Source organism: Silvania sp. (genome assembly GCF_051656365.1).
Lineage (GTDB): Bacteria > Pseudomonadota > Gammaproteobacteria > Enterobacterales > Enterobacteriaceae > Enterobacter > Enterobacter hatchlandensis.
This window is the reverse complement of the sequence record NZ_JBOGBT010000105.1, coordinates 1-56,175: the sequence shown is the minus strand read 5'-3', so window position 1 is coordinate 56,175 and position 56,175 is coordinate 1. Positions and strand designations below refer to the sequence as shown.

At 54.8% G+C, this 56,175-nt stretch carries 57 protein-coding genes and 1 tRNA gene (1 of these 58 only partly in view); 36 read left to right on the top strand and 22 right to left on the bottom strand.

Annotated elements, in window-relative coordinates; genetic code table 11:
* Both dut and slmA read left to right on the top strand, forming a co-directional pair.
* On the top strand, nt 1-391 hold the 3' portion of the coding sequence (gene dut / locus ACRDD5_RS20830) for a dUTP diphosphatase (RefSeq protein WP_139563925.1). It extends 68 nt beyond the left edge of the window; 391 of the gene's 459 nt are visible here — the last part of the coding sequence; the start codon falls outside the window, past its left edge; it ends in the stop codon at nt 389-391.
* A 117-nt stretch (nt 392-508) separates the two neighbouring features.
* Complete coding sequence (gene slmA / locus ACRDD5_RS20825) at nt 509-1,105, top strand: nucleoid occlusion factor SlmA (RefSeq protein WP_271282978.1); 597 nt, start codon at nt 509-511, stop codon at nt 1,103-1,105.
* 73 nt (nt 1,106-1,178) lie between these two features.
* Here the strand turns inward: slmA and pyrE are convergent, their stop codons facing one another.
* Both pyrE and rph read right to left on the bottom strand, forming a co-directional pair.
* Complete coding sequence (pyrE, locus tag ACRDD5_RS20820; RefSeq protein ID WP_438677869.1) at nt 1,179-1,820, bottom strand: orotate phosphoribosyltransferase; 642 nt, start codon at nt 1,818-1,820, stop codon at nt 1,179-1,181.
* Between the two features lie 59 nt (nt 1,821-1,879).
* Entirely contained in the window at nt 1,880-2,596 is a 717-nt protein-coding gene (gene rph, locus ACRDD5_RS20815) for a ribonuclease PH (protein WP_271282980.1), read from the bottom strand.
* Between the two features lie 126 nt (nt 2,597-2,722).
* Between rph and ACRDD5_RS20810 the strand changes: the two genes are divergently transcribed.
* On the top strand, nt 2,723-3,586 hold the full coding sequence (locus ACRDD5_RS20810; RefSeq protein WP_271282981.1) for a YicC/YloC family endoribonuclease: 864 nt from the start codon (nt 2,723-2,725) through the stop codon (nt 3,584-3,586).
* A gap of 223 nt (nt 3,587-3,809) precedes the next feature.
* Complete coding sequence (locus tag ACRDD5_RS20805; RefSeq protein WP_271282982.1) at nt 3,810-4,427, top strand: trimeric intracellular cation channel family protein; 618 nt, start codon at nt 3,810-3,812, stop codon at nt 4,425-4,427.
* A 4-nt stretch (nt 4,428-4,431) separates the two neighbouring features.
* On the opposite strand, the gene ligB is transcribed toward ACRDD5_RS20805, so the two are convergent.
* Nucleotides 4,432-6,102 (bottom strand): NAD-dependent DNA ligase LigB, encoded by a 1,671-nt coding sequence (gene ligB / locus ACRDD5_RS20800; RefSeq protein ID WP_438677868.1) that lies wholly within the window; start codon nt 6,100-6,102, stop codon nt 4,432-4,434.
* A 250-nt stretch (nt 6,103-6,352) separates the two neighbouring features.
* On the opposite strand from ligB, the gene gmk reads away from it, so the two are divergent.
* The 7 genes from gmk (at nt 6,353) to ACRDD5_RS20765 (ending at nt 15,596) form a co-directional block, all read left to right on the top strand.
* Complete coding sequence (gene gmk, locus ACRDD5_RS20795) at nt 6,353-6,976, top strand: guanylate kinase (RefSeq protein WP_271282984.1); 624 nt, start codon at nt 6,353-6,355, stop codon at nt 6,974-6,976.
* A gap of 54 nt (nt 6,977-7,030) precedes the next feature.
* Nucleotides 7,031-7,306, top strand: a complete 276-nt coding sequence (rpoZ, locus tag ACRDD5_RS20790; RefSeq protein WP_032615688.1) for a DNA-directed RNA polymerase subunit omega — start codon at nt 7,031-7,033, stop codon at nt 7,304-7,306.
* A gap of 19 nt (nt 7,307-7,325) precedes the next feature.
* Nucleotides 7,326-9,437 (top strand): bifunctional GTP diphosphokinase/guanosine-3',5'-bis pyrophosphate 3'-pyrophosphohydrolase, encoded by a 2,112-nt coding sequence (gene spoT / locus ACRDD5_RS20785; protein WP_271282985.1) that lies wholly within the window; start codon nt 7,326-7,328, stop codon nt 9,435-9,437.
* Between the two features lie 4 nt (nt 9,438-9,441).
* Nucleotides 9,442-10,131 (top strand): tRNA (guanosine(18)-2'-O)-methyltransferase TrmH, encoded by a 690-nt coding sequence (gene trmH / locus ACRDD5_RS20780; RefSeq protein WP_438677867.1) that lies wholly within the window; start codon nt 9,442-9,444, stop codon nt 10,129-10,131.
* 3 nt (nt 10,132-10,134) lie between these two features.
* Nucleotides 10,135-12,216, top strand: coding sequence for an ATP-dependent DNA helicase RecG (gene recG / locus ACRDD5_RS20775; protein ID WP_438677866.1), 2,082 nt, complete (start codon nt 10,135-10,137; stop codon nt 12,214-12,216).
* A gap of 147 nt (nt 12,217-12,363) precedes the next feature.
* Nucleotides 12,364-13,755, top strand: coding sequence for a nucleobase:cation symporter-2 family protein (locus ACRDD5_RS20770; protein WP_271282988.1), 1,392 nt, complete (start codon nt 12,364-12,366; stop codon nt 13,753-13,755).
* A 119-nt stretch (nt 13,756-13,874) separates the two neighbouring features.
* Complete coding sequence (locus ACRDD5_RS20765) at nt 13,875-15,596, top strand: AsmA family protein (RefSeq protein WP_438677865.1); 1,722 nt, start codon at nt 13,875-13,877, stop codon at nt 15,594-15,596.
* Nucleotides 15,597-15,666: 70 nt separating this feature from the next.
* Here ACRDD5_RS20765 and yicI read toward each other — a convergent pair whose 3' ends face one another.
* Entirely contained in the window at nt 15,667-17,985 is a 2,319-nt protein-coding gene (gene yicI, locus ACRDD5_RS20760) for an alpha-xylosidase (RefSeq protein WP_438677864.1), read from the bottom strand.
* 12 nt (nt 17,986-17,997) lie between these two features.
* The gene (locus ACRDD5_RS20755) at nt 17,998-19,392 is read right to left on the bottom strand and encodes a glycoside-pentoside-hexuronide family transporter (protein WP_438677863.1); all 1,395 of its coding nucleotides are present in this window, start codon (nt 19,390-19,392) and stop codon (nt 17,998-18,000) included.
* Between the two features lie 285 nt (nt 19,393-19,677).
* Here ACRDD5_RS20755 and ACRDD5_RS20750 point away from each other — a divergent pair.
* The 3 genes from ACRDD5_RS20750 (at nt 19,678) to ACRDD5_RS20740 (ending at nt 22,016) form a co-directional block, all read left to right on the top strand.
* Nucleotides 19,678-19,772: transfer RNA gene (locus ACRDD5_RS20750), tRNA-Sec, on the top strand.
* Nucleotides 19,773-19,861: 89 nt separating this feature from the next.
* Entirely contained in the window at nt 19,862-21,133 is a 1,272-nt protein-coding gene (locus ACRDD5_RS20745; protein WP_438677862.1) for an AAA family ATPase, read from the top strand.
* A 7-nt stretch (nt 21,134-21,140) separates the two neighbouring features.
* Nucleotides 21,141-22,016, top strand: coding sequence for a DUF4435 domain-containing protein (locus ACRDD5_RS20740; protein ID WP_438677861.1), 876 nt, complete (start codon nt 21,141-21,143; stop codon nt 22,014-22,016).
* Here the strand turns inward: ACRDD5_RS20740 and ACRDD5_RS20735 are convergent.
* Entirely contained in the window at nt 22,013-22,204 is a 192-nt protein-coding gene (locus ACRDD5_RS20735; RefSeq protein ID WP_438677860.1) for a toxin-antitoxin system HicB family antitoxin, read from the bottom strand. The genes ACRDD5_RS20740 and ACRDD5_RS20735 overlap by 4 nt on opposite strands.
* A 125-nt stretch (nt 22,205-22,329) precedes the next feature.
* Here ACRDD5_RS20735 and ACRDD5_RS20730 point away from each other — a divergent pair, with 125 nt between their 5' ends.
* Nucleotides 22,330-22,617: a SymE family type I addiction module toxin gene (locus ACRDD5_RS20730; RefSeq protein ID WP_438677859.1), complete on the top strand. Its 288-nt coding sequence runs from the start codon at nt 22,330-22,332 to the stop codon at nt 22,615-22,617.
* Between the two features lie 242 nt (nt 22,618-22,859).
* On the opposite strand, the gene ACRDD5_RS20725 is transcribed toward ACRDD5_RS20730, so the two are convergent.
* Nucleotides 22,860-23,045 (bottom strand): hypothetical protein, encoded by a 186-nt coding sequence (locus tag ACRDD5_RS20725; protein WP_438677858.1) that lies wholly within the window; start codon nt 23,043-23,045, stop codon nt 22,860-22,862.
* Entirely contained in the window at nt 23,045-23,737 is a 693-nt protein-coding gene (locus tag ACRDD5_RS20720) for a hypothetical protein (RefSeq protein ID WP_438677857.1), read from the bottom strand. Before ACRDD5_RS20720 ends, ACRDD5_RS20725 begins: the two co-directional genes overlap by 1 nt.
* A 525-nt stretch (nt 23,738-24,262) precedes the next feature.
* On the opposite strand from ACRDD5_RS20720, the gene ACRDD5_RS20715 reads away from it, so the two are divergent.
* The 4 genes from ACRDD5_RS20715 (at nt 24,263) to ACRDD5_RS20700 (ending at nt 29,729) form a co-directional block, all read left to right on the top strand.
* Nucleotides 24,263-24,742 carry an Hcp family type VI secretion system effector gene (locus tag ACRDD5_RS20715; RefSeq protein WP_438677856.1) on the top strand — a complete coding sequence of 160 codons (480 nt, stop codon included), beginning with the start codon at nt 24,263-24,265 and terminating at the stop codon, nt 24,740-24,742.
* A gap of 191 nt (nt 24,743-24,933) precedes the next feature.
* The gene (locus ACRDD5_RS20710; protein ID WP_438677855.1) at nt 24,934-26,295 is read left to right on the top strand and encodes an MFS transporter; all 1,362 of its coding nucleotides are present in this window, start codon (nt 24,934-24,936) and stop codon (nt 26,293-26,295) included.
* A gap of 16 nt (nt 26,296-26,311) precedes the next feature.
* Nucleotides 26,312-28,666 carry a beta-glucosidase gene (locus ACRDD5_RS20705; protein ID WP_438677854.1) on the top strand — a complete coding sequence of 785 codons (2,355 nt, stop codon included), beginning with the start codon at nt 26,312-26,314 and terminating at the stop codon, nt 28,664-28,666.
* 67 nt (nt 28,667-28,733) lie between these two features.
* Nucleotides 28,734-29,729: an AraC family transcriptional regulator gene (locus ACRDD5_RS20700; protein WP_438677853.1), complete on the top strand. Its 996-nt coding sequence runs from the start codon at nt 28,734-28,736 to the stop codon at nt 29,727-29,729.
* Nucleotides 29,730-29,842: 113 nt separating this feature from the next.
* Here ACRDD5_RS20700 and ACRDD5_RS20695 read toward each other — a convergent pair whose 3' ends face one another.
* The 3 genes from ACRDD5_RS20695 to ACRDD5_RS20685 form a co-directional block, all read right to left on the bottom strand.
* Nucleotides 29,843-30,760 carry a WYL domain-containing protein gene (locus ACRDD5_RS20695; protein ID WP_438677852.1) on the bottom strand — a complete coding sequence of 306 codons (918 nt, stop codon included), beginning with the start codon at nt 30,758-30,760 and terminating at the stop codon, nt 29,843-29,845.
* Between the two features lie 280 nt (nt 30,761-31,040).
* Nucleotides 31,041-31,331 (bottom strand): putative quinol monooxygenase, encoded by a 291-nt coding sequence (locus ACRDD5_RS20690; protein ID WP_271283097.1) that lies wholly within the window; start codon nt 31,329-31,331, stop codon nt 31,041-31,043.
* Nucleotides 31,332-31,347: 16 nt separating this feature from the next.
* Complete coding sequence (locus tag ACRDD5_RS20685; RefSeq protein ID WP_438677851.1) at nt 31,348-32,349, bottom strand: zinc-binding alcohol dehydrogenase family protein; 1,002 nt, start codon at nt 32,347-32,349, stop codon at nt 31,348-31,350.
* 111 nt (nt 32,350-32,460) lie between these two features.
* Between ACRDD5_RS20685 and ACRDD5_RS20680 the strand changes: the two genes are divergently transcribed.
* From ACRDD5_RS20680 to ACRDD5_RS20670, 3 genes are all read left to right on the top strand, one after another.
* Nucleotides 32,461-33,366, top strand: coding sequence for a LysR family transcriptional regulator (locus ACRDD5_RS20680; protein WP_438677850.1), 906 nt, complete (start codon nt 32,461-32,463; stop codon nt 33,364-33,366).
* A gap of 101 nt (nt 33,367-33,467) precedes the next feature.
* Nucleotides 33,468-33,818, top strand: coding sequence for a type II toxin-antitoxin system RelE/ParE family toxin (locus ACRDD5_RS20675; RefSeq protein ID WP_438677849.1), 351 nt, complete (start codon nt 33,468-33,470; stop codon nt 33,816-33,818).
* The gene (locus ACRDD5_RS20670) at nt 33,815-34,114 is read left to right on the top strand and encodes a helix-turn-helix domain-containing protein (protein WP_271283002.1); all 300 of its coding nucleotides are present in this window, start codon (nt 33,815-33,817) and stop codon (nt 34,112-34,114) included. Before ACRDD5_RS20675 ends, ACRDD5_RS20670 begins: the two co-directional genes overlap by 4 nt.
* Nucleotides 34,115-34,151: 37 nt before the next feature.
* Here the strand turns inward: ACRDD5_RS20670 and ACRDD5_RS20665 are convergent, their stop codons facing one another.
* The gene (locus tag ACRDD5_RS20665; protein WP_438677848.1) at nt 34,152-35,153 is read right to left on the bottom strand and encodes a class I SAM-dependent methyltransferase; all 1,002 of its coding nucleotides are present in this window, start codon (nt 35,151-35,153) and stop codon (nt 34,152-34,154) included.
* Nucleotides 35,154-35,228: 75 nt separating this feature from the next.
* Nucleotides 35,229-35,753, bottom strand: a complete 525-nt coding sequence (locus ACRDD5_RS20660; protein WP_438677847.1) for a lipocalin family protein — start codon at nt 35,751-35,753, stop codon at nt 35,229-35,231.
* Nucleotides 35,754-35,870: 117 nt separating this feature from the next.
* Between ACRDD5_RS20660 and ACRDD5_RS20655 the strand changes: the two genes are divergently transcribed.
* From ACRDD5_RS20655 to ACRDD5_RS20645, 3 genes are all read left to right on the top strand, one after another.
* The gene (locus tag ACRDD5_RS20655) at nt 35,871-36,596 is read left to right on the top strand and encodes a MerR family transcriptional regulator (RefSeq protein WP_438677846.1); all 726 of its coding nucleotides are present in this window, start codon (nt 35,871-35,873) and stop codon (nt 36,594-36,596) included.
* 99 nt (nt 36,597-36,695) lie between these two features.
* Nucleotides 36,696-37,106, top strand: a complete 411-nt coding sequence (uraH, locus tag ACRDD5_RS20650) for a hydroxyisourate hydrolase (protein WP_438677845.1) — start codon at nt 36,696-36,698, stop codon at nt 37,104-37,106.
* A 102-nt stretch (nt 37,107-37,208) separates the two neighbouring features.
* Nucleotides 37,209-38,168: a YbgA family protein gene (locus ACRDD5_RS20645; RefSeq protein ID WP_438677844.1), complete on the top strand. Its 960-nt coding sequence runs from the start codon at nt 37,209-37,211 to the stop codon at nt 38,166-38,168.
* A gap of 184 nt (nt 38,169-38,352) precedes the next feature.
* On the opposite strand, the gene ACRDD5_RS20640 is transcribed toward ACRDD5_RS20645, so the two are convergent.
* Complete coding sequence (locus ACRDD5_RS20640; RefSeq protein WP_438677843.1) at nt 38,353-39,306, bottom strand: GlxA family transcriptional regulator; 954 nt, start codon at nt 39,304-39,306, stop codon at nt 38,353-38,355.
* Between the two features lie 26 nt (nt 39,307-39,332).
* On the bottom strand, nt 39,333-40,112 hold the full coding sequence (locus ACRDD5_RS20635) for an MBL fold metallo-hydrolase (RefSeq protein WP_438677842.1): 780 nt from the start codon (nt 40,110-40,112) through the stop codon (nt 39,333-39,335).
* A gap of 180 nt (nt 40,113-40,292) precedes the next feature.
* Here ACRDD5_RS20635 and ACRDD5_RS20630 point away from each other — a divergent pair, with 180 nt between their 5' ends.
* Together ACRDD5_RS20630 and ACRDD5_RS20625 are read left to right on the top strand one after the other, a co-directional pair.
* Complete coding sequence (locus ACRDD5_RS20630) at nt 40,293-40,541, top strand: CopG family ribbon-helix-helix protein (protein ID WP_438677841.1); 249 nt, start codon at nt 40,293-40,295, stop codon at nt 40,539-40,541.
* A 3-nt stretch (nt 40,542-40,544) separates the two neighbouring features.
* Nucleotides 40,545-40,820, top strand: coding sequence for a type II toxin-antitoxin system RelE/ParE family toxin (locus ACRDD5_RS20625; RefSeq protein WP_438677840.1), 276 nt, complete (start codon nt 40,545-40,547; stop codon nt 40,818-40,820).
* Between the two features lie 18 nt (nt 40,821-40,838).
* Here the strand turns inward: ACRDD5_RS20625 and nlpA are convergent, their stop codons facing one another.
* Nucleotides 40,839-41,639 (bottom strand): lipoprotein NlpA, encoded by an 801-nt coding sequence (nlpA, locus tag ACRDD5_RS20620; protein ID WP_438677839.1) that lies wholly within the window; start codon nt 41,637-41,639, stop codon nt 40,839-40,841.
* A 339-nt stretch (nt 41,640-41,978) separates the two neighbouring features.
* On the opposite strand from nlpA, the gene ACRDD5_RS20615 reads away from it, so the two are divergent.
* Nucleotides 41,979-42,482 (top strand): hypothetical protein, encoded by a 504-nt coding sequence (locus ACRDD5_RS20615; protein WP_438677838.1) that lies wholly within the window; start codon nt 41,979-41,981, stop codon nt 42,480-42,482.
* 208 nt (nt 42,483-42,690) lie between these two features.
* On the opposite strand, the gene ACRDD5_RS20610 is transcribed toward ACRDD5_RS20615, so the two are convergent.
* Nucleotides 42,691-44,190: an MDR family MFS transporter gene (locus ACRDD5_RS20610; RefSeq protein ID WP_438677837.1), complete on the bottom strand. Its 1,500-nt coding sequence runs from the start codon at nt 44,188-44,190 to the stop codon at nt 42,691-42,693.
* A gap of 78 nt (nt 44,191-44,268) precedes the next feature.
* On the opposite strand from ACRDD5_RS20610, the gene ACRDD5_RS20605 reads away from it, so the two are divergent.
* A complete protein-coding gene (locus tag ACRDD5_RS20605; RefSeq protein ID WP_271283014.1) occupies nt 44,269-44,928 on the top strand; it encodes a TetR/AcrR family transcriptional regulator in 660 nt (219 codons plus the stop codon).
* Here the strand turns inward: ACRDD5_RS20605 and ACRDD5_RS20600 are convergent.
* Nucleotides 44,925-45,344, bottom strand: a complete 420-nt coding sequence (locus ACRDD5_RS20600; RefSeq protein ID WP_438677836.1) for a GNAT family N-acetyltransferase — start codon at nt 45,342-45,344, stop codon at nt 44,925-44,927. The genes ACRDD5_RS20605 and ACRDD5_RS20600 overlap by 4 nt on opposite strands.
* A gap of 269 nt (nt 45,345-45,613) precedes the next feature.
* On the opposite strand from ACRDD5_RS20600, the gene ACRDD5_RS20595 reads away from it, so the two are divergent.
* Nucleotides 45,614-45,919 carry a YicS family protein gene (locus ACRDD5_RS20595; RefSeq protein WP_271283016.1) on the top strand — a complete coding sequence of 102 codons (306 nt, stop codon included), beginning with the start codon at nt 45,614-45,616 and terminating at the stop codon, nt 45,917-45,919.
* 35 nt (nt 45,920-45,954) lie between these two features.
* Here ACRDD5_RS20595 and ACRDD5_RS20590 read toward each other — a convergent pair whose 3' ends face one another.
* Entirely contained in the window at nt 45,955-46,902 is a 948-nt protein-coding gene (locus tag ACRDD5_RS20590) for a LacI family DNA-binding transcriptional regulator (RefSeq protein WP_271283017.1), read from the bottom strand.
* A gap of 293 nt (nt 46,903-47,195) precedes the next feature.
* Here ACRDD5_RS20590 and ACRDD5_RS20585 point away from each other — a divergent pair, with 293 nt between their 5' ends.
* The 6 genes from ACRDD5_RS20585 (at nt 47,196) to ACRDD5_RS20560 (ending at nt 53,180) form a co-directional block, all read left to right on the top strand.
* Entirely contained in the window at nt 47,196-47,510 is a 315-nt protein-coding gene (locus ACRDD5_RS20585; RefSeq protein ID WP_271266889.1) for a PTS sugar transporter subunit IIB, read from the top strand.
* Between the two features lie 11 nt (nt 47,511-47,521).
* A complete protein-coding gene (locus tag ACRDD5_RS20580; protein WP_271283018.1) occupies nt 47,522-48,847 on the top strand; it encodes a PTS sugar transporter subunit IIC in 1,326 nt (441 codons plus the stop codon).
* 17 nt (nt 48,848-48,864) lie between these two features.
* Nucleotides 48,865-50,250, top strand: coding sequence for a glycoside hydrolase family 1 protein (locus ACRDD5_RS20575; protein ID WP_438677835.1), 1,386 nt, complete (start codon nt 48,865-48,867; stop codon nt 50,248-50,250).
* A 10-nt stretch (nt 50,251-50,260) separates the two neighbouring features.
* Nucleotides 50,261-50,563, top strand: a complete 303-nt coding sequence (locus ACRDD5_RS20570) for a PTS lactose/cellobiose transporter subunit IIA (RefSeq protein WP_271267036.1) — start codon at nt 50,261-50,263, stop codon at nt 50,561-50,563.
* 161 nt (nt 50,564-50,724) lie between these two features.
* Nucleotides 50,725-52,104 carry a carbohydrate porin gene (locus tag ACRDD5_RS20565; RefSeq protein ID WP_438677834.1) on the top strand — a complete coding sequence of 460 codons (1,380 nt, stop codon included), beginning with the start codon at nt 50,725-50,727 and terminating at the stop codon, nt 52,102-52,104.
* Nucleotides 52,105-52,274: 170 nt separating this feature from the next.
* Nucleotides 52,275-53,180 (top strand): DMT family transporter, encoded by a 906-nt coding sequence (locus ACRDD5_RS20560; protein WP_438677833.1) that lies wholly within the window; start codon nt 52,275-52,277, stop codon nt 53,178-53,180.
* A gap of 110 nt (nt 53,181-53,290) precedes the next feature.
* Here ACRDD5_RS20560 and nepI read toward each other — a convergent pair whose 3' ends face one another.
* The 3 genes from nepI to uhpT form a co-directional block, all read right to left on the bottom strand.
* On the bottom strand, nt 53,291-54,481 hold the full coding sequence (gene nepI / locus ACRDD5_RS20555; protein ID WP_438677832.1) for a purine ribonucleoside efflux pump NepI: 1,191 nt from the start codon (nt 54,479-54,481) through the stop codon (nt 53,291-53,293).
* 106 nt (nt 54,482-54,587) lie between these two features.
* The gene (locus tag ACRDD5_RS20550; RefSeq protein WP_271283023.1) at nt 54,588-55,040 is read right to left on the bottom strand and encodes a DUF1198 domain-containing protein; all 453 of its coding nucleotides are present in this window, start codon (nt 55,038-55,040) and stop codon (nt 54,588-54,590) included.
* Between the two features lie 181 nt (nt 55,041-55,221).
* The coding region (uhpT, locus tag ACRDD5_RS20545) for a hexose-6-phosphate:phosphate antiporter (RefSeq protein ID WP_438677831.1) at nt 55,222-56,175 on the bottom strand (954 nt) is incomplete at its 5' end.

Here is a 56,175-nt window from a genome sequence, read left to right as displayed (position 1 = left end):
TGCCACCTCCGGCTCTGCCGGTCTTGACCTGCGTGCCTGTCTCGACGACGCCGTAGAACTGGCGCCGGGCGCAACAACGCTGTTGCCGACCGGCCTGGCCATCCACATTGCCGACGCTTCTCTGGCGGCGGTGATCCTGCCACGCTCTGGCCTGGGCCATAAGCATGGCATCGTGCTGGGCAATCTGGTGGGGCTTATTGACTCCGACTATCAGGGTCAGTTGATGGTGTCGGTATGGAACCGTGGCCAGGACAGTTTCACGATCCAACCCGGCGAACGTGTCGCCCAGATGGTTTTTGTGCCGGTGGTACAAGCTGAATTCAATCTGGTAGAAGACTTTGACGCGACCGATCGCGGGGAAGGCGGCTTCGGCCATTCCGGGCGTAAATAAACCCGGCTAAACGCATTCCACAGCGCAATAACGCAATAACAAACCGCAAACGTCAGTTTGCGGTCGCTGTGTGGATGTCAGCCTGACAAGTGCTTATTTTCAGGGGTATTTTGTAACATGGCAGAAAAACAAACTGCGAAAAGGAATCGTCGCGAAGAAATACTTCAGTCTCTGGCTCTGATGCTTGAATCCAGCGATGGTAGTCAACGCATTACTACCGCTAAGCTGGCCGCCTCTGTTGGCGTGTCGGAAGCGGCGCTATACCGTCATTTCCCCAGTAAAACGCGTATGTTTGACAGCCTGATCGAATTTATCGAAGACAGCCTGATCACGCGTATTAACCTGATTCTGAAAGATGAGAAGGACACCACCGCGCGTTTGCGCCTGATTGTGCTGCTGATCCTCGGTTTCGGTGAACGTAACCCGGGCCTGACCCGTATCCTGACCGGCCACGCGCTGATGTTTGAACAGGATCGACTGCAGGGACGGATTAACCAGCTGTTTGAACGCATTGAAGCGCAGCTACGCCAGGTATTACGTGAAAAGAAAATGCGTGAAGGCGAAGGCTACAGCACAGATGAAACGCTGCTTGCCGGGCAGGTTCTGGCCTTCTGCGAAGGGATGCTCTCCCGCTTTGTGCGCAGCGAATTCAAATATCGCCCTACGGAAGATTTTGAGGCTCGCTGGCCATTAGTCGCCACACAGCTGCGATAACCGCCTGCCGGATGGCGGCTGCACCACATCCGGCCAACAGGCCCGGTAAGCGCAGCGCCACCGGGCAGTTTACTCAGACGCCAAACGCTTCCCGATAGGCGCGCACCGCCGTCAGGCTTTCAGCCATTTCCGGCTTCTCTTCCAGATACGCTATCAGGTCTTTCAGGGTGATAATTGAGGTCACCTTGCAGCCATAATCACGCTCCACTTCCTGGATGGCAGAGATCTCGCCGCGGCCCCGTTCCTGACGATCAAGAGAAATCAGCACGCCCGCAAGCGTCGCATCGTTCGCCTGAATAATTTCCATCGATTCACGGATTGCCGTACCGGCGGTGATCACGTCGTCTACCAGCATCACACGCCCCTGCAGCGCGCTGCCGACCAGGCTACCGCCCTCACCGTGCGTTTTAGCTTCTTTACGGTTAAAGCAGTACGGCACATCGCGATCGTGATGCTCTGCCAGCGCCACGGCGGTGGTGGTGGCAATCGGAATACCTTTATAGGCCGGGCCAAACAGTAAATCGAACTCAATCCCGGAATCCACCAGCGCTTCGGCATAGAAACGGCCTAACAGGGCCAGATCGCGCCCGGTATTAAACAGCCCGGCGTTAAAGAAATAGGGACTCTTACGCCCGGATTTCAGCGTAAATTCGCCAAACTTAAGTACCTGCTTGCTAAGCGCAAACTCAATAAACTGGCGCTGATACGGTTTCATGGATTCGCTCCTTACTTTTCTACAGACAAAAAAAAGGCGACTCATCAGTCGCCTTTAAATCAATTTTCTAACGCCGCTTTCTGCGTCGTCACAATGGACTCAATTCCCCCTCGGGCTAACGCCAGCAAGGTCAGGAGTTCTTCATGGGTAAACGGCTCGCCTTCAGCGGTGCCCTGGACTTCAATGATGCGACCGTCTTCGGTCATCACCACGTTCATGTCGGTTTCGGCTGCGGAGTCTTCAACGTACTCCAGATCGCACAGCGCTTCGCCGTTAACGATCCCCACGGACACTGCAGCCACCATGCCTTTAAGCGGGTTCGCTTTCAGCTTACCGGCAGCAATCAGCTTGTTCAGGGCATCAGCCAGCGCCACGCAGGCACCGGTGATAGAAGCCGTGCGGGTACCGCCATCAGCCTGGATCACATCGCAGTCCAGCGTGATGGTGAATTCACCCAGCACCTTCAAATCGACAGCGGCGCGCAGCGCACGGGCGATCAGACGCTGAATTTCCATGGTACGGCCACCTTGCTTACCCTTCGCCGCTTCGCGAGCGTTACGGGTATGGGTGGAGCGTGGCAGCATGCCGTATTCGGCGGTGATCCAGCCCTGACCCTGGCCTTTCAGAAAGCGCGGTACGCCCTCTTCAATGGAGGCGGTGCACAGCACTTTGGTGTCACCAAATTCAACCAGCACGGAGCCTTCAGCGTGTTTTGTATAGTTACGGGTCAGGGTGACGGGGCGCACCTGGTTGGCGCTACGACCTGATGGACGCATGATGATATCTCCGGGCTTGAAACGAATGTGGCTGCGCATTATACGGATTAAACGTGCTTATTCCTATCCTGAGAAAGCCCCAAAAGCTATAATCCCCCCATCTCTCCTTTAAAAACGGGAATCTCTATGATCCGCAGTATGACCGCCTACGCCCGGCGTGAAATCAAGGGTAGCTGGGGTAGCGCTACCTGGGAATTGCGCTCGGTAAACCAGCGCTATCTTGAAACCTATTTCCGTATGCCGGAGCAGTTTCGCAGTCTTGAGCCGGTCGTGCGTGAGCGCATCCGTGCCCGTCTGACGCGCGGAAAGGTCGAATGTAATCTGCGTTTCGAACCTGACGCGAGCGCACAAGGGGAGCTGATCCTCAATGAAAAACTGGCTAAGCAGCTGGTGAACGCCGCCAACTGGGTCAAAATGCAGAGCGATGAAGGCGAAATCAACCCGGTTGATATTCTGCGTTGGCCTGGCGTTATGGCAGCAGGAGAGCAGGATCTGGATGCGATTACCGCAGAAATCCTCGGTGCACTTGATGGCGCGCTGGATGATTTCATCGCCGCCCGCGAAACCGAAGGTCAGGCGTTAAAAGTGCTGATCGAGCAACGACTGGAAGGCGTGAGCGGCGAAGTGGTTAAGGTCCGTTCCCATATGCCAGAAATTCTGCAATGGCAGCGTGAGCGTCTGGTCGCCAAACTGGAAGATGCCGAAGTTCAGCTGGAAAATAACCGCCTTGAGCAGGAGCTGGTGCTGATGGCCCAGCGTATTGACGTTTCCGAAGAGCTGGATCGTCTGGAAGCGCACATCAAAGAGACCTACAACATTCTTAAGAAAAAAGAAGCAGTTGGTCGCCGTCTCGACTTTATGATGCAGGAGTTCAACCGTGAATCGAACACCCTGGCATCGAAGTCGATTAATGCTGACGTGACCAAATCAGCTATCGAGTTGAAAGTGCTGATCGAGCAAATGCGCGAACAGATTCAGAACATCGAATAAGTAGTGGCACTCAGTTTTGTTGATGATGGCTCCATTAAGGGGCCATTTCTGTTTGCGCACCGCAAAAAAATCTAATGTGAAAATTTGTCAAAAACCGCAGAAACCTACTCATAAAGCCAACCCTCCATTAGTTAACCTAAGGCATCATCGCTCGCACAAGAAAATCTAAATCGTGAGCCAGAGCACAAAACGCTACTCTTTCGCCCTCAACTCTGGGGGTAACATGCTGCTGCACATTTTGTATCTGATCGGTATCACCGCTGAAGCGATGACGGGTGCCCTGGCGGCAGGGCGACGTCGGATGGATACCTTCGGCGTGATTATTATCGCCACGGCAACCGCACTGGGCGGCGGTTCGGTCCGCGATATCCTGCTGGGCCACTACCCGCTCGGGTGGGTGCAACATCCTGAATACGTGATTATTGTGGCCGTCGCAGCCGTACTGACCACCATCGCTGCACCGGTTATGCCCCACCTGCGACGTCTGTTCCTCGTGCTGGATGCCCTTGGCCTGATCGTCTTCTCGATTATTGGTGCCCAGGTTGCGCTGGATATGGGCGAAGGCCCGGTCATCGCCACCATTGCTGCGGTGATCACCGGCGTGTTCGGCGGCGTACTGCGGGATATGTTCTGTAAACGCATCCCGCTGGTCTTTCAGAAAGAACTCTACGCGGGCGTGTCTTTTGCTGCCGCCGTACTGTATGTCGCCCTGCAACACTACGTGAGCAACCACGATGTGGTGATCATCTCCACGCTGCTGTTTGGCTTCACCGCCCGCATGCTGGCGCTGCGTTTAAAACTGGGGCTCCCGGTTTTTCATTACCGGCACGACAGCCATTAATGCGCTAAAACCCCGGGACGTCCTGCTCACCCAGCCATACCGTCAGGGCGTTAACCCTGGGGTGGTGCGTAAATTCCACCAGCCTGCGCGCCCTTTTTGCACCGACGCCAGGAACCTGCTGCCATCGTCGCACGTCCCTGCTCTGTATCTGCGCCCAGCTTCTGTCGCTCAGGGCACGCATAGCCGCCCGCGGGAGCGGGATCCCAAGCGCATCCAGCCAGCGGGGAAAAGGCTGACGACGTACCAGGTTAAATTGATGCCATAGCTGCTGACCCCGCTGTGCCGTTAATCCTGGTGTCTGCTGCAACTGAGCCTCAGTCAGCGCAAGCCAGGAAAAGAGATGCTCAAAATGATGCGCCTGATGCAGCGCCTGCCAGCCCGCCTCGCCCAGTCCGGTGATATCCAAAACTGCAGCTGAACTGAGCCACTTCAGCCGGGCCATAAACTGCTCACGGCATTCCGGTGTCGCATAGAAACAGGTGAGCGGCGTAAAGCGTGAGGCCGGCGGCTCGGGCTTATGCCGTTCACTCGTCCGCCAGACAACCTTATCCACGCGCGGGATCCCCTGCCCGGCCAGGCTTATCAGGATCTGATCGCCCGGGGCGATATCCAGCGCCTGCCAGTGCCCCACCGACCCCAGATTCACGCGCTGCACTCGTTTATCATCGAGTTGTACCGGCTCGAGTGCGGCAACCACGGCGATCCTGCCGGTACGTCCCACGGCAAAGTTAATGGCCCTGACCTCTGCGACCTGAGCAACGGGGGCGTATTTCCACGCCACCACCCAACTGCCCTCGCCGGGCAGCCAACGTTCACCTGCGGGCTCCTGTGCCGAACGGATCACGATACCATCAGTGACAAAGGGCAGGGGCGATGTCAGCCAGCGATTACGCTGTTTTTCCACCTCATCCAGCGAGTTGATTTGCCGCGTCCACTGCTCAGTAAGAGTGAAACCCGCATGGGTCAACGCCTGCAGACGTTCAGGCATCGACGCTGGGCCATTCGGCCATGCCCAGATAAAGATGCCGATATTGTCCAGGCTCTGGCTATCACCCTGCCGCATCATCGCCCCGGCTACTTTTGCCCGGGCATTCATCCCACCCATCTCCTTCTGAATGTGGTTATCGCGGTGTAGAAACAGCTCGCCCTGTAGCACGCTGTTGGCAAGCGCTCCCGTCAACTGCGCGGGCATAGACGGCATGCGCTTCACTTTCGCGGTCCAGTCTTCGCCTTTCAGCCCGTTGCCCCGGCTGGTCGCCTGCACCAGCTTTCCCTCGCGGTAAACCAGCGTCACCGCCACGCCGTCCACCTTCGGCTGTACCCACAGATCGCGGCGCGATTGCATCCACTGCCGAAGCCCGGCTTTATCCGCCACCTTCTGCACCCCGGTATGGCTGACCGGGTGCCTGACCGACCCGGTTGCCGGCGCCAGCGATTCAGCAACCTGTTCGGCGCCAAAGCAGCGCTGCCACTGTTTCAGCCGGGCAGCCAGCTGATCGTACACCTCATCATTGACCTCGCTTACGCCTTCTTTCCAGTACGCCGTATTCCAGCGGGTAATTTGACCCTGCAGGCGAGCGATCTCCTGCTCTGCCTTTGCGGGCGACCACACGGGGCATACCGCCAGCCCGTAGCCGCTCCAGATGATCATCACAACGCTTAACGCTCTCCACATTGTCACTCCTCCCTGTTTTGCAACGGGTATAACGCAGCACAGCGCCGCAGGCGACAGGCAGAAGCAAAGGTTGCGAGGGGATATCCGCACTTTGTTTCTGTTGCAGCAACTGGCGGAGAAAAGTGGAAAAAGGTGAGCATAAATCAACGATGAAGAGGAAAAAGTGTGACAAAGGCTACGTCACGAAGCGGCGACGTGTATAATAAGCCCGTATGTAGGACTTCAACGCTATCAACATACAAAGACTCTCATGGCTCAAGGCACGCTTTATATTGTTTCTGCCCCTAGTGGCGCGGGTAAATCCAGCCTGATTCAGGCGCTGTTAAAAACCCAACCGTTGTACGATACGCAGGTTTCTGTTTCTCACACCACGCGGGCACCGCGTCCGGGTGAAGTGCACGGTGAACACTATTTCTTTGTCGATCACGCTGAATTTAAAACGATGATTGGCCGGGATGCGTTTCTTGAACACGCAGAAGTCTTCGGTAACTACTACGGAACCTCGCGTGAAACCATTGAGCAGGTCCTGGCAACGGGCGTAAACGTATTTCTGGATATCGACTGGCAGGGCGCACAGCAAATTCGCAAGAAAATGCCGCAGGCTCGCAGCATCTTTATCTTACCGCCGTCGAAAGATGAGCTGGACCGTCGTCTGCGTGGTCGCGGCCAGGACAGCGAAGACGTTATCGCAAAACGTATGGCCCAGGCAGTTGCGGAAATGAGCCATTACGCCGAATATGATTATCTGATTGTGAATGATGATTTCGATACCGCCCTGGGCGATTTGAAAACCGTTATTCGCGCCGAACGCCTGCGCATGAGCCGCCAGAAGCAGCGACATGACGCATTAATCACCAAACTGTTGGCAGACTGAACCCACATTCAGTATCATGCCCAGTCATTTCTTCATCTGTGGAGCATTTTAAGTATGGCACGCGTAACTGTTCAGGACGCTGTAGAGAAAATTGGTAACCGTTTTGACCTGGTGCTGGTCGCCGCGCGTCGCGCTCGTCAGATGCAGTCAGGCGGCAAAGATCCGCTGGTACCGGAAGAAAACGATAAAACCACCGTTATCGCGCTGCGCGAAATCGAAGAAGGTCTGATCAACAACCAGATCCTCGACGTACGTGAGCGCCAGGAGCAGCAAGAGCAGGAAGCCGCAGAACTGCAGGCCGTTACCGCCATTGCTGAAGGTCGTCGTTAATTAAACCTGCGGGTCGCCCTTGTATCTGTTTGAAAGCCTGAATCAACTGATTCAAAACTACCTGCCGGTAGACCAGATTAAGCGTCTCCAGCAGGCGTATCTCGTTGCACGTGACGCTCACGAGGGCCAGACACGTTCAAGCGGTGAACCCTATATCACGCACCCGGTAGCGGTGGCCTGCATTCTGGCCGAGATGAAACTCGACTATGAAACGTTGATGGCTGCCCTGCTGCATGACGTGATTGAAGATACCCCCGCCACCTACCAGGATATGGAACAGCTGTTTGGCAAAAGCGTTGCCGAGCTGGTGGAAGGGGTGTCTAAGCTTGATAAGCTGAATTTCCGCGACAAGAAAGAGGCGCAGGCCGAAAACTTTCGCAAGATGATCATGGCGATGGTGCAGGATATCCGCGTCATTCTGATCAAACTCGCCGACCGCACCCACAACATGCGCACGCTGGGCTCACTGCGCCCGGATAAACGTCGTCGCATTGCCCGTGAAACCCTCGAAATTTACAGCCCGCTGGCGCACCGTTTAGGTATTCATCACATCAAAACCGAACTCGAAGAGCTGGGTTTTGAAGCGCTGTATCCAAACCGCTTCCGGGTGATCAAAGAGGTGGTGAAAGCCGCACGTGGCAACCGTAAAGAGATGATTCAGAAGATCCTCTCTGAAATTGAAGGGCGTTTACAGGAAGCCGGCATCCCCTGTCGCGTCAGCGGTCGCGAAAAGCATCTGTACTCTATCTACTGCAAAATGGTGCTCAAAGAGCAGCGTTTTCACTCGATCATGGATATCTACGCATTTCGTGTGATCGTCCATGATTCTGACACTTGCTATCGCGTACTCGGTCAGATGCACAGTCTGTACAAACCACGTCCTGGGCGGGTGAAAGACTATATTGCCATTCCAAAAGCGAACGGATATCAGTCTCTGCACACCTCGATGATTGGTCCGCACGGCGTGCCGGTTGAAGTACAGATTCGTACCGAAGACATGGACCAGATGGCGGAGATGGGTGTTGCCGCGCACTGGGCCTACAAAGAGCATGGCGGTGAAAGCAGCACTACCGCGCAAATCCGCGCCCAGCGCTGGATGCAAAGCCTGCTGGAGCTGCAACAAAGCGCCGGCAGCTCGTTTGAATTTATCGAGAGCGTTAAATCCGATCTCTTCCCGGATGAGATTTACGTTTTCACGCCAGAAGGGCGCATTGTCGAGCTGCCTGCAGGCGCTACCCCGGTCGATTTTGCGTACGCCGTGCATACCGATATCGGCCATGCCTGCGTCGGTGCGCGCGTCGACCGCCAGCCGTATCCCCTGTCACAGCCGCTGACCAGCGGCCAGACGGTCGAAATCATTACCGCTCCGGGTGCCCGTCCGAATGCGGCGTGGCTGAACTTTGTCGTGAGCTCGAAAGCCCGCGCTAAAATCCGCCAGTTGCTGAAAAACCTTAAACGCGATGATTCCGTGAGCCTGGGTCGTCGTCTGCTCAATCACGCGCTGGGCGGTAGCCGCAAGCTGGCTGAGATCCCGCAAGAGAACGTTCAGCGTGAAATCGAGCGCATGAAGCTCGCCTCGCTTGACGATCTGCTGGCCGAAATCGGCCTTGGCAATGCGATGAGCGTGGTAGTGGCGAAGAACCTGCAACAGGGTGAAACGTCGGTACCGCAGCCATCTTCAGGCAGCGGACATCTGCCGATCAAAGGCGCCGACGGGGTGTTGATTACCTTCGCCAAGTGCTGCCGACCGATCCCTGGCGACCCGATTATCGCTCACGTCAGTCCCGGTAAAGGGCTGGTTATCCATCATGAATCCTGTCGTAACATCCGTGGCTACCAGAAAGAGCCTGAGAAGTTTATGGCGGTGGAGTGGGATAAAGAGACCGAGCAGGAATTTATCACCGAGATCAAGGTGGATATGTTCAACCACCAGGGCGCACTGGCGAACCTGACGGCGGCAATCAACACGGCCTCTTCCAATATTCATAGCCTGAATACCGAAGAGAAAGATGGCCGTGTCTACAGCGCCTTTATTCGTCTGAGCGCGCGCGACCGTGTGCATCTGGCGAATATCATGCGCAAAATCCGCGTGATGGCTGACGTTATTAAAGTCACCCGTAACCGAAACTAGTCTTATGAATGCACAGCGTTATGCACGTATCTGTGAGATGCTCGCCAGGCGTCAGCCTGACCTGACAGTCTGCATGGAGCAGGTCCATAAACCGCATAACGTCTCTGCCATCGTCCGTACCGCCGATGCTATCGGCGTGCATGAAGTCCACGCCGTCTGGCCGGAAGGTCGGATCCGCACCATGGCCTCATCTGCCGCAGGCAGTAACAGCTGGGTGCAGGTTCACACTCACCCCACCATCAGCGACGCCGTCTCGCACCTGAAAGGGCGCGGGATGCAGGTGCTGGCAACCCACATTTCCGATAACGCTGTCGACTTCCGTGAGGTTGATTACACCCGCCCGACCTGCATTCTGATGGGTCAGGAGAAAACCGGGATCACCCAGGAAGCACTAGACCTGGCGGATCAGGACATCATCATTCCGATGACCGGTATGGTGCAGTCGCTGAACGTCTCCGTCGCTTCGGCGCTCATTCTGTACGAAGCCCAGCGTCAGCGGCAAAATGCCGGGATGTACAAGCGCGAGAACAGCATGCTGCCGCAAGATGAACAGCAGCGTCTGCTGTTTGAAGGCGGTTACCCGGTGCTGGCCCGCGTGGCAAAGCAGAAAAACTTACCTTACCCCCACGTGAACATGCAGGGCGAAATTGAAGCCGATGCCACGTGGTGGGCCACCATGCAGTCGGCGAAGTAGATCATGCAAGGCCGCCTGCTGGATGCTGTACCGCTAAATTCGCTGACCGGCGTGGGCGCGGCGCAGAGCAGCAAACTGGCAAAAATAGGTCTGCACACCGTGCAGGATCTCCTCCTGCACCTCCCCCTGCGCTATGAAGACCGCACCCATCTTTATCAGATTGGCGAGCTGCTGCCCGGAATTTACGTCACGGTAGAAGGCGAAGTCCTGAACTGTAATGTCACCTTCGGCGGCCGCCGGATGATGACCTGTCAGATCAGCGATGGCACCGGCATTCTGACGATGCGCTTTTTTAACTTCAGCGCGGCGATGAAAAACAGCCTCGCCACTGGACGACGCGTGCTGGCCTATGGCGAAGCCAAACGCGGGAAGTACGGCGCGGAGATGATCCACCCGGAATACCGCGTGCAGGGCGATCTCAGCACTCCGGAATTACAGGAAACCCTGACCCCGGTCTACCCGACCACCGAAGGTATTAAGCAGGCGACGCTGCGCAAGCTGACCGACCAGGCGCTGGAGCTGCTTGATATCTGCGCCATCACCGAACTGCTGCCGCCCGAGCTGGCGCAGGGAATGATGAGTTTGCCGGAAGCGATGCGCACCCTGCATCGCCCGCCGCCGACGCTGCAATTAAGCGATCTGGAGAGCGGACAACATCCTGCCCAGCGACGATTAATTCTGGAAGAGCTGCTGGCGCATAACCTGAGCATGCTGGCGTTACGCGCCGGTGCCCAGCGTTTTCACGCCCTGCCGCTTGCCACCCACGACGATTTAAAAGATAAGCTGCTGGCCTCGCTGCCGTTCAAACCGACCGGCGCACAGGCCCGCGTGACCGCCGAGATCGAGCGCGATATGGCGCTGGATGTACCGATGATGCGCCTGGTGCAGGGCGACGTGGGCTCCGGTAAAACGCTGGTAGCCGCGCTGGCTGCGTTACGCGCTATTGCGCACGGCAAGCAGGTGGCGCTGATGGCGCCGACCGAGCTGCTGGCCGAGCAGCACGCCACGAACTTCCGCAACTGGTTTGCGCCGCTGGGCATTGAAGTGGGCTGGCTGGCCGGGAAGCAAAAAGGCAAAGCGCGACAGGCCCAGCAGGACGCCATTGCCAGCGGTCAGGTGCAGATGATTGTCGGCACCCACGCTATCTTCCAGGAACAGGTGCAGTTTAACGGCCTGGCGCTGGTGATCATTGATGAGCAGCACCGCTTTGGTGTGCATCAGCGCCTGGCGCTGTGGGAAAAAGGGCTCCAGCAAGGATTCCATCCCCATCAGCTGATCATGACCGCGACGCCGATCCCGCGCACGCTGGCGATGACGGCTTATGCCGACCTCGACACCTCGACCATCGACGAGCTGCCGCCAGGGCGTACGCCGGTGACCACAGTCGCCATCCCGGATACCCGTCGCAACGACATTATCGATCGCGTGCGCAACGCCTGTACTCAGGAAGGCCGTCAGGCTTACTGGGTGTGTACCTTAATTGAAGAGTCCGATCTGCTGGAAGCGCAGGCGGCAGAAGCCACCTGGGAAGAGTTAAAGCTGGCCCTCCCGGAGCTGAACGTCGGGCTGGTGCATGGCCGCATGAAGCCAGCAGACAAACAGGCGGTGATGCAGGCCTTCAAGCAGGGCGAGCTGCATCTGCTGATTGCCACCACGGTAATTGAAGTGGGCGTAGACGTACCCAACGCCAGCCTGATGATTATCGAAAACCCGGAGCGTCTGGGTCTTGCGCAACTCCACCAGCTGCGTGGCCGCGTGGGCCGCGGCGCGGTGGCCTCACACTGCGTATTGCTCTATAAGGCACCGCTGTCAAAAACCGCGCAGAAGCGTCTGCAGGTGTTACGTGACAGCAACGACGGCTTTGTCATTGCGCAACAGGATCTGGAGATCCGCGGTCCCGGTGAATTACTGGGTACCCGCCAGACAGGTAATGCAGAGTTTAAAGTGGCCGATTTGCTGCGCGATCAGGCCATGATCCCCGAAGTTCAACGTCTGGCACGTCATATCCATGAGCGCTATCCCGACCAGGCGGCAGCTTTAATTGACCGCTGGATGCCCGAGACCGAGCGTTATTCGAACGCCTGATCAGCCAAATAGCATCAGCCTCTTCCGCACCGTTAAAGAAAAGACGCATAACGAGCAGGGAATTATCCATGAATTTACATGGCAATCGTTTGCTTTTCTCATCCACTCGGCTAAAATGCCCGCTTTTCCTCGTGGGGATCGCCGCAGATGTCCGTTAACGCCTTAGAACAGCAAGATGCGCAACCGATTGCGCAGCCGCATAACAGTGAACTGATTTACCGTCTTGAAGACCGTCCGCCGCTGGCGCAGACCTTGTTTGCCGCCTGTCAGCATCTGCTGGCGATGTTCGTGGCGGTGATCACCCCCGCCCTGCTGATCTGCCAGGCGCTCGGCTTACCGGCGCAGGACACCCAGCACATCATCAGCATGTCGCTGTTTGCCTCGGGCGTGGCCTCCATCATTCAGATTAAAGCCTGGGGTCCTGTGGGATCCGGTCTGCTGTCGATTCAGGGCACCAGCTTTAACTTTGTCGCCCCGTTGATCATGGGCGGTACCGCGCTGAAAACCGGCGGCGCCGATGTGCCGACGATGATGGCCGCGCTGTTCGGCACCCTGATGCTGGCGAGCTGCACCGAGATGGTCATCTCCCGCGTCCTTCATCTGGCGCGTCGTATTATTACCCCGCTGGTCTCCGGCGTGGTGGTGATGATTATCGGCCTGTCGCTGATTCAGGTGGGCTTGACCTCCATCGGGGGCGGTTACGCTGCGATGGCCGACCACACCTTCGGCGCCCCGAAAAACCTGCTGCTGGCGGGCGTAGTGCTGGCGATCATTATTCTGCTTAACCGTCAGCGTAACCCGTACCTGCGCGTCGCCTCGCTGGTGATCGCCATGGCCGCTGGCTACCTGGCCGCCTGGGCAATGGACATGCTGCCGCAGTCCAGTGCACCGACCGACAGTCCGCTGATCATGGTGCCAACGCCGCTGTATTACGGCCTGGGCATTGACTGGAATCTGCTTCTGCCGCTGATGCTGGTGTTTATGATCACCTCTCTGGAAACCATCGGCGACATCACCGCCACTTCCGATGTCTCTGAGCAGCCGGTCTCTGGCCCGCTATATATGAAGCGCCTGAAGGGCGGCGTGCTGGCGAACGGCCTGAACTCGTTTGTCTCTGGCGTGTTTAATACCTTCCCGAACTCCTGCTTCGGTCAGAACAACGGCGTGATCCAGCTGACCGGCGTTGCCAGCCGCTACGTGGGCTTTGTGGTGGCGCTGATGCTGATTGTGCTGGGCCTGTTCCCGGCAGTGAGCGGCTTCGTGCAGCACATTCCTGAGCCGGTGCTCGGCGGCGCAACCCTGGTGATGTTTGGTACTATCGCGGCATCCGGCGTGCGCATCGTCTCCCGCGAGCCGCTGAACCGCCGTGCGATCATGATTATCGCCCTGTCGCTGGCCGTGGGTCTGGGCGTGTCGCAGCAGCCGCTGATCCTGCAGTTTGCCCCGGACTGGGTGAAAAACCTGCTCTCTTCCGGCATCGCAGCAGGCGGCATTACTGCTATCGTCCTGAACCTGATCTTCCCGCCAGAAAAGAACTAACCCTACCTGTACGGCAGCAGATCGTTGCTGCCGTACACGGAATTACACTATTCCCGCCTTGAGCATTGCGTATAAATCGTGCATAACTCCTTTATGTGCGTTTTACGTGATGGAAGACCATGAAATTTATTGGAAAGCTACTCATCGGTATTCTGGTTGTTCTGCTGGTTGCGATCCTCGCGCTCTATCTCCTTGTCCAGACGCGCTGGGGCTCGGCCCAGGTCAGCCGTTGGATCACGGAAAACACCGATTACGAGCTCAGTTTCGACCAGATGGATCACCGCTTCTCGTCCCCCAGCCACCTGGTGCTGAAAAACGTCACCTTCGGTCGCGACGGTAAACCGGCGACGCTGGTCGCAAAAATGGTGGATATTGGCGTGAGCAGCCGCCAGCTGACCGACCCGCTGCACATGGATACCATCACCCTGTTTGACGGCACGCTGAACCTCTCGCCGCAAACTGCCCCTCTCCCCCTGCAGGCCGATCGCCTGCTGCTGAACAACATGGCGTTTAACAGCCCCAATACCGAGTGGGATCTGAGCGCGCAGAAGGTGACCGGCGGCGTCAGTCCGTGGCAGCCTGAAGCCGGCAATGTGCTGGGGAAAAAAGCCAACATCCAGATGAGCGCCGGGTCGCTGACGTTAAACGGCGTGCCCGCCAGCAATGTGCTGATCCAGGGCGAACTTAACGGTAAAGAGGTGGTGCTGAGCACCGTTGGTGCGGACATGGCGCTGGGCTCCCTGACCGGCACCGCGCGGCGCGACGCCAACGGCGGCTGGAAGGTGGACAACATGCGCCTGAACGAGATCCGCCTGCAGAGCGATAAATCGCTGGCCGACTTTTTTGCCCCCATCACCACCCTGCCGTCGCTGCAGATTGGCCGCCTGGACGTGACCGACGCCCGCCTGCAGGGGCCGGACTGGGCCGTCACCGATCTCGATTTAAGCCTGCGCAACCTGACCCTGAGTAAGGGCGACTGGCAGAGCGAGGACGGTCGTCTGTCGATGAATGCCAGCGAATTTATCTACGGTTCCGTGCATCTGTTCGACCCGATCCTGAATGCGGAATTCTCCCCCCAGGGGATGGCCCTGCGCCAGTTCACCTCACGCTGGGAAGGCGGGATGGTGCGCACCTCCGGTAACTGGTTGCGCAGCGGCAAGGCGCTGGTGCTGGATGATGTCGCTATCGCCGGGCTGGAATACACCTTGCCGCAGAACTGGAAAGCGCAGTGGATGGAAACGTTGCCGACGTGGCTAAACAGCGTCACGCTGCGCAAATTCGGCCTGAGCCGCAACCTGGTGATCGACGTGGATCCGATCTTCCCGTGGCAGATCACCTCTCTCGACGGTTACGGCACTAATCTGCAGCTGGCGAAGGATCGCCAGTGGGGCGTCTGGGGCGGCAACACCACCCTGAACGGGGCAGCCGCCACCTTTAACCGCGTGGACGTGCGCCGTCCATCGATAGCGCTGACGGCAAATGCCTCGACGGTGGCGATCGGCGAGCTGAGCGCCTTTACTGAAAAAGGCATTCTGGAAGCCAGGGCCAGCATTTCGCAGCAGCCTGCGCGTCAGGCGACCATCAGCCTGACCGGGCGCGGCGTACCGCTGAACATCGTGCAGCAGTGGGGCTGGCCAGCGCTGCCGGTGACGGGCGATGGCAATATTCAGCTCACCGCCAGCGGCAACGTGCAGGCGAACGCGCCGCTAAAACCGACGGTCAATGGCAGGCTGAATGCGGTAAACATGGATAAACAGCAGGTGACGCAGACGATGACGGGTGGGCAGGTCAGTACGGTTGCGGAGCCGGTTGTTACACCCTCACCCCAGCCCTCTCCCTAAAAGGGAGAGGGAGCAAACCAGTACTCACTATTCCCTCTCCCCTGTGTGGAGAGGGTTAGGGTGAGGGGACTCAGAGGTGAATCAGCACCTCATTCCCTTCAGCTTTCACCACCACGCCCCACTCGCTACCCACGTGTGACGCACCTTTAACGCCGCTAATCTGCTGCACATTACGTAAACAGACGGACCAGCCCCGCGCCTCGCCGCTCCCCTTCAGGGTCAGGGTGTTGCCCGTGCGCGTTGCGGTCAGGGCAAACGCCACGGCACCGTTCAACTCAGGCACTTCACTTACCGCTGTCGCGCCATCGTCGAGGTTAAACAGCTGGAAGGCTGTCCCCTTGTTCCAGGCGTAGTCCGGCTTCTGGTCATTGTTGCCCAGCGCCAGCAGGGTGTTGTCGCGCACGTACACCGGCAGGCTCTGGAAGTCGTGCTGCTGTTTATGCCAGCGGCTGCCCGGGATTTGATCGTTTTGCCACAGGTGCGTCCAGCGCCCTTCCGGCAGATAAAAGTGCACGTCACCCGCCTCGCTGAACACCGGCGCAACCAGCACCGAATCACCGAGCATATACTGGCGGTCGAGATAGTCGCACGCCGGATCGTCCGGGAACTCGAGCATCATCGCCCGCAGCATCGGGGTGCCGTGCTCCCGGGCCAGCGCCGCCTGACGATACAGGTACGGCATCATCCGGCATTTAAGCTGCGTGAAGTGGCGCACCACATCGCAGGACTCGTCGTCGTACGCCCAGGGTACCCGGTAGGATTTGCTCCCGTGCAGGCGGCTGTGGCTGGAGAGCAGTCCGAACGCGCACCAGCGTTTATAGACATCTGCCGGAGCGGTATTTTCGAACCCGCCGATATCGTGGCTCCAGAAACCAAACCCGGAGAGCCCAATCGACAGCCCGCCGCGCAGGCTTTCGGCCATCGATTCGTAGTTGGCGTAACAGTCGCCACCCCAGTGCACCGGAAACTGTTGCGCCCCCACCGAGGCCGAACGGGCAAACAGAACCGCCTCTTCCTCGCCGACGGTCTCTTTCAGCACGTTCCACACCAGCTCGTTATAGATGTAGGCATAGTGGTTGTGCATTTTCTGCGGATCGCTGCCGTCATGCCACACCACGTCCGTCGGGATGCGCTCGCCGAAGTCGGTCTTGAAGCAATCGACGCCGATATCCACCAACCCTTTCAGCTTGTCGGCATACCATGCACAGGCTTCCGGATTGGTGAAGTCGTAGATCGCCAGCCCGGGCTGCCATTTATCCCACTGCCACAGCGAGCCATCCGGACGTTTCAGCAGATAACCCTTCTCTTTCAGCTCTTTGAAGATCGGTGATTTTTGCCCGATGTACGGGTTGATCCACACGCAGACCTTCAGCCCTTTCGATTTAAGGCGGCGGATCATCCCTTCCGGATCCGGGAAGGTCACCGGGTCCCATTCAAAATCGCACCACTGGAAGGCCTTCATCCAGAAGCAGTCGAAGTGGAAGACGTGCAGCGGCAGGTCGCGCTCGGCCATGCCGTCGATAAAGCTGTTGACCGTCGCTTCATCGTAATTGGTGGTAAACGAGGTGGTAAGCCACAGGCCGAATGACCACGCCGGTGGCAGCGCCGGACGCCCGGTAAATTGCGTATAGCGGTTGAGCACCTCTTTCGGCGTTGGGCCGTCGATGACGAAATATTCCAGATACTCGCCTTCGACGCTGAACTGCACCTTGGAGACTTTCTCGGAGCCGATTTCGAACGAGACGTTTTCCGGGTGGTTCACCAGCACGCCGTAGCCGCGGTTGGTGAGGTAGAACGGGATATTTTTGTAGGACTGTTCGGTGCTGGTGCCGCCGTCGCGGTTCCAGGTTTCGACCGTCTGACCGTTGCGCACCAGGGCGGTAAAGCGCTCGCCCAGGCCATAGACCGTTTCGCCCACGCCCAGATCCAGCCGCTCGAACATATAGTTGCGATCGCTGTTGCCGTCCTGCACGTAGCCGTTGTTTTTCAGCTGGCTGCCAGTGATGCGCTGGCCACCCCTGAGGAAATCCAGCGCCCAGAACTCGCCCTTAGCAACGCGAACGCTGACGTTGCCGCTTTTCAGTTCGGCAAATTCGGCGTTGTTTTCAATCTGCACCTTCACATCTTTCAGGACATTAAGTGGATAATGCGGGCCGTTATCCACCCCACCCTGGAAGTGCTCGATACGCACCCCGACAATCCCTTCCTGCGGCGCAAACAGGCGCACCGTGAACATTAAGGTGTCCAGCTGCCCGGCGCGCTCGCGCACGTCGCGTGGTGCCACATACACCACCAGGTCGTTACCCTGCTGTTCCACCTCGAATACCTGAACCGGCGAAATCACATTCATACCCGGTTGAATAAGCCAGTTTCCATCACTGATTTTCATGCTTTCGTCCTCTTAGTTCTGTAATTCTTTGCTGACCGGCAGCGTGTTGAAATCCTGCTGATTACGGCGCGCGCCCTGCGCCAGATCGTCCATGATTTTGAGCAGGAACGGCGTTTTCAGGCTGTAGTAGCGTTTGGCGATAATCGCGCTCAGCACGTAGCACGCGGCTGGCACCAGCGTAAACAGGGCAATGATGATGCTGATGGTGGCGCTGTTCTGGGTTTTGGCTGCGGCATCGTACCCGCCGCCTGCCAGCATCCAGCCAATGAGTGCCCCGCCTATCGCCAGACCCAGCTTGAGCACGAACAGCGTGCCCGCGAAGCTGATGCCGGTCAGGCGTTTGCCGTTGGTCCATTCGCCGTAGTCGACGGTATCGGACATCATCACCCACTGGATCGGCGTCACCAGCTGGTGCAGGACGCCAATCACAAAGATAAAGCCGAACATGGTGATGCTGGCCTGCATCGGGACGAAGAACATCGCCACGCTCGCCACCGCCAGCAGGGCATTGGTCCACCAGAAGACGCTGACTTTGCACTTCCAGTCGGTGAGCGGTTTGGCCAGCGCCGAGCCAATCAGGTTGCCGACGCAGTAGGTGGTGAGGAAGGCGACGAACAGCTCCGGCGAGCCGAGGATCCAGGTGACGTAATACATCATCGCGCCACCGCGCACGCAAACTGCGAGAATATTAAGGATGGTGAGCAGCCCGACGATGCGCCACTGGTCGTTTTGCCAGATATCGCGCAGATCTTCGCGCATGCTGGTGGTGCTCGGCGGCACCTGGATGCGCTCTTTGGTGGTGAAGAAGCAGAACGCCAGCATCAGGAACGCCACCACCGACAGCACCGCGATGCCGCCCTGGAAGCCAAACGCTTTATCGTCGCCGCCAATCAGATTCACCAGCGGCATCATCAGCACCGTCGAGAGCATGCCGCCCGCGGTCGCCAGCACAAAGCGCCAGGATTGCAGGGAGATGCGCTGCGTCGGGTCGTTGGTGATCACCCCGCCCAGCGCGCAGTACGGGATATTGACCACGGTATACAGCAGGGTCAGCAGGGTGTAGGTGACGGCGGCGTAGATCATTTTGCCGTTCAGGCTGAGGTCTGGCGTGGTGTAGGCCAGCACGCAGACCAGGCCGAACGGGATCGCCCCAAACAAAATCCACGGCCGGAACTTACCCCAGCGGCTGCGGGTCCGGTCGGCCAGTAGGCCCATGCACGGGTCGGAGATAGCATCCAGCGCACGCGCCAGCAGGAACATGGTGCCGACAAACCCGGCGGGAATGCCGAAGATATCGGTGTAAAAAAACATCATGTACAACATAACGTTATCGAAAATGATGTGACTGGCAGCGTCACCCATGCCGTAACCAATTTTCTCTTTGACGGATAAGACTTCACTTTTCATTGCTGTTCCTGCGCCCGAAATGGGCTCTGAGACCGGTTACAGGTTTTGTAAACGATCCCCTTCCCGTCAGGTATTCCGTTTTCTGGTTACGTTTTTACGATTCTTGTTTTTTGTGATCGCGGTAAAACTGCTGACACCAAAAATGTAACATGAGGATTTCGTTGATATTTATCGTCGAAAGGTAAGGCAGGTCAAAAAAGGGGAAGAAATAAGTGAGCGAAAGATTGGGGTAAATGATTGAAAGTAGATATAATGCGCCCCGCCTCCATGTAGCAATCGAGGCGCGGAAGATCGTCATCTCCGGTGAGGTGGCTGGACTTCAAATCCAGTTGGGGCCGCCAGCGGTCCTGGGCAGGTTCGACTCCTGTGATCTTCCGCCAAAATTTCAACAGTTTTGCTTTATTTCCCTTGCCGCCATCCATTTAATATTTGTACGCTGTCAAATTAATTTCAATCGAGATGAGTACTCATGAAACTTAAAAGGATTTCAGTTACTAATTTGTTTGGGCTTTTAAATTATGAAATTGACTTTACTAAGTCAGATACAATAATTATAACAGGGCCGAATGGATACGGAAAAACAATGTTATTGAAAATAATTGATAACATTTTCAACAAAAACATCCCGTTTTTTTTGCAACTAAATTTTTCCATTATAAAATTTGATTTCTACAACTCGTCATTAACTCTTGATAAACATAAAAGCAAAAAAATACATGCCACTGCTGTAGATTTAATCTCTGGCAAGAAAGAGCACAAGGTATTTCAACAACCTAAAAATAACAAAGAACAACTAGGTCTTTTTGATGAAATTTATGATGAACTTTTTCCAACAGAACATGCGAGTAAAAGTTATGTTCTTTCTCACTACTTAGAGCAAAAAAGATTTAAGATAGAAAACAACACAACTAATAAAACACTTATATCTAAATACGAACACGACTCTTATTTATCGAATTTTATACCTAGCGCTAATATTACATTTATCAAGGCTCAGCGACTGGAACATAATAAGGATGCTAAATCAGCAATTGAAGAGCAGGCTGGATTTTTATTAAATCTTATCAAAAAAGCAACCGAACAGTCTGCGCAGATTAGCCAAAGACTCGACTCAACTTTTCCGACTCGCTTATTTGATAGCATAAATGAAGGTGCGTCAACATCTTCAATTACTGATCGTTTAATAGGAATACAACGCAAGCGTGAGTCTTATATGAAGTTCGGATTAATTAAATCTGAACAAACTATTGCTCCAGAAAGGTTCGGGGATACTAAGTTAGGAAAAGAATATTCAACAGTTTTAAACTTATATATTTCAGATGCATTAGAAAAACTTTCTCCATACGATGATCTTTTCGAGAAAATAAACTTATTCGTAAAACTATTAAACGAGAAGATGCTAGCATTCAAAGAAATAAAAATCAGTGATGAACATGGATTTTATTTTGAAGGAAGCGCAGGGGATGAAATTTCTTTATGTGATTTATCTTCTGGTGAACAGAACCAAATAGTTATTTATTTTGACCTTATTTTTAAAACTAATAGAAATGCCATAATAATGATTGATGAACCTGAAATATCATTACATGTTGCATGGCAAAAAGAATTCTTAGAATCGATCTCAAGGATACAGAAACTTAATGAATTTTCCAAGATAATAATCGCAACTCATTCCCCGCAAATAGTTAATAACAACTGGGATATTACTTATGATTTATTCGAAAATAATAAAAATAAGTGAGCGGTAAATGGAAAGTTTACGTAATAATCTCACAGTCTCTGATTGGATATCTGAAATGAATTTATTATTTCGGACTCCACAGTATAATGAGAAAATATTTTTCACCCTTGAAGGTGATAGCGACATACGGTTTTTAAACACACACTTCCAAAATGATAAAATTCATTTTGACTCTCCGCGAAGTGGCAAGCCAGAGGTTATTAATGCTGTAAATACTTTGAGATCACAAGGAAAGTCAACCGTATATGGATTATGTGATGCCGATTTTGATATTTTAGAAGGTCGAACATACGATAATATTCATTTTACTGATTGTCATGATTTAGAAATGATGCTTATTGAAGGAGGTTCTTTCGATAAATTTATTTCTGAGTTTATTAAAACTGAAACCTTAAGACAATTCACTTTAGAATATATAAAGACAACCTTAAAAGATTCACTCATAAATGTTTGTTACAGCATTGGTTTGTTAAAATGGTTGAATCATAAATTAGAATTAAATCTGATGTTTAAAGGAATGTCTTATAATGAATTTATTAGAATAGATGGTTTTAATGTTTCAATAGAAGTAGACAGGTATATCTCACACATTTTTTCAAGAAGCCCTCGCAAATTAGAGTCATGTAGTTTAGAGTTCGTAAGCATTGAACTCGATAAACTTCAAATGCTAAATGCACCATATAAATATGTATGTAATGGACATGACTTTACATATGTGCTTATGATGGCATTTAGAGAAGAGTATTCTCGAGAGCGCAATATAACACAAGAAAGAGTAGAGTCTCATTTACGAATGGGCTATCCTAAAGAATCTTTTGAACAAAGCGGTATTTATAATCACTTGTCGAATGTTTTATTAACACATTCAGCAAACGACAATTAGGCTTTCGGTTTAATTCCTCGTGTAATTAATGCCTCCCTCGCCAGTTCCTTCAACCAACTGGCGAGACTCACCCCTTCTTCCGCAGCCACCGCATCCAACTGCTCCTTCAATGCCGGATCAATACGCATTTTAAACTGCGGAGATTGCCCGCCGCCTTTAGGTTTTTTTTCGCGCGCTATGATTGACATGGGGCCACCTATCCATTTAATCTGAACTCTTATAGGAGGCCACCTAAACCTCCTGTACTAGCAACGCTCCATTGTGCTCGAACACATCGGAGCGTCTAACCTCACCAACTATCAAGGAGTTGATTATGGCTGATTCGCATTCTACCCCAGACATTGCCACTACCGGAACAGAGCGGACATTAATTGTGGGATATCGCCCGCACGGTTTGGATCGCAGTACGCCAAACCTGATCCTTTCCGGCAAGTGGCTACGTGCCGCAGGGTTTGATACCGGGGATAAAGTCACGGTAAAAGTGATGGATGGTTGCATCGTGGTGATGGCGCATAACCCGCATGAGAAAACGTTGCTCAACGAATTAAAGCAGGCGCAGCAGAAGCTGAAAGGTATTGAAGGGGCGCTTGGCGTCGCGTAACCAGATGGTCATTGATTGTTACTCGGCAACCTGTAAGCCTTACTTACAGGTTCGGTAGACATTCAGTTGTTCGGTTTTACCGAACAACTCCTCACCCCAGTCTCAGCAACGAGCAGTTACATGGGGTTGCTTAAAAGTCCTGTTCTGCCTGCTACCACAGCCTGTTGGAGAATCTAAGCTACGTCATGGGGCGTATGCTTGGTGCGTGCCCTAACAGGGCATGACCATGCGAACAGATACTGTTATTTCCGAAAAAAAACAAAAGCCATAGTTAACACGATAAACGCTGCTATTGATTTTAAGGCCAAATCGCGCGGCAGATAGTGAGCGGCTAAAACAGCAAAGAGCATCATTACCAAAAAAGGGATCCAGGCCCAAAAGGCAAAAGAGATCTGCTTTTTAAGCCATTGCATGAGCGTTTTCTTCATTATTTCATCATCCGTGCTATCGAATCAGCGATTTCTGAATCTGATGCAGTAAAAGGATTTACGTATCTGCTATTTGAAAATAATGGCTCAACTAAGAAATACATCATCTCTAATTTACGGATGTAAAGGGCGTGATAATAAACTGGGTTTGATATTTTTAAATTATCTGCGCTAACCGATGCCTGCTGTACTAAGCCATATGCTTTCAACGGCAACATAGCCAGGTTAGCCACTTGCCCGATTCGGGATTGCACATGCGAACTTACCTTAACATGGATACAAATAGCCGCTGTCACCGACAACGCAAACGCATAGCCTGTTAAGAAAGATGACGATATTGCTACCCCAGACCTCAACAGAAGCCGTTGAATGTTTCTGATGCTCTCGTCTGATTTTCCTGCTAACAACATATCAATATAGATAGAAATCATTGTATAAATTAAGTTCCTGTCTTTGACTAACTGAAAGATCCCGTCGAGAAAACGAATATCTTCCTCTTTTAATTTTGAACACACATCCTGATAGTTGTCGGTAAAGCATGAAGCGTAATAGCTCAGGCGAGTAGCGCCATTTCTAATTTGACGACCAGTTTCCAGCGTCTGGTTTTTAACACCAGCTAGCGCTTCTTCAATTTTCAGCGCCAGTATATTCTCGGCTTGTAGTTTACTGATAATTTCATCACTATAGAACATGGTAGATTCCTTTCAATACGCATCATTTCAGAACTTTAAACTTATCTAGTTCATCGCAATTCCATTTTTATCTTTGTGATAACAATCAAAGTATGAGGAAAATATCTTCTCCACGGCATTAACCTGTTACCACAACCGTTATCGCTATATTTATAAATTCTTAAAAACACGCCAATACCTTTGATCACTACAATAACTGTGAGAATCATCACGGCATAGCTTGATTATATGTTTAAAGGTTTATGACATTAACATCCTCAACCTGATAGAAAGAAGGTAAGCGATCGCTTAAGAAGGTAATTTAATTATGGTAGTGTTTTTTAAAAGATGGTTTAAAGAACAATTATTTTTCTGCCTGCGTGGAGGCATCCCACTACTCATAGTCATTATCTTTTCTCTACTGGCCGTTTCATATTTACCTGAAAAAATTGCTATAAAAGCCATTGGCATATTCATCATCGTTGTCGGCATTGCCATTTTATACGTTAAAAAAAGTAATTTAATAAATTCTAAAAGGATATTATTATGTCTAATCCCGCTCACTTATGGCTTACAGATGAAAATGGTTCACCCATTATTGGCCCGTCATTACTGCCCGCTCGCCTGGGTTCTTTTGAGATTCGTAACGTAAATCATACCGTCTGGGTGCCCGAAAGCCCCAATACGGGCCGGCTTACAGGTACCCGAGTTCATCGCCCTCTCAATATTCATAAAGAATTCGATAGTGCAACGCCCATTTTATATCGCGCCATGTGTGAGGGCAGAACGTTTAAATCAGCAACGTTAAAAATGTATAAGACTTTGGATCAAGGTATGGAAAGCGAATACTTCAATATTATTATGGAGAATGTAAGAATCGCTTCAATTTCACCTTTACTTCATCCGGCTGGGATCACTAACACCCACCTTGAAGATATCCAGTTAAGATACGAGAAAATAACCTGGAAATACTGCGAGGGGAATATAATGTATAAAGATGAGTGGAATAACCGGGCGACGTACTAGCTTAAACATCATCGTCTGACGGGGGATCGTATCTGGCAGGCCTCACTGCCCCGACCTGTGACCCCCCTCACAACTCCACCTTAAACTCCGCACCACGCAAAAAATCGGAACTCTATAAACAAAGGCTGGCAAGCCGCCCGTAAGCGCCCCGGTATACTCAGCACGACACCAATCAGAATGAGTACGCCACAATGAAAACGACAGCAATCGCTTCTGACAGTTACGTAAAAGTCAGCGTTCGGGAAAAGATCGGCTACGGGTTTGGCGATCTGGCCTCCAACCTGTCGTTTGGCTTTGTCTCGCTGTTCCTGCTCTTCTTCTACACCAATATTTATGGCATCAGCGCCGTGCAGGCGAGCCTGATCTTCGTGATTGCCCGCGTGCTGGATGCGCTGTTCAATATCTGCATCGGCTACGTCATTGATAAAACCAATACCCGCTACGGCAAGCTGCGCCCTTACTTATTGTTTGGCGCCGTTCCGCTGGGGATCCTCACAATCCTGTGCTTCAGCACTCTGGGCGAAGAGTTTAAGTTCTATTACGCGCTTATCTCCTACACCCTTTACTGTCTGGCCTATACGGCGGTTAACACGCCCTATTCCGCGATGACCAACACCCTGACGCAGCATGAAGGCTCCCGCGCCTCGCTGTCGGTGTACCGCATTGTGCTGGCGATTGTCGGGTACCTGATTGTCTCGACCACCGCCGACCTGTTGATTTCACAGTTTACCGACAAGAAGATGGGCTACGTGTTTGCCGTCAGCTGCTTCAGCCTGTTAGCCACCTTCTTCTTCCTTGCTTGCTTTGGCATGACCAAAGAACGCGTTAAAACCCAGCCGGATCAAAAAGCCCCGACGCTGAAAGAGATGGTCGCGGCGGTGTCCGGCAACCTGCCGTTGATCAACCTCTCGGCGTTCACGGTGTTCTTTTACATCGCCTACACGGTGTGGATGGCCATCGCGATTTACTTCATCAAATACACGCTCGGCGATGAAGGCTTCACAACAACGTTCTTTTTGATTCAGTCGGCAGCGTATGTGGCGGGCACCATCGTGTCTGAAAAACTGATCGGCCTGATGGGCAAAAAGTGGATGGTGCAGTTCGCATTGCTGATCGGCATCCTCGGCATGCTGTTCCAGTATTTCCTTGCGGGCAGCAACGGCACCCTGATCATGACCGGCGTGTGCCTGTTCAGCATCACCCTGGGGATGGGTTTTGTGGCGATGTGGTCGATGATTGCCGACACCGTGGAATACGCCGAATGGAAACAGGGCGTGCGCGCCGAAGGCGCTATCTACGGCTTCTTTAACTTCATCACCAAAATCGCGATGGCCATTGGCGGTGGCTGCGCCGGGTTGATGCTCGACTATTTTGACTACTCCTCCGAGCATCTCAGCGCCAGCGCGCTCAACGGCATCAACCTGATGATGACCCTGTTCCCGGCTCTGATGTTTGCCCTGAGTATGGTGTTCGTCTTCTTCTACACCCTGGATGAAAACACCTACCGCAACATCATCAAAGACATTCAATTGCGCAAAGTTAATGCGCAGTAACACCGCAGGGGAAAATATGAAAACTGACTTTCACTCTATTATTGCGGCCATGAGCGCCGAAGACAAAGTTGCCCTGCTCAGCGGAAGCGGCCTGTGGCGCACCGCCAGCCTGCCGCAGCACGGCATCGAAGACATTGTGATGACCGATGGCACCTACGGCGTGCGCTACAGCACAAGCCAGATTGAACAGGGTGAAAGCTGGAACATTACCGATTTTCTCGACGTGATTGCGCAAAGCGCGGGTGACGTTGAGCACGAAGACCATAAAGGTGGCTCCGAAGCGCTGTTCACCAAATCCAAACCGGCGACCTGCTTCCCGAACGGCTCCACCCTGGCGTGCAGCTGGGATATCTCGCTGGTGTATCAGATGGGTGCTGCGCTGGCGCAGGAGTGTCAGGAGATGGGCGTCGGCATCCTGCTCGGGCCGGGGATCAATATTCGTCGCACGCCGCTGGCCGGACGCGGGTATGAATATTATTCCGAAGATCCGGTGGTGAGCGGCGATATTGCCGCGGCGTTGATCAACGGCCTGCAGGACAACGGCGTGGGTGCCAGCCTGAAGCACTTTGCCGCCAATAACTCCGAATACCGTCGCACCGAAATGGACTCGGTGATTGAAGAGCGCGCCCTGCGGGAGATCTATCTCGCGGGCTTTAAACGCGCGATTGAGAAATCGAATCCGTGGACCGTGATGTCCTCCTACAACCGTCTCAATGGCGTGCAGACCTCGCAGGACAGCTGGCTGCTGACCGATGTGTTGCGTAATGAATGGCAGTACGACGGCCTGGTGATGTCCGACTGGTACGGGATCAAAGACCGCCCGGCTTCACTGCTGGCGGGCAACGATCTGGCGATGCCCGAGACCCAGCTCGACAAGAAAGATCTGCTGGCGGCCATCAACCGGGGCGAGATCCCCGCCGAGGTCCTCGACACCGCCTGCCTGCGGATGCTGACCCTGATCGACAAAGTCCAGCGCCACCGCAAGCCGGGCAGCAAAGCGGATTACCGTCAGCATCATCAGCTGGCGCAGCGTCTGGCCGCCGAATCCATCGTGCTGCTGAAAAATGAAGACGCCATCCTGCCGCTGCAAAAAGGCAAACAGCGCACCCTCGCAATACTGGGCAAGCCTGCCCAGGAGCCGGTGATCCAGGGATCGGGTTGTGCGACCACGGTGCCGTATATGCTCGACCGTCCGCTGGACGAGATTTTTGAAGTGGCCGGGAGCGACTTCAACGTTGAGTACGCGGTCGGAACGCCGGAGGATAACGCCAGCGACCCGCAGGCACTGGCGCAGGCCGTTGAAGTGGCGAAAAACGCCGACGTGGCGATTGTGTTTGTCAGCACCGCCATTGGTGAAGACGGTGAAAATGGCGATCGCCAGGATTTAAATATTTTGCCCGCGCACGAGGCGCTGATCCGCGCCGTCGCGCAACAACAGCCGAACCTGATCGTGGTGCTCGCCAACAGCGATGCGGTGGTCATGCCGTGGCTGTCCGACTGCAAAGCGCTGCTGGAAACCCACTTTGGCGGACAAGGTATGGGCCGTGCCGTGGCCGATATTCTGTTCGGACGCGCCAACCCGTGCGGCAAACTGACGGTCACCGTTCCGAATACGCTCGAAGAGACCCCGGCCTGGCTTAACTATCCCGGCGAGAACCTGCGCCACCACTACAGCGAAGGGCTGTACGTGGGGTATCGCTACTACGATCGCCGTCGCCTTACCCCGCTGTTCCCGTTTGGTTTTGGTCTGAGCTATACCACTTTCGACTACAGCGGGTTGACAACCTCGGTGAGCGAGCTGGAAGAAGGTAAGTCATTAACCGTCAGCGTTGACGTCACCAACAGCGGCAAAATGGCAGGTAAAGAGGTGGTGCAGCTGTATCTTTCAGCTCCGGCTGGCGAGCTGGCGCGGGAAGAAAAAGCCCTGAAAGCCTTTGCTAAAGTGCATCTCGACGCAGGCGAAACCCAGACCGTCACCCTGGAACTGAACTGGCAGGACTTTGCCTGTTACCACCCTGGCATTGGCGGCTGGATTGTCGATTCCGGGGAGTATCAGCTGCATATTGCCCGCTCTTCGCGCGATATGACGTTAAGCACTGCGATCGCCGTGCGGGCAACGCCGCGTTACGCGCCGCTGAAAATTGATAATTCGCTGACCCAGCTTATCGGCAACCCGCCCGCTTTTGCGCGCGTGGTGACGCTGGTCGCCAGCAAAAATGGCCTGCCTGAGCAGCAGGTCAGAGAAAAATTATGTGCGATTGCGCCCGATCTGGTCTTCGGTCTGTTTATCTCTTTAACGGAATTCCTGACTATTGATATCACGCGTCAGGAGCTGGCGAACGCCCTTGCCGGGCCTGCCGCACAGCAGTAAAGCCGGAACGCCCTCTTGCTTCGGCAGGAGGGAAACGCCCCGCCTTCATTTGACGGAGAGTTAGCCGATGTTTCCATTTTCTGTCACCCAGCAGCCCAGGGTTATCTCGCAGCAGCAGGCGGCGACAACCATCCATGAAGGCAGCGGCTACGAACTGATCTCCTTTGATGCGGAGAAGCTGAATGTGTTTGCCGCCGAGGTGTACTACTGCGAACCACACTGGCACTCGGCGCCGGAACTGATCTGCATCCTGTCCGGGGAATTTTCTGTCACCCTCGGCCATAGCACCTCAGTGGTCGTTGAGGGCGGCATGCTGTATATCAACCCGGATGAGATCCACTCTCTTGAAGCCCGCGCGCCAAACAGCCAGTTGTTGACCATTCAGTTTGCACCGAACCTGTTTGATGAGACCCACCCGGCCCCGCTGATGGAGTACGCCTCCCTGATCCATCATCAGGAACGGGACGCAGACAAACAGCTCAGAAAGAGCGTGATTGCGCTGGTCGAGCATCTGGTGCGCTCGCAATCGTCATTTGATCGCATCTCGCTGGTTTATCAGCTGTTAGGCACCCTTGCCGCCACAGGCAACAGCCAGGATGACCGCCAGCAGGTGACCATCAGAAAAAAAGACCAGCAGCTGGTGAAATACGGCATCGAGTTCATTAATCAGCATTTTGATGATGAGCTGACGTTAACGACCATTGCCGATAATGCCGGGGTCAGCTATCACCACTTTTCACGCACCTTTAAGAAGATCAGCGGCTACAACTTCAAAGAGTATCTGACCATGATCCGCATTAATAAGGCCAAGCGGCTGCTGAAAGATACCCATATTCCGATCACCGATATCAGCTACACCTGCGGGTTTAGCTGCCATAAACAGCTGATTTTCGCCTTCAACAAATACTGCCGCATGACGCCGACGGCTTTTCGTAAGAGCTATATCACGGCGATCAATTCCGCCGATGAGCTGCAGGTGATGACGGACTCGCGGTTTCTGCCGCTGGGGGAAGAGGTTATTGAGCGGCTAAGGGGTTTTATGTCGCCGTGCCAGGCCGGGTAAGGCGCAGCCGCCACCCGGCGTTGGTATTTTTCCCCTCACCCTACCCTCTCCCAAAGGAGAGGGAATAGAATGTGCGGCTATTAACCGCGCTTGTATTAACACATCGGCTTCAGTCAGCTCTCGCAGATGATCTCATCAAGATTCATCTCATTCGCTTTCGCCGTGCGCGACACAAAATCGTGGGCAAAATCCTCTTTCAGCGAAGCGGGTTCGAGAATGCGAATATCGGGGAGCCAGTAGCGCAGCCAGCGGAAGAGCGTGTTTTTATCGTTATGGGTCGTGGCGAGCGTCAGGCTGCCATCCGGATGCGTTTGCACAATGCGCTGGCCGGGGAAGAGCGGTCGGCGGGTAACATACTGTGCGGCGTGCGCTGAAACCCAGAGGGTGGCGTCGATATGTGCGCCAAAGTGGATCCCCGACGTGGTGTTCAGCTCATTAAGAACGGTGTCATCAGCACAGAAGTGGGCACCGGACGGGTTAAAGTTAGCAATTCGCGCCAGCTCAAACGCCTTCAGCCGCCCGGCTTCAACCCCCGCCAGATACCACAAGCCATAATGGTTTATCAGACGATACGGCTGCACAACGCGCGATTTACCGCGATACGAGAAGGTAACGGTCTTCAACGCGCTAATGGCGCGATCGAGATTATCCATCAGGTCACTGAGCAGGCGATTTTCCCGACTGCTGGCTCCCCGAATCGTCAGGTTATCGGCGCTTTTCATCCGCTTACGTAGCGATCGTCCATCGCTATGCGGAAACAGCTGGGACACACCGGTAAAAGTGGCAAATTCGGCAAGGTGTCCGACATGCAAATTAGGCAGCAGGTGCTGGCTGAGCTTGTATCGCCCCGCAGACACCTCTTCCAGCAGATGGGAAAGCCGGGCTAAATCGCGATAGGCCGTACGCTCGGTAATGTCGAACCGTTCGCAGAGCCAGTTTTTATCGATAACGTTTCCCTGATAGAGGGCGCCAAACGTTTCACATAATCTTTCGATAAGAAGAGAATGTTTGCTGGCAGCGCTTTCTTTCATCGTGTCCTGGATCCCTCAGTGCAGAATGCATTCACCATCAGAAGCAGACTTAAAAACCTGCTTTGCATTCGGGTTTAAACCATGATTTCAGTAAGTATTAACGGCATAAGCACCGGAAACTTAAGTCAAAATTTGGCGATTCAGATGTCGGAAGGTAATGCAGTACACTGTCAGGTGGTGGCGGGAAAGATGAGCGGAGAAGTGAAAAAGACGAAGGATAAGGCTGTGTGAGAATGGCAGGTGTGCCCTGCCATGCGTGTATTGTGACGATCTTATGCCATCAAGGCTCAACCGGCGTCAGATAATCCAGACGCAGCGGCTCCGCCAGCAGGTCATCCATTTGCAGGATAAAGTCCTGAAAATGCGGCAGGGCAATGTGTGCCTCCAGCCCTTCCTGACCGCGCCAGGACTCCCGGACATAAAAACAGTCCGGCGTATCGCGCAGCTGAAAAAGCTGATACTCCACGTTGCCGGGCTCCTGTCGGGTGGGCAGCAACAGCGCCTGTAGGGCTGTTTTCAGCGCATGCGTCTTCCCCGGTTTGGCTTTCAGTACCGCAATAAGGGAGATGATTTCAGCGGAGTCCATCTCAGAACCCTTCCAGCACAATCTTGCCGACCGCTCGCCCGGTTTCGAGCTGCGCGTGGGCTTTCTGCAGGTTAGCCGCGGTGATCGCGCCATAGTGCTCACCCAGTGTAGTGGTGATGATTTTATCATCAATCAGCCCGGCAACACGCGTCAGCAGCTGGTGCTGGGCAATCATGTCGCGGGTTTCAAACATCGAGCGGGTGAACATAAACTCCCAGTGCAGTGAGATGCTTTTCGCCTTCAGCGGGCGGGCATCCAGCGTCTGCGGATCGTCAATCAGCGCCAGTTTACCCTGCGGTGCCAGCGCCTTGACGATCTCAGCGTAATGGCTCTCGGTGCTGTTGAGGCTGGCGACGTGGGTCACCTCGTTAATGCCGATGGCAGCCAGTTCTTCCGACAGCGGCTTGCTGTGGTCAATGACATGATGTGCGCCCGCTTCCCGGACCCACTGCTGGCTTTCAGGGCGCGACGCCGTGCCCACCACTGTCATTTTCGTCAGCTTACGCGCCAGCTGCACCAGAATCGAACCGACACCGCCCGCAGCACCGACGATCAGCAGCGTATCGCCTTCGTTACCCTGCTCCTGAATGCCCAGACGGTCGAACAGCATTTCCCATGCGGTGATTGCCGTTAACGGCATCGCCGCCGCAGAGGCGTTATCCAGCGTTTTTGGCTTCAGCGCCACAATGCGCTCATCCACCAGCTGGAACTCGCTGTTGCTGCCCGGACGGCCTAATGCCCCGGCGTACCAGACTTCATCCCCTGGCGCGAACAGCGTTACCGCCTCGCCCACCGCCGCGACAACACCGACCGCGTCCCAGCCCAGAATACGCGGCGTCTCACCCTGAAAACCGGCCCGGACTTTGGTGTCCACCGGGTTAACGGAAATCGCTTTCACGTCGATCAGCAGATCGTGACCTGTCGCCACGGGCTGCGGTAATTCAATATCCTGCAGGAAGTCGATGTTTTGCGGGGCAGAACGGGTAATGGCAATGGCTTTCATACTCTCTCCGGCGTTAATTCGTTGTGGGTAGCGCAATAATTTGATGGTAAACGGCGGCCGTCGCAGGAAAAATAGCCTCGCGGCGATAAGACTTATACTCGGGAGATTAAAATGTTTCGGCTTGAGGATCTGGTGCTGTTTGTTCGGGTATCTGCCCTGAGCAGCTTTAGCGATGCGGCAAGAGAGGCGGGTGTGCAGCCCGCGCAGGTGAGCGCAGCGATCAAACGGCTGGAGTCGAGCCTGGCAATCCGGCTATTTGCCCGCTCGACGCGCAGCCTGCGGCTAACGCCCGAGGGCGAGGCCTGGTTGCCCTACGCGCGACAGATGCTTGATGCGATGCACGCCGGGATGCAAAAAATTCACACCCCGGATGAAGAGATCTCGGGTACCCTGCAAATCGCCGTACCGTCGGATTTAGGCCGCAACTTACTGCTGCCCGTCTTTCAGTCGTTTGGGGAGCGCTATCCGGCGTTACGCCTGCGGATTTTTTTCTCCGATCAGGTGGCCGATGTCTTTAAAGACCCGGTGGATATCGCCTTTCGCTACGGCACGCCAGAGGATGCGTCGTATATCTCCCTCCCCATCGCGCCCGCCAACCGCCGGGTGCTGGTCGCCTCTCCCGAGTGGGTCGCCCGCCATGGTGACGTCCAACACCCGGATGCGTTAAGCAACCTCAACGCCCTGACGTTTGTCCTGCGCGGGCGGGTTCACGATCGCTGGACATTTTTCCGTCACGATGAGGTCTTAAACGTGAACGTCAGCGGCACAATGATGAGCGATGATGCCGAGGTGATCCGCCGCCTGGCGGTCTCCGGAGCGGGCGTGGCGTATAAATCCTGGCTGGATGTCGCAGAAGATGTCCGCGCCGGTCGGCTGCAGGTGTTAATGACGGAGTATGAGGGCGAGAAAGTGCCGCTGAATATGATCTGTCCGCACCGTAAACAGCTGTCTGCGGGGGTCAGGCTGCTCTATGAGGCGGTAAAAGCGTGCTGTGAAGGGCAATCGGTGCGGGTTTAGCGGGTTAATGGAGTCAGTATACATTCAGATGCCGTGTTGAATTAATAAGCTATAGCTTATACACTTCATGACATAAGCCACAGCTTATCAAGGACGACATTATGTGGACGGTACTCCTGGGAAACGTGTTTACAGAATGGCTGCATGAGCAGGAAGAAGGCCTGCAGGAAAAAGTGTTAGCGGATCTCGTGAATCTGCAAACTTATGGACCCAGCCTTTCTCGCCCATATGCAGATACAGTTAAAGGATCGCGACATAAGAATATGAAAGAATTACGCGTTCAATATTCTGGTCGTCCGGTTCGCGCATTCTTTGCTTTCGATCCCGTGCGTCAGGCCATTGTGCTTTGCGCAGGTGATAAGAGTAATGACAAAAAATTCTATCAACGACTTATCCGTATCGCAGATGATGAATTTTCGACTCATCTGGCAACCATGGAGGCAATAAAATGAAAAGCCTGAATGATGTGATTGCTTCCCGCTCACCGGAAAGCCAACAGCGCATCAAAGAACTGGCCGACGAAATGATTCTGGAAACGGGCCTGCAAATAATGCGCGAAGAGCTCAGACTGTCGCAAAAACAGGTTGCTGAAGTGATGGGGATTAGCCAGCCCGCCGTCACCCAGCTTGAGCAGCGTGGTAACGAGCTTAAAATCGCGACACTTAAACGCTATATAGAGGCAATGGGTGGGAAACTGAGCCTGGATGTTGAGCTTCCGACCGGAAAGCGCGTCGCGTTTCACATCTAGGACAGCGTTGATGAGGGTGAGCGTAGAAAACTCCCGCTCACCCCACCCGAATCTCCATCACCGCATAGACCCCATCTTTCGGCACTATCACCGTCACGTTTTCCACCGGGATACCCGCCGCGAGATGGATATCCTGCAGCTGCTGCAGCGTACGCGGGAAGATCGGCGTCCAGCCAATGCAGCGCAGGGCAAAATCAATTTGCGGGCTGCTGGTCAGCATGTTGGAGACCACAATCGCGCCGCCGGGCTTAATCAGCCGCAGAATGTGTTTCAGAAACGTCACCGCATCGGTGTCGTTGAAATATTCGAAAATCCCCAGCGCATCCACCAGCTCGACGTGGCCTTCGCCCAGCTCCTGCACCAGATCGTCGCTGCGGATCAGGGCGTGGATCAGATTGCGCTCCAGGACAGTTACCTGCTCCCCGATTGTCAGCCCTTCAGCGGCGGCCATTTTCTTCGCCCACTGCAGAGAGACAGGATCGTAATCCACCAGCGTCAGATGCACTTTTTGTCCGTCCAGATGCGCGTTGCGTAGCGCCTCCAGCACCGGGATCGCCGCCCCGCTGGCGAGGCTGACCCAGGCGTTGTCGATGTCATTTCGCAGATAGTTTTCTGCCAGCACGGCCAGCACCCGCGCGCGGGAGCGGATACCGATGGCATCGTTGGCGTGGATAAACCACTGGCGGCTGTTGGAGTCCATCCGGGTGCCGTCGGGGAGATGCTCATCCAGCGGATTCTGGATGGCGTACAGCGCCAGCGCCGTCGGTACCAGCCGGGTGCGCCAGGCGACGACCGCCGGACGGGTGGCAAAAGCCTCCTCAGACCAGCGGTGTTGACAGGTAATGGTCACTTCGCCGCTGGCGTCCTTTTTCACAATCGGCGGCTTCAGCTGCGGGTCGGCTTTTAACGCCTTATCAAAAGCATTTAGCTCGCGGGTCACTTCGTCTTTCATCGGCCAGCTGTCGCTGACATCCGGAAATGACGCGCTGTAAATGGTCATGGTGCGCGGCGCAGTACCGCGAAAAGGTTGCCAGTGCATATGTTCATCTCCCCTGTGCCCTCAGGGAAGTCTAGTCACTTCCCCGAAGAGGGCCCCAGGAAGAAAGCACGATCTTTACTGCTTCACCCAGACCAGTTCATCAACCTTGAAACCCAGGCCGCGCGCGGTATCGAGGTAATCTAGTTTCACCGCATCCGGAATGGTTGGCGTGCGCGACAAAATCCACAGATAGTCGCGGTTCGGGCCGCTGACCAGCGCGTACTGGTAGTCATCGTCCAGCTTGATGACGTTATACCCGCCATAGAACGGGCCGAAGAATGAGACCTTCAGCGCTGCGGTGGTCGGAGCGCCGGTGAAGGAGGCTTTACCCTCGCTCTCATTCCATTTGCGCTTCATCGGATCGTATCCCCGGTTGAGCACGCTGATCCCGCCGTCGCTGCGCTTACCGTAGGTGGCGGTCACTTGCTCCAGACCGCGCTCAAAGCGGTTTTCCAGACGGGCAACTTCGTACCACTTGCCCAGATAGCGGCTGGCATCAAAGCCCGTAATGGGCTGCACGCCTTTGGGCGGCGTGGGGGATTTACAGGCAACCAGGGTCAACGCAATGGCGACACCGGTCACAACAGGCCATAGTTTCATCAGAATTCCTTTCATTTGCGCGGTTGGAATTAAAGTGTAGTGCAGCGCGGTGGCGCTTCATCCCGCCGGGAAATATTCGTAGTATATTAAGATTATTCCTCCTCTTCGGGTGCAGGCATGGCTTACTCCATCGGCGAATTCGCCAGACTCAGCGGGATCACCGCCACTACCTTGCGGGCGTGGCAGCGTCGCTACGGTTTACTCAAGCCGCAGCGCACCGAGGGCGGCCATCGCCAGTACAGCGAAGAGGACGTCCAGCAGGCGCTGAAAATCCTCGACTGGGTGAAAAAAGGCGTGCCGCCAGGCCAGGTGAAGGCGCTGCTGGAACGTCCGGCACCGGGCCGCACCAACAACTGGCAAACCCTGCAGCAGAACATGCTGCAACGTCTGCAGGCGGGGAAAATCGATTCCCTGCGCCAGCTGATTTACGATGCGGGTCGCGAGTACCCGCGACCGGAGCTGGTCGCAAACGTCTTGCGCCCGCTGCGCAGCCAGGTGTCGGCCAACGTACCCGCCGCCATGACTCTGCGCGAGATCCTCGATGGCATCATCATCGCCTACACCTCGTTTTGCCTTGAGGGCGATAAAAAAGCGGCAGGCGACAACATCCTGCTCAGCGGTTGGCACCTGAACGATCCATGCGAAATCTGGCTCGAAGCCTTAATCCGCACCGGTCAGGGCCACCGTATTGATATCCTGCCCATTCCCCCTGCCACCCTGGCCCCGGAGATTTTCCCGGACCGTAAATGGCTGTTAGTCACCCGCGGTAAACTCACTGCCGCGCGCAAAAAGCAGGTTGAACAGTGGCAGCAGCAGCTTTCCCTTGAGGTGATTATCCTCTGATTATTTTCTCCTGCGGGAGTTGTCACAGAAAGTTGAATATTTTCCTGCGCCGGGAGTGCTAACGTTTTCCTGTCACTTACCACTCCACAGGAAAACATCATGAAAAAAACGCTACCTCTGCTGGCCCTTGCCTCACTGGCCTTTGCCCCTGCCGCCTTTAGCGCCCCCGCTGGCACCCTGAGCGTGCACATTCTTGACCAGCAAACCGGTACCCCGCCACCGGGCGTTACCGTCACGCTGGAGAAGCAGCAGCAGGATACGTGGACACCGCTTGCCAACGGCAAAACGGACCAGGATGGCCGGATTAAATCGCTCTATCCTGCCGATCAGGATATGCAGCCCGGCGTGTACAAAGTGACGTTCAAAACTGCGAATTACTTCCATGCGAACAAGCTGGAATCGTTCTTCCCGGAAATCCCGGTGCTGTTTACCGTCACCCGCACCAACGAAAAGCTGCACATTCCTCTTCTGCTCAGCCAGTACGGTTACTCGACCTACAAGGGCAGTTAAAAATCATTGATAAATATTAATAATAAAAAGTAGCCTCGGCAATACCTGGACAAAACAGACATGTTGTGTAAGTTTTAAGTATAACCTCTGGAGGTGTACACCATGACAACAAAACCTGTACTGGGTATTAGCGGATGCTTGACCGGGTCCGCCGTTCGCTTCGACGGCGGACATAAGCGGATGGGCTTTGTCATGGATGAACTGTCCCAGTGGGTCACCTTCCGACCGGTTTGTCCGGAAATGGCGATCGGTCTGCCGACCCCGCGCCCGGCGCTGCACCTCACGAAGATCGCCCCCGGCGAAATCAGCATGCGTTTTTGCCATGCCCCTTTTGATGACGTTACGCAAAAAATGGCGGATTTTGCTGCGGATTACCTGCCTAAAATCGGCGATCTTGCGGGTTTTATCGTCTGTGCCAAATCTCCCAGCTGCGGGATGGAGCGGGTGCGGCTGTACAATGAAAACGGGGATCGCGGGGCGAAAGAGGGCATCGGTTTGTTTACCGCCGCCCTGCTGGAGATGTATCCCTGGCTGCCGGTAGAAGAAGACGGTCGCCTGCACGACCCGGCGTTACGCGAGAGCTTTATCGAGCGCATTTTTGCTCTCTACGAGCTCAACACTCTGCGGGCAAACGGCTTAACCCGCCGCGCGCTGCTGGACTATCATAGCCGCTACAAGCTGCAGCTTCTGGCCCACGATCAGCCGGGCTATCGTGAGATCGGTCCGTTTGTCGCCCGCATGCACGAGTGGGACAGCCTTGAGGAATTTTTTGTCGCCTACCGGGCAAAGCTGATGGCGATCCTCAAACAGCCCGCCTCGCGCAAGAACCACACCAACGTACTGATGCACATCCAGGGCTATTTCCGCGAGCAGCTCAACACCCGTCGACGCACGGAGTTAAGCGAGGTGATCCTCAGCTACCGCAACGGGCTGCTGCCGCTCCTCGCCCCCATCACCCTGCTGAAGCACTATCTGGCGGAGTACCCGGATAAATATCTGCAGACGCAAAACTACTTCACCCCCTATCCCGACGCGCTGGGATTGCGGCTGGCGGTAGCCTGACCGTAAAAATGCGAAGGCCCCATTGACCTAAAGAGGCCCCAACCAGTACCCCTTTTAGACGACACCCTCACTGTCGTCTTTTTTTTGCACTTTGCTTATAACACTGTGATTCCGTACGGTTTTAAACCGTAAGGCTGGACACGCCGAGGATGGAGCGGCTGGGGTAATGCCGGGTGGATCCGACCTACAGTCGCGTGCGGAAGGTTTTCCGCCACTCCGCCGGGCTGACGCCAAAGCGCGCTTTAAACTGCTGCCTGTAGGTCACCGCAGAAAGAAACCCTACCTGCTCCGCCACCGTGTCGATCGGCAGCGTGCCTGCCTCGAGCAATAGCTGGCTGCGGCGCAGGCGTTCAGCAGTAAGCCACCCGGCGACGCTCATGCCGGTCGCTTTCATAAAGTGGCGGGTCAGCGTGCGGCGACTCATCGCGACTCTCTCCGCCAGTGCATCCAGACTCAGTGGCTGGGCGATATTGCGCTGGAGGTAATCGATCAGGCTGTTAATGCGTGCATCGCGGGTATTTTCAGGTACCGGCTGGGCGATGTACTGCGCCTGTCCGCCCTCGCGATGCGGTGGAACGATCATCCGTCGGGCAATCTGGTTCGCCACCGTGCTACCAAAACGTTGACGAATAATGTACAGACAGCAATCCAGCGCCGCCGCGGTACCTGCGGAAGTAATAATGCGGTCGTCATCGACGTACAGGGCATTGATATCCAGTGAGACCGCCGGGAACAACGACTGGAACTGTCGTTCAAACTCCCAGTGGGTCGCGGCCCGTTTACCGTCCAGAATACCCGCGTAACCCAGCACAAACGCCCCAAGACACAGCCCGACAATCTCCGCGCCGTGATTTCTCGCCTGCACCAGGCTGTCGAGCAGCGTCTGGGGCGGGCGATGGAGGACGTGCGCCCAGTAAGGTATCACCACAATATCTGCCCGCCCGATGGCGCTAAAATCGTCCGTCGCATTCAGGGCGAAACCGTCGCGGGAGGTCAGCATTCCCGGCGTTTCGGCGCAGATGCTCACATCAAAGCGCTTTTCGCCGCTGATGCTGTCACCGAACAAAATGCAGGGCACAGAGTAGTGAAAGGGGCTGAACCCGTCGACGGCGACAATCGCCACAGTTGTTAGCGTCACTCGGTTCTCCTCTGCCCGGATGCTGCTCAGACTATAACGCTTTCCCCATCCTGCGGAATGGTGACTGCATCGCCAATCAGGTTCGCATCAACATATTCCCGCAGCGCGCTACGCGTCAGCAGGCAGTGATTGATCGCCTCCATATGGACAGCGAGGATTCTGGCCTGCGGCAGCAGGTAGTGCACGTTCAGCACATCCTCCGCACCCATAATGATCGGCCCAAAGCCGATCACGTGCGCGTAGCCAGCATTCAATACCACCACGTCCGGCTGATGTAGCTCCAGGTCGGCGGCCACTTCCGGGCGCAAAATGGTGTCACCCGCAATCAGCAGCGTTTTCTCGTCAGGATGGCGAAATACCACGCCGCAGGCCTCGCCGAGGCGTTCTGCCAGCTCCGGCACGGCGTAGGCGCGGTCGGTGCCGTGCTGGCCTCCGTGGGTTTTGCTTAGCTGGATCCCGTCAAAATAGCTACTGTCGGTCAGTACCGTCAGATGGGTGAAACCCTGGCTCTGCAGCAGCTGTGCGTCATGCTCATGCTGCACGAAAATCGGTTTGTCTTTAGCCAGCAGCTCAATAGCGTACTGATCCCAGTGGTCGTCATGGGTGTGGGTCACGATCACCGCATCAACATCCAGCAGGGTGTCGACAGCAAAAGGCAGCTCAACCATCGGGTTGCGGATCTCAGCGCGGGCGGTGCCAGGAAAACCAGGATATGCATCCTTTGGTGCCAGCATTGGGTCAATCAAAAAGCGCTTACCTGCGTAGGTGATTAGCTGTGTGGCGTTACGAATGTGGGTGATGTTCATGGCGGTTCTCCGGTGTGTTATGCCGAAAGGATAGCCGGAGGAGAGGTATCAGGATGTGGGCAAAAGGGCATTAAGCGATGAGATCGGGCCAACATTCTTAAGGATGATGCCGGGTGCAATTTCCGGCACAACCATGCTAGATTAATAAAAGTTATTAACTGTTATTAAACGAGGCCAGCAATGCGATCGCATGCTAAACAGACCATCAGCGCACAAATCCCTGTAGAACTGGCGATGGCTATCGAAAAATTGGCCCAGGAGCTGGACCGTTCAAAAAGCTGGATCATCAAAGAAGCGCTAACGTTCATGCTGGCAGAGCGGGAACGCCGACATAACGATATCCTGACAGGGCTTGCGGATGTCGATGCCGGAAGGGTAGTCAGCCACTCAGAGATTGTGGATTTTGCGGCACGCCTGAAAAAAGAGTAATTCATGGAAATATTCTGGACACGGAAAGCTCAGGACGATCTTGAACGGATTTATCAGTTTGCCATGCAGTACAGCCGCAAGCATGCTAACGACGTACTCGACAGACTTATCGAAGGCACGACAAGCCTCGGGAATTGCCCTGCAATGGGCGTTTACCTGACCCGCTATCAACCGCGCGAAGTCAGGAAAATGATCTTCGATGAATATGAAGTGCATTATGAAATACGGGGCGCTGCGATTTATATTGTCGACCTCTGGCATCGCCGGGAGGATCGCTAGTGCCCCATATGCGTTCGGTTACCAGCCCGGTACTGCCCCGCCGTTAAAGATAGTCTCTGCCGCCTTCGCCACTTCCGGCGACTGATACGACTGGATAAACTCCTTCACGTTCTGCGCCTCTTTGTTCTCGTCACGCGTCACGATGATATTCACATACGGCGAGTTTTTGTCTTCGATAAAGACGCTGTCATGCACCGGCGACAGCCCGGTTTGCTGGAGATAGGTGGTGCTGATAATTGCTACATCCACTTTCGGATCGTCCAGCACGCGCGGCAGTTGCGCCCCTTCCAGCTCCATAATTTTCAGGTTACGCGGGTTCGCGGTGATATCCAGCGCCGTCGGCAGCAGGCCGGTATCCGGCTTCAGGGTGATCAGCTTTTCGTTTTGCAACAATAGCAGCGCGCGGCCCAGGTTGGTGGGGTCGTTCGGGATGGCGATGGTCGCGCCGTCTTTCAGCTCGGTCACCGATTTGATCTTGCGGGAATAGCCCGCCATCGGGAACACAAAGGTATTGCCGACCGCTACCAGCTTGTAGTCGTGGGCCTTATTATCTTCGGCCAGGAACGGACGGTGCTGGAAGACGTTGGCATCCAGTTCGCCGTGGCTTGTCGCATCGTTTGGCAGCAGCGAGCCGCTGAACCCCACCAGCTCCACGTCGAGGCCGAATTTCTCCTTCGCCACTTTTTTGGCCACTTCTGCCACGTCCTGCTCGGCACCGTTAATCACGCCAACTTTGATGTGTTTAGCATCGCCGCCGCTTTGGTCACAGCCCGCCAGTATCAGACCCGCGAGAAGAACAGCACCCAATCGAAGTTTCACCAGACAGTTCCTTTTGATTAATGTTTTATCGACTATATCGACAACGCAGCGGCAGGCGAAAAAACGAAAAGGAATCAGTAATAATGTTTAGTTATAAACGATATGTGCAAAGTCAAAAACACAACCAGGACTAATGAACACCATAAGACACGAGAGCCTGAGCATAAGGAATAATAAATAACAATAATATCTCTCAATACATATATTGAAGTATGTTATCAAATGTGGCATTGCACAAATAAAAACATCAATGCACAGAAATCCATTTGATATAACTCAATAATTTAAAATCCTATAGCACTAACCTTTTGCCACGAGTCTCTTGTTAGGTATTCATCTATGAAACAGTTAAACTGGCTTAAGGACAATGATATGAAAGACCATAACCCGACCGATTTTATATCGGTAAGTGAAGTCATCAAAAATAGGGGAGGTAAAGCCGGTCGACTTCCTGTCACAAACAACCTAAGTATCACCCAGATTTGTCGTAGTAATAACAATCAATTAGTTAGGTTTATGACGATAAGGATCCCTGAAAATATTATGTCACTGGCAAGATTCAAAAAAGGTGACCGTATCGATATTGGGTTCACCAACGATGGATCAACGTGGCGATTAAAAGTCGTTTCAAACGGTGAACAAGGTTATAGCATCACAACCCCATCAAACAATCCTAAAAGAGGTCAGCTTAGATTGACATGGTGTGAAGGTATTCCAATTATTGGCGGTGACATAGCAGTCAGAAAAGCAAGAGCTATTGCAGATGACAAAACCATGAAAATATCCCCAGCGGAAATCATATTCGACATAGGCGAAGTACGGATCGAAGCCAGAGGTGAATAATAATTTAGGTGGTAAAGCGATCTCTCTGAGAGTTTGAAAAGATCGCTGACCTGCCCCAATATTAGATACAACGCTCAGTTAGTAATGTCGGATCCTGCCCCTGACCCCGAATATGCTCCAGTCATAATCAGTAAGAACCGGCGGGGAAGACAAGTCTGGTCATTCAAATTCAGAAAGCGACTCGCAAAAAATAGATGAACCGCTAATTTTACGCCTGCCCCTTCTTCAGCGGCGTTTCACGTAAAAACCACGACAGCACAAACGCCAGCACCATTATGGCGGCGGCCAGCATAAATACGGCGTGGATGGCGGATCCAAAGGCGTCCAGGTAGTCCAGCCGCAGGGCGTCAGGCAGATGATGTATCGCCGTCGGATTCAACTCCCGGGGCAGTTCGCTGCCCTCGGGTATCCGTGCCATCAGACCCGACTGCAATACGTTGGTGAATACCGCGCCAAACAGCGCCACGCCAATCGCCCCGCCAATCGAGCGGAACAGGGTCACGCCCGAGGTTGCCACCCCGTACTGGCTGGCTGAGACGCTGTTCTGTACCGCCAGCACCAGCACCTGCATCACCATACCCAGTCCCATCCCCAGCACGGCGGTAAACAGATACAGCTGCCAGATTGGCGAATCAACGGTGATCCGCGTCAGCAACGTCATGCCGACCACACCCAGCAAGGTGCCGAGGATCGGGAACAGGCGGTATTTGCCGGTGCGGCTGATAATGCGACCGCTAATAATTGAGGTCAGCAGCAGCCCGCCCATCAGCGGGATTAGCTGTAGACCGGCCTGGGTCGGGGTGGCGTCTTTGACAATCTGCAGATAGAGCGGCAGGAAGGTCACCGAGCCAAACAGCGACATGCCGATAATGAATCCAATCAGGCTGCAAAGCAGGAAGCTGCGATCCCGGAACAGCGACAGCGGAATAATCGGCTCCCACGCCAGACGCTCCTCATAGATGAACCCGGCAATGCCCGTCAGGCCAAAAGCCAGAATGCACCACAGCTGCGGGTCGCTCCACTCGCGTACCGTGCCCCCTTCGCTGGTAAACAGGATGATGCACAGCAGCGCCATGCTGAGATAAATCGCTCCTAAATAGTCGATTTCATGCGTGTTGCGCTTCGCACTGCCGCGGAATACCGCCCCAATCACCAGCAGAGCAAACAGCCCCAGCGGCAGGTTGATATAAAAGATCCAGCGCCAGGAGGCGTGCTGCACGATAAAGCCGCCGATCAGCGGGCCGATAACCGTCGCCAGGCCAAAGACCCCGCCGAATAAGCCCTGATAGCGGCCGCGATCCGCAGGCGGGATCACGTCGGCCACAGCCGCCATGCTGATCACCATCAGCCCACCGCCGCCGAGCCCCTGCAGGGCGCGCATCAGCACCAGCTGGGTCATATTCTGCGCCAGCCCGCACAGGGCGGAGCCCAGCAAAAACAGGACAATCGCGATTTGCAGGACGATTTTGCGGCCAAAAAGATCGCCAAACTTGCCGTATAGCGGCACCACAATCGTGGAGCTCAAAATATAAGCCGTAACTACCCAGGAGAGCTTATCCAGGCCGCCCAGCTCCCCCACGATGGTGGGTAGCGCCGTGGAGACGATGGTCTGATCGAGGGCAGAGAGCAGCATTACCAGCAACAGCGCGCTGAACAGCAGCCGCACTGAGGGTGCATTTTGGGTTTGAGTCGAGGAATCAGACGTCATAAAACACCGCTTGAAATTAATTAATGAGATAATTAATATTCAATGAAGTTATGTATTCGGTCAAGAGATCCTCCGCACATGCCAGCACATAAAGATAATTCCGACCTCAAGCCAGCGGCGCGCCGCCCCGGGCGACCGCGCGGAAGCAAACCCACCGCCACCAGCCGGGAACAGCTGCTAGATATTGCCCTGAATCTCTTTGCGCGTCAGGGGATTGCCCGCACCTCGCTCAACGCCATTGCCAAAGAGGCGGGCGTGACGCCGGCGATGCTGCACTACTATTTTAACTCTCGGGAACAGCTGCTGGATGCAATGATCGAAGAGCGTTTTCTGCCGCTGCGCAGCGCGATCGGGGCGACGTTCAGTACCCATCCGGACGATCCGGTGGCCGCCCTGACCCTGATGGTGAAGCAGCTCGCCGCCCTGGCCGTCGAGCACGACTGGTTCGCGCCGCTGTGGATGCAGGAAGTCATAGGGGAAATGCCGGTGCTGCGATCGCACCTACAGGCCCGGTTTGGCGATGAGAAATATCAGACCACGCTGAATACCCTCGCCCGCTGGCAGCAGGAGGGAAAGCTAAACCGCAATCTGGAGCCCGCGCTGCTGTTCACTACCCTGTTAAGCCTGGTGCTGGTGCCTTTTTCACGGATGCGTAGTGACGAGAGGTTAAACACCCTCTCGCCGGAGAGCATCGTGCGCCATGCGCTGGCGGTCATTGGTGGTGGGATTGGCCCCTAAAGCGCCTTCGACAGGTAGTACCGCTGCATGCCCTGGTACGGGAAATCGTCCAGCGTCATTTTCAGCTGATAGCCCTGCTTTTCATAAAATGGCCGCGCCTGGAAGCTGAGGGTATCCACCAGCGAATGCCGACAGCCCTGGCGCTTTGCTTCCTCTTCGGCCATCTGCATCAGCTGCGTACCCACTCCGCTGGTGCGTGTCTCGCTGCACACCCACAGATATTTGATATCCAGCCATTCCCCCACCCGCCTGCCGATCAGCCCGCCGCGCATCGTGCCGCTGTCGTCGCGGGCATACACCGCGATATCGCCTCCCACAATGGTAAAATCGATAAATTGCCCGTTGTAGGCGCGTAATCCTTGCAACAGTTCTTCTTGATCCTGTTCGGTGATGGTGTCGGTGATCGTCAGCTGCATATCATTCTCCCGTTACGCTGTACATGGACTATCTCACACTTAGATCGGCTTAAAAATGCCTTTGCGAGCCGCATCACCCTTTGTTTATCGCCTTGTCACGGCCATCACAAAAATTTCTTTCAGGCTTGCCTGTCCGCCAAAAACTGCGGCTACGCTTATTCCTACCCCTGCGCAACTATTGGGAAAATTAATACTTTCGGCTTGGGTCGCAAATGCGGATGTAACTATATATTTCACAGGAACGTGTGTGGTTTTTTCCGGAGGTCATCATGAAGTCAGCACATCTGTTTTGCCTCGTCGTCTGCCTGCTTTTTGCCGCCTTCGTCCATGCGGAGGATGCACAGGAAATGGATGACCCGGTAAAACTTGAGCAGATGAAGCAGCTGGTGTTGAAGGATGTGAAGAAAGCCTGCGCCCCGCAGCGCAAGCAGAGCAACCAGGAATGGGAAAAAATGATTATGTCTTCTGAGGCAAATCAGATGCTGGTCAAGAATGCGGTGGTGGCGATGAAGCGCAACAACCAGGACGGGTACTGGGATGCCGTCAGTCGGGTGGACTGCATGGAGGATTACTGATTACGCATAAAGGGGCCATCACGCCCCCTTAATTTTTATCGCCGCATATCCGGAATAATCAAATCCCCGCGCAGCACATATGACCCCAGCATCTGCGTTTTTTCATCCAGCCAGCTGACGATCCGTGCAGCCATCGCATCCATGGAGTATTCAATCGCCGGAATGGTCGGGATCCCCGGCAGATGCAGGGAGCCGGCAAGGCTGAACACCATGATGTCGCCCGGCACCGATTTATTGAACGCCTGCAGCTGCGGGATCACCCGCTGCGCTTCCTGCTCGTCGGCCACCAGCAGCGCATTGAAATTCAGCGTACTGGCGTTATGCAGCAGTTCCTGTAATGCCACTGACGATGAGGTGGCTTCCATAAACACCAGATTGCGATTAAACGGCAGAAAGTTTTTTTCCAGCGCATGTTTGTAACCCAGCAGCACCTGGTCAGCGAATCCGCTGCCCTGAGGCTGGATGAGGGCAATCTGACGTCGCCCCTGGCTGGCTAAAAAAGTGCAGGCGGTTTCTGCGGCAAACGCATGGTCAAACTGGATGCTGTTGACGTTATCTGACTCCATGCAGTCCACCAGGATGACGTTCTCCTGCTCGATCTGCAGCGGAAAGCGCGCGCCAATAATCAGAATGTCATCGCACAACCCGCAGGAGAGTTCATCCAGCGCATTCATGACTTCTGCTTTGGTGTTGGCGAAGCGAAGCAGCAGGTGCTTCTGGTGCTGGCTGAGGTGTTTTTCCAGCGCGTACAGATAGCCGGTAGTCTGGTTAATATTGTCCTGCGCACAAATCACACCGATACAGCCGGTGGACTGGCTCAGCAGCGACTGGGCAATGACATTCGGCCGATAGTTGAGCTCATCGACTGCTTTCAGTACCGCAAGGCGACTGGCTTCCTTCACGCCGCGCGACCCACTCAACACCCGTGATACCGTGGCTTTGGACACCCCGGCCAGACGTGATACATCGTTGATTGTAGACATCTTTATCCTCTGACAGGTCGCACCAGGCACCTGTAATTCCTAATCCCGCACCGGCCATATTATAGCCACTCAGGAGTATAGCTGTTTCCGTTTTCCATGGAAACCGATTTTCCGTTTCCATCCATTTGATGTAAAAACCGCCAAAAATCGTGACCGAAATCCGATATCCAACCCCCATAAGCAATGGATCTTGATGGGTGTCACACTTCTGTCCTATATCAATGGAAACCGGTTTCCATATGTTATCCAATCATCTCCGCAATAACTGTTTACATTTTGAGGATGGGATGTCGATGTTCAAGATTATGCTGTGCTGCTCTGCCGGGATGTCCACCAGTTTGCTGGTGCGGAAAATGGTCGAAGTCGCAGAAGAACGCGGGTTACCGGTCAAAATTGATGCCTATGGCGTGTCCGAATTTGATACGCAGTTTCCGCAATACCAGGTCGTGCTTCTCGGACCGCAAGTCAAATACATGTTAAAAACGCTCTCAGACAAGGCTGCTACGCAAGGTGTGCCGGTACAAGCCATTGATATGATGGATTACGGTATGCAGCGTGGTGATAAAGTGCTGGACTATGCTCTGTCGCTCATTGAAGCGGCACACTAAAAGGTGTTCTCATGAGTTCGTTATATCAATCTATGGTTGCCGTCATTGAGCAGTCCATTGCGCCACTGGCGGGCAAGCTGGGCCAGCAAAAGTACGTGATTGCTATCCGCGACGGCTTTACCGCCGCGCTGCCGTTTATGATCATCGGCTCGTTTATGCTGGTGTTTATCTTCCCGCCGTTCTCAGCGGACACCACCAACAGCTTTGCCCGCGGCTGGCTCGATTTCTCCGAGACCTATCGCGAACAGCTGATGCTGCCGTTCAACCTCAGCATGGGGGTGATGACCTTCTTTATCTCGGTAGGGATTGGCGCCAGCCTGGGTCGTCAGTTTAATCTCGACCCGGTGATGTCCGGTCTGCTGGCCTTTATGGCGTTCCTGCTGGTGGCGGCACCTTATGCCGACGGCAAAATCTCCACCCAGTATCTGTCGGGCCAGGGCATTTTCACCGCGCTTATCACCTCTATCTACGCCACCCGCGTGTATGCCTGGCTGAAAGAGAAGAAAGTCACCATTCGTCTGCCGAAAGAAGTGCCAACCGGCGTGGCGCGTTCGTTTGAAATCCTGATCCCGGTGGTTGTGGTGATCGGTACTCTGCACCCGCTGAACCTGTTTATCGAAGCACAGACCGGGATGATCATCCCGCAGGCGATTATGCACCTGCTGGAGCCGCTGGTGTCGGCGTCTGACTCCCTGCCAGCGATTCTGCTCTCCGTCCTGCTGTGCCAGATTTTCTGGTTTGCCGGGATCCACGGCGCGCTGATCGTCACAGGCATCATGAACCCGTTCTGGATGGCGAACCTGTCCGCTAACCAGGCAGCACTGGCTGCCGGTGCTGCCCTGCCGCACGTGTATCTGCAAGGCTTCTGGGATCACTACCTGCTGATTGGCGGGGTGGGCTCAACGCTGCCGCTGGCCTTCCTGCTGCTGCGCAGCCGCGTAACGCACCTGCGCACCATCGGCAAAATGGGCGTTGTGCCAAGCTTCTTTAATATCAACGAACCGATTCTGTTCGGCGCACCGATCATCATGAACCCGATGCTGTTTATCCCGTTCGTGTTCGTACCGATGATCAACGCCTGCCTGGCGTATGGCGCGACCAAACTCGGCTGGCTGGCACAGGTTGTGTCACTGACGCCGTGGACCACCCCGGCACCGATTGGCGCCTCCTGGGCGGCAAACTGGGCCCTGAGTCCGGTAGTGATGTGCTTCATTTGTATGGCGATGTCGGCGCTGATGTATTTACCGTTCCTGCGTGCTTATGAACGTTCTTTGATGAAAAACGAAGAGCAAAAAGCGCAGGCAACCGTAGGTGCCGCTGAAACCGTCGGTAACTAAGTCAAAGAGGACGTTTTATGAAATATGCATTTCCCGAGAACTTCTGGTGGGGTAGCGCGGCTTCCGCATTGCAAACCGAAGGGGAAAGCCAGGGCAATGGCAAAGGATTAACCACCTGGGACCACTGGTTCGCCCAGCAACCGAATCGCTTTCACAATGGGGTGGGGCCGCAGAATACATCCACGTTCTATCAGAACTGGAAAGCGGACATTCAGCTGTTAAAGCAGCTGAACCACAATAGCTTTCGCACCTCGATAAGCTGGTCGCGCCTGATCCCTGACGGTATCGGTGAAGTGAATCCGGAAGCGGTCGCATTTTACAATCAGGTGATCGACGAACTGCTGGCCCAGGGCGTGACGCCGTTTATGACCCTGTTCCACTTCGACATGCCGATGGCGATGCAGGAGATTGGCGGCTGGGAAAACCGGGACGTGGTGGCAGCCTATGCCCGCTATGCCGAAACCTGTTTTGAGCTGTTTGGCGATCGGGTAATGCACTGGTTTACCTTTAACGAGCCGATTGTGCCGGTAGAGGGCGGGTATCTGTACGACTTCCACTACCCGAACGTGGTCGATTTCCGTCGTGCAACCACCGTGGCATATCACACCGTGCTGGCACATTCGCAGGCGGTTCGCGCCTTCCGCACCGGGCATTTTGCCGGTGAGATTGGCATCGTGCTGAACCTGACCCCGTCGTATCCGCGTTCGCAGAATCCGGCGGATGTGAAAGCCGCGCACCATGCCGACCTGCTGTTTAACCGCAGCTTCCTCGACCCGGTGCTGAGCGGTGAATATCCGGCGGATCTGGTGGCGCTGCTGAAAGCACACGATCAGCTGCCTGCCTGTCGGCCCGAAGACAGCGCGCTGATTGCCGACGGCAAAATCGACCTGCTGGGGGTGAACTACTATCAGCCGCGTCGGGTGAAGGCACGTGAATCTGCCGTGAATCCGCTGGCGCCGTTTATGCCGGAATGGTTCTTCGACAGCTACGAGATGCCGGGCCGTAAAATGAACCCGTACCGCGGCTGGGAAATTTACGAGCCGGGTATTTACGATATTCTCGTTAATCTGCGCGATAATTACGGCAACCCACGCTGCTTTATTTCTGAGAACGGCATGGGCGTCGAAAACGAGCAGCGTTTTATTGAAGACGGTCAAATTAACGATCAATACCGCATCGAGTTTATTTCCGAACACCTTAAATGGCTGCACAAAGGTATTAGCGAAGGCTGTAACTGTCTTGGCTACCATATGTGGACATTTATTGATAACTGGTCGTGGTGCAATGGCTATAAAAACCGCTACGGTTTTGTCCAGCTGGATATTACCACGCAGCAGCGTACCATTAAAAAGAGTGGAGAGTGGTTTGCCGCCACCTCTCTGAATAATAGTTTCGATAAATAGAGAAAAGATGATGATTGCCTTAGAAGAAGCGGTAATGGAAATCATCGTCAATGCTGGTCAGTCGCGCAGCCTGTGCTTTGAAGCACTGCATGCTGCGCGGCAGGGCAACTTTGACGAAGCGAAAAGCCTGCTGCGCGAAGCCGATGGTTACTCGCGCCAGGCACACCATATGCAGACCAAACTCATCGAACAGGACGCAGGCGAAGCCCGCCAGCCGATGACGTTAATTATGGTACATGCCCAGGATCATTTAATGAACTCGCTGCTGGCCCGTGAATTATCCGAAGAGATTATTCATTTATACCAGCGCTAATTAATTGAATATCAGTAATGGAGATATTGTCACGATAATAGCGTAACGCCTCTGTACCTATAAAATATAAACCCCCCTTCTTTTGGTGATAGCGACAATTAATGTCCAACCGAAATGGGATGGTTATTGTCTGAATAAAATTAAACTATATTGAGATAACCATGAACATGATAAAAAAACTTCCATTAACAATGGCGGTTCTCGCCGCGCTTTGCCCAGTTTCTGTCCTCGCACAGGAGTTTACTCAGGAGCAAATCGACGCCATTGTGGCCAAAGCGGTGGACAAAGCCCTGACCGATCGTCAGGCCAAAATGGATGCTGCAGTAGCGAAAAAAGCCGATGTCCTCAACGAGCCGCAAAGCGCCGCGCAATCGCCGGATATGGCGATCCCGTTCGGGATTAAATTTACCGGTTACGCCCGCTACGGCGCGCACTTCCAGGCTGCCGATCAGAAATACGTAGCCGTGGACGGTTCCTACAACGGCGCCTCGGCGATTGGTCGTCTCGGTAACGAAGGCAACGGCGGTGAGTTCCAGCTCTCCAAAGCGTTCAGGAGCGAAAACGGTGCCATCTGGGACGTCAACGTGATGATCGACCACTGGGGCGACGAAGTTAACCTGAAAAAAGCCTACGCGGGCGTGACGAACGTGCTGGAGTCCAATCCGAACGCCTATCTGTGGGCCGGTCGTGACTTCCACCAGCGTCCGCAACAGGGCATCAACGACTACTTCTGGATGAACCACGACGGCCAGGGTGCCGGGGTGAAGAACTTCGACATCGGCGGCGTACAGTTTGACGTCGCCACCGTGGCTGCGGTCGAATCCTGTAGCCCGCAGGTCATGAATGACGAAGCCAACCCATCGCGCATCACCTGTACCGGCGGCTCCGGCACCGGCGACAAAGGCAACTACGCGGCAACCTCCAAAATCCACGGCATGAAGCTCGGCCCGGTGGATGTGGAAATCTACGCTAACTACGGCTTTGACTCGAAAGCCATCGACACCGACGCGCGCATGAACGCCTGGCAGGGCGGCGCGGTGCTGAGCCACACCAACGACAGCGGCGTAAACAAAGTGATCGCCCGTTACTCGGATAACTCAGACAACAGCGTATTCAATAAAACCGAGGATCTGACCACGGTGTACGCCAGCTTCGAAGGGCTGCATAAATTCACCCAGGCAACGCAGGTGGAGTACATTCTGGCCTTCCACGACTTCGATAACAGCCGTGACAAAACCGACAACCGCAAAAACTACAATGCGATCGTCCGTCCAATGCACTGGTGGAACGACGTTCACTCCACCTGGCTGGAAGCGGGCTGGCAGCACGTTGATTACGACAACGGCGGCGATAACAAAGGCTGGAAGCTGACCCTGTCGCAGAACATGTCTATCGCCATGGGCCCGGAATTCCGTCCGATGCTGCGCTTCTACGTCACCGGCGGTAAGGTGGATAACGAACGCACCGCCCGCGTGAACAACACCAAGGATGAGACGCTGGACGACTTCAACGTCGGCGCCATGTGGGAAGCCTGGTTCTAAAGTAAAAGCAAAACGGCAACGTCCGTTGTCGTTTTTAATGTTTGCGCCCTCTCCCTGTGGGAGAGGGTCGGGGTGAGGGCATCAGGCCGCACCTATCCCACCACCCTACCTGGCAAGATCCCATGCTATTCTGTTGGCCGAATCACAACCAACACATCGCAGGGGAGAACATGGGTGCCACAAAAAGAGGGATGCTGAATGTCCTGGTCGCCGCCATTTTATGGGGAAGTTCAGGGGTTTGCGCGCAGTACATCATGGAGAAAAGTCATATTTCCTCGCCTTACCTCACCATGGTTCGTCTGCTGTTTGCCGGGGTGATCCTGCTGACGTTGTCGTTTGTGCACGGCGACAAGATTTTCTCGGTCATCAAAAATCGTAAAGACGCCATCAGCCTGCTGATTTTTTCCCTGTTCGGGGCGCTTATCGTCCAATTGACCTTCCTGGTCACCATCGAAAAATCCAACGCCGCCACCGCCACCGTGCTGCAGTTCCTGTCGCCGACCATTATCGTGGCGTGGTTCGCGCTGGCGCGTAAAAAGCGCCCGGGCATGTTTGTGCTGGCGGCGATCATGACTTCGCTTATCGGCACCTTTTTACTGGTGACCCACGGGGATCCGACCTCGCTGACCATCTCCCCTGCCGCGCTCTGCTGGGGCATCGCCTCCGCCTTCGCCGCCGCGTTTTATACCACCTATCCGTCTACGCTGATTGCCCGCTACGGCACGCTGCCGATTGTCGGCTGGAGTATGCTGCTGGCTGGATTAATGCTGACCCCCTTCTATGCCGGACGCGACACCACTTTTGTGATTGATGGCAGCCTGCTGCTGGCATTCTTCTACCTGGTGGTGATCGGTACGGCGGTGACCTTCAGTCTGTATCTGAAAGGTGCGCAGATGATTGGTGGCCCGAAAGCGAGCATTCTGAGCTGTGCCGAGCCGCTGAGTAGCGCCCTGCTGTCGGTGATGTTGCTGGGGGTGGCGTTTACCCTGCCTGACTGGCTGGGCACGCTGCTGATTGTGTCATCGGTGGTGCTGATTTCGATGGATTCACGCAGACGCGTACAGAAATCCGCGTAGCCATTGCCCCTCACCCCGGCCCTCTCCCCATAGGGGCGAGGGGGAAAAGACGGCACCGGGCAGTCCCCTCTCCCCTGTGGGGAGAGGGTTAGGGTGAGGGGGGAATTTACTTACTGCGCCTTCACTTTCCCCGCCACCAGCAGCGCGGTGATCAGCATCAGCGTGCCGGAAATCACCAGCGGTGACGTCAGTCCCAGATGGTCAAGCGCAATGCCGCCAACCGCCGCCCCGCAGGTGTTCGCCAGCTGGATCACCGCTACCTGAATGGAACCGGCTTTTTCCGCCTGATCGGCCAACGAGCGGGTGATCCACGTCGACCAGCCCACCGGGATCAGCGCAAAAGCAAAGCCCCAGATAATCGCAACCGCCGACGCCACCCACTTGTCGCTGCCCCACAGGATCAGCACCACGGCGCTGATGGCCAGCACCAGTGGCGCACCCGCGAGGGCGAGCTTCAGGGAGCGTTTCAGGAACTGCGCCGACAGCGAAGTACCCACAAAGCTGGCGATACCGAAGCTTAAAAGCACCAGCGTCAGACCATCAACGTCAAACCCGGCCAGGTTCGTAAACACCGGGCGGATGTAGGTAAAGAAGGCAAACTGCCCGGCAAAGGCCATAAAGATGGCGCTCATCCCCGCCAGCACGCCAGGGCGCTTCAACAGGCTGAACATGTTCTGCTTGTGATGCGCGGCTTCGCCCGGCAGCGACGGCAGCGCTTTCCACACCCACAGAATACACAGCAAGCCCATCACCGCGGCGCCGTTAAAGACGTTACGCCAGCCGATAATGCCGCCGAGGAAGCTGCCCAGCGGCGCAGCGATCACCAGCGCAATGGAGACGGCACCAAAAATCACCGACAGCGCTTTCGGCACCGTGCGCGCCGGCACCAGCCGCATGGTGAGTGACGCCGACATCGCCCAGAATCCGCCAAGCCCCAGTCCCAGACAGGCGCGACCCAGCAGCAGTAGCGCAAAGCTATCGGCAAAAGAGACCAGCAGGCAGGAGAGGGTCAGCAGCACAGAAAAGAGGATCACCACTTTACGGCGATCGGTGGTGCCAATCACCTGGGTGATAAACAGGCTGGCAAACATGGCGACAAAGGCGGTGACGGTCACCGACTGGCCCGCTAACCCTTCGGAAATACCCAGATCCTGCGCCATCGGCGTCAGCAGGCTGACCGGTAAAAACTCCACGGTAATCAGGCAGGCGACGCAAAACGCCACGGAAAAAACCGCCGACCAGTTAGGGCGCGACACCGCTTTGGCATGGGGCGAAGGGGCGGAGTGGATCTGTTCTGTCATGAATCACCTGAAGATAAAATGAGCGGAAAGCCGCGCAGTTTAACATCTTAAATGTGATCCATTTAACGTTTTGACAACTATTGTTCACTTCGCCCGCCGACGAGAATCAGTGCAGGTAGAAAACACCCTCTTCCGGCAGGAACAGCTGGTTATAGCGCAGCTGGAAGGCGTTAAGCTCATACGGATCCGGCTCCATATCGCGCATAAAGCCGAGCGTCATACGGATCTGGGCATCGGTAATTGGCGCGGCCAGCCGCGCCTTGCGCAGCAGGCGATACCAGCTCAGCAGGTTATTTTCACTGCTGTCGACAATGCACACCTGCCAGATCAACAGCACCTGTGCGGCGTTTTGCAGATGGGACTCGTCCGGGCGTTCAAGGTAGCGGATAAACTCGTTGCCGGCGCTTTTGCCAAACTGGTCGATCATCGATTCCACGGGAACCGGGGTGATCCCCAGACGCTCGCTCAGACGACGAATGGCGCGCCGGGGCCCCGACGTCATGACGCGAAAGCCCACCACAAACACCACGGCAAGCGTAGCCAGCATTATCCAGACCATGAACTCTCCTTACGGTTAGCCGAGCATGATATCGGGAAATGCTACGCATCAACAGCAGACAACGCCGTATTAATGAACGGATAAACAGTGGAACAGCGCCAGGAAAAAAGATAGCCGGACGCGCGTAGCGGCGGGCATAAAAAAGCCCGGCGCGAGGCCGGGCAAAACGTCACCTGTGCACTCAGGCAGCGTGTAACTGACGCAGGCGTTTTTCGCGACGGATTTTGCGCTCTTCGAGCACTGCGACCATCGCCATCAGGCAGATACAGGCGATGGCGGCGGCGTCCAGCGCGGCAAAGGTGCCCGCCCAGCCGGTGAGGCCAAAGATCGGCGTGCCGTCGGCAATCATCCCCAGTCCCAGCTTGGCGAAGCTGTCGCCGATCAGATAAGCGAAGGTGCCTTTAATTCCATCGGCAGCGCCGATCGCTTTTTTCGGCACGAAGCCAACGGCGGCTACGCCAATCAGTAATTGCGGGCCAAACACCAGGAAGCCGAGCGCAAACAGCGAGGCCAGGTAGACATACTGGTTGCTGGCATGCTGGTAAACGCCGAGGGTGGCGATAATCAATGCCAGCGCCACGCAGGCCACCAGTGCCCGGCGACCGTTGGCCAGATCCGACAGCCAGCCCCACAGCAAGGTGCCGACCAGGGCGCCCACTTCAAACAGGGTAAAGCCCTGGATCGCCACCTCTTTAGAGAGCTTCAGCTCCTGGAAGGCGTAGACGGTAGACCACTGATCGATACCAATGCGCACCACGTACAGGAAGATGTTGGAGAAGCACAGCAGCCAGATGACCTTATTCTTCAGCACGTACTCGACGAAGATCTGCCATTTGGTCATGTCGTTCTCTTCGGTCTCTTTGTCCTCTTCGCTGATCTCTTCGTCAAACAGCTCTTCCGCTTTGCCGAGGCCGTACGATTCCGGGGAGTCGCTGCCGTAGCGCAGACCGATAAAACCGACCACCAGGGCGATGATCGACGGGAAGATAAACATGCCGATCACGTGACCGTCGAACAGGACATTGGCCCCGAACAACGCCACGCCAGCCGCACCCGCACCGCCGAGGTTGTGGGAGATGTTCCACATGCCCAGGTAGGAACCGCGCTTGCGCCGCGGGGTCCATTTGGTGATGGT

Bases quoted from the DNA above. Each gene is read 5' to 3' on its own strand.
- uraH (WP_438677845.1), top strand. From the start codon at position 36,696: ATGAAAAAAACGCTACCTCTGCTGGCCCTTGCCTCACTGGCCTTTGCC.
- ACRDD5_RS20735 (WP_438677860.1), bottom strand. From the start codon at position 22,204: ATGTCAATCATAGCGCGCGAAAAAAAACCTAAAGGCGGCGGGCAATCT.
- ACRDD5_RS20665 (WP_438677848.1), bottom strand. From the start codon at position 35,153: ATGCACTGGCAACCTTTTCGCGGTACTGCGCCGCGCACCATGACCATT.
- ACRDD5_RS20615 (WP_438677838.1), top strand. From the start codon at position 41,979: ATGAAACAGTTAAACTGGCTTAAGGACAATGATATGAAAGACCATAAC.
- ACRDD5_RS20765 (WP_438677865.1), top strand. From the start codon at position 13,875: ATGAAATTTATTGGAAAGCTACTCATCGGTATTCTGGTTGTTCTGCTG.
- ACRDD5_RS20585 (WP_271266889.1), top strand. From the start codon at position 47,196: ATGTTCAAGATTATGCTGTGCTGCTCTGCCGGGATGTCCACCAGTTTG.
- ACRDD5_RS20710 (WP_438677855.1), top strand. From the start codon at position 24,934: ATGAAAACGACAGCAATCGCTTCTGACAGTTACGTAAAAGTCAGCGTT.
- ACRDD5_RS20580 (WP_271283018.1), top strand. From the start codon at position 47,522: ATGAGTTCGTTATATCAATCTATGGTTGCCGTCATTGAGCAGTCCATT.
- ACRDD5_RS20550 (WP_271283023.1), bottom strand. From the start codon at position 55,040: ATGGTCTGGATAATGCTGGCTACGCTTGCCGTGGTGTTTGTGGTGGGC.
- nepI (WP_438677832.1), bottom strand. From the start codon at position 54,481: ATGACAGAACAGATCCACTCCGCCCCTTCGCCCCATGCCAAAGCGGTG.
- ACRDD5_RS20660 (WP_438677847.1), bottom strand. From the start codon at position 35,753: ATGAAACTATGGCCTGTTGTGACCGGTGTCGCCATTGCGTTGACCCTG.
- slmA (WP_271282978.1), top strand. From the start codon at position 509: ATGGCAGAAAAACAAACTGCGAAAAGGAATCGTCGCGAAGAAATACTT.
- rpoZ (WP_032615688.1), top strand. From the start codon at position 7,031: ATGGCACGCGTAACTGTTCAGGACGCTGTAGAGAAAATTGGTAACCGT.
- recG (WP_438677866.1), top strand. From the start codon at position 10,135: ATGCAAGGCCGCCTGCTGGATGCTGTACCGCTAAATTCGCTGACCGGC.
- ACRDD5_RS20695 (WP_438677852.1), bottom strand. From the start codon at position 30,760: ATGAAAGAAAGCGCTGCCAGCAAACATTCTCTTCTTATCGAAAGATTA.
- gmk (WP_271282984.1), top strand. From the start codon at position 6,353: ATGGCTCAAGGCACGCTTTATATTGTTTCTGCCCCTAGTGGCGCGGGT.
- ACRDD5_RS20625 (WP_438677840.1), top strand. From the start codon at position 40,545: ATGGAAATATTCTGGACACGGAAAGCTCAGGACGATCTTGAACGGATT.
- ACRDD5_RS20570 (WP_271267036.1), top strand. From the start codon at position 50,261: ATGATTGCCTTAGAAGAAGCGGTAATGGAAATCATCGTCAATGCTGGT.
- rph (WP_271282980.1), bottom strand. From the start codon at position 2,596: ATGCGTCCATCAGGTCGTAGCGCCAACCAGGTGCGCCCCGTCACCCTG.
- ACRDD5_RS20720 (WP_438677857.1), bottom strand. From the start codon at position 23,737: ATGTTCTATAGTGATGAAATTATCAGTAAACTACAAGCCGAGAATATA.
- ACRDD5_RS20730 (WP_438677859.1), top strand. From the start codon at position 22,330: ATGGCTGATTCGCATTCTACCCCAGACATTGCCACTACCGGAACAGAG.
- ACRDD5_RS20575 (WP_438677835.1), top strand. From the start codon at position 48,865: ATGAAATATGCATTTCCCGAGAACTTCTGGTGGGGTAGCGCGGCTTCC.
- ACRDD5_RS20755 (WP_438677863.1), bottom strand. From the start codon at position 19,392: ATGAAAAGTGAAGTCTTATCCGTCAAAGAGAAAATTGGTTACGGCATG.
- ACRDD5_RS20680 (WP_438677850.1), top strand. From the start codon at position 32,461: ATGTTTCGGCTTGAGGATCTGGTGCTGTTTGTTCGGGTATCTGCCCTG.
- ACRDD5_RS20810 (WP_271282981.1), top strand. From the start codon at position 2,723: ATGATCCGCAGTATGACCGCCTACGCCCGGCGTGAAATCAAGGGTAGC.
- ACRDD5_RS20645 (WP_438677844.1), top strand. From the start codon at position 37,209: ATGACAACAAAACCTGTACTGGGTATTAGCGGATGCTTGACCGGGTCC.
- ACRDD5_RS20590 (WP_271283017.1), bottom strand. From the start codon at position 46,902: ATGTCTACAATCAACGATGTATCACGTCTGGCCGGGGTGTCCAAAGCC.
- pyrE (WP_438677869.1), bottom strand. From the start codon at position 1,820: ATGAAACCGTATCAGCGCCAGTTTATTGAGTTTGCGCTTAGCAAGCAG.
- ACRDD5_RS20740 (WP_438677861.1), top strand. From the start codon at position 21,141: ATGGAAAGTTTACGTAATAATCTCACAGTCTCTGATTGGATATCTGAA.
- ACRDD5_RS20700 (WP_438677853.1), top strand. From the start codon at position 28,734: ATGTTTCCATTTTCTGTCACCCAGCAGCCCAGGGTTATCTCGCAGCAG.
- trmH (WP_438677867.1), top strand. From the start codon at position 9,442: ATGAATGCACAGCGTTATGCACGTATCTGTGAGATGCTCGCCAGGCGT.
- yicI (WP_438677864.1), bottom strand. From the start codon at position 17,985: ATGAAAATCAGTGATGGAAACTGGCTTATTCAACCGGGTATGAATGTG.
- ACRDD5_RS20565 (WP_438677834.1), top strand. From the start codon at position 50,725: ATGAACATGATAAAAAAACTTCCATTAACAATGGCGGTTCTCGCCGCG.
- ACRDD5_RS20630 (WP_438677841.1), top strand. From the start codon at position 40,293: ATGCGATCGCATGCTAAACAGACCATCAGCGCACAAATCCCTGTAGAA.
- ACRDD5_RS20705 (WP_438677854.1), top strand. From the start codon at position 26,312: ATGAAAACTGACTTTCACTCTATTATTGCGGCCATGAGCGCCGAAGAC.
- ACRDD5_RS20675 (WP_438677849.1), top strand. From the start codon at position 33,468: ATGTGGACGGTACTCCTGGGAAACGTGTTTACAGAATGGCTGCATGAG.
- ACRDD5_RS20745 (WP_438677862.1), top strand. From the start codon at position 19,862: ATGAAACTTAAAAGGATTTCAGTTACTAATTTGTTTGGGCTTTTAAAT.
- ACRDD5_RS20560 (WP_438677833.1), top strand. From the start codon at position 52,275: ATGGGTGCCACAAAAAGAGGGATGCTGAATGTCCTGGTCGCCGCCATT.
- ACRDD5_RS20670 (WP_271283002.1), top strand. From the start codon at position 33,815: ATGAAAAGCCTGAATGATGTGATTGCTTCCCGCTCACCGGAAAGCCAA.
- ACRDD5_RS20725 (WP_438677858.1), bottom strand. From the start codon at position 23,045: ATGAAGAAAACGCTCATGCAATGGCTTAAAAAGCAGATCTCTTTTGCC.
- ACRDD5_RS20805 (WP_271282982.1), top strand. From the start codon at position 3,810: ATGCTGCTGCACATTTTGTATCTGATCGGTATCACCGCTGAAGCGATG.
- ACRDD5_RS20595 (WP_271283016.1), top strand. From the start codon at position 45,614: ATGAAGTCAGCACATCTGTTTTGCCTCGTCGTCTGCCTGCTTTTTGCC.
- ACRDD5_RS20655 (WP_438677846.1), top strand. From the start codon at position 35,871: ATGGCTTACTCCATCGGCGAATTCGCCAGACTCAGCGGGATCACCGCC.
- ligB (WP_438677868.1), bottom strand. From the start codon at position 6,102: ATGTGGAGAGCGTTAAGCGTTGTGATGATCATCTGGAGCGGCTACGGG.
- ACRDD5_RS20770 (WP_271282988.1), top strand. From the start codon at position 12,364: ATGTCCGTTAACGCCTTAGAACAGCAAGATGCGCAACCGATTGCGCAG.
- ACRDD5_RS20635 (WP_438677842.1), bottom strand. From the start codon at position 40,112: ATGAACATCACCCACATTCGTAACGCCACACAGCTAATCACCTACGCA.
- ACRDD5_RS20610 (WP_438677837.1), bottom strand. From the start codon at position 44,190: ATGACGTCTGATTCCTCGACTCAAACCCAAAATGCACCCTCAGTGCGG.
- ACRDD5_RS20715 (WP_438677856.1), top strand. From the start codon at position 24,263: ATGTCTAATCCCGCTCACTTATGGCTTACAGATGAAAATGGTTCACCC.
- ACRDD5_RS20605 (WP_271283014.1), top strand. From the start codon at position 44,269: ATGCCAGCACATAAAGATAATTCCGACCTCAAGCCAGCGGCGCGCCGC.
- ACRDD5_RS20600 (WP_438677836.1), bottom strand. From the start codon at position 45,344: ATGCAGCTGACGATCACCGACACCATCACCGAACAGGATCAAGAAGAA.
- ACRDD5_RS20685 (WP_438677851.1), bottom strand. From the start codon at position 32,349: ATGAAAGCCATTGCCATTACCCGTTCTGCCCCGCAAAACATCGACTTC.